Origin of the sequence: Paenibacillus sp. JJ-223 (assembly GCF_927798175.1) — a bacterium.
GTDB lineage: Bacteria > Bacillota > Bacilli > Paenibacillales > Paenibacillaceae > Paenibacillus > Paenibacillus hubeiensis.
Genome location: NZ_CAKMMP010000007.1, coordinates 57,672 through 115,342, shown reverse-complemented (window position 1 = coordinate 115,342; position 57,671 = coordinate 57,672). Strand labels below are relative to the sequence as shown.

General features: G+C 51.0%; 53 protein-coding genes, 2 tRNA genes and 1 riboswitch (2 of these 56 cut by a window edge). Of the genes, 45 read left to right on the top strand and 10 right to left on the bottom strand.

Translation table 11 applies throughout. The features are described 5' to 3' along the window. From ilvB to ilvC, 3 genes are all read left to right on the top strand, one after another. Positions 1-30, top strand: partial view of a biosynthetic-type acetolactate synthase large subunit gene (ilvB, locus tag L6H98_RS14225; RefSeq protein ID WP_236415991.1) — the 3' portion only. 1,722 nt of this gene lie to the left of the window's left edge; only the last 30 of its 1,752 coding nucleotides appear in the window; its start codon lies beyond the left edge, outside the window; it ends in the stop codon at positions 28-30. Continuing rightward, positions 27-509 carry an acetolactate synthase small subunit gene (ilvN, locus tag L6H98_RS14220; protein ID WP_236415990.1) on the top strand — a complete coding sequence of 161 codons (483 nt, stop codon included), beginning with the start codon at positions 27-29 and terminating at the stop codon, positions 507-509. The genes ilvB and ilvN overlap by 4 nt, the downstream gene beginning before the upstream one ends. Positions 510-766: 257 nt before the next feature. Continuing rightward, complete coding sequence (gene ilvC / locus L6H98_RS14215) at positions 767-1,759, top strand: ketol-acid reductoisomerase (RefSeq protein WP_236415988.1); 993 nt, start codon at positions 767-769, stop codon at positions 1,757-1,759. A gap of 245 nt (positions 1,760-2,004) precedes the next feature. Here the strand turns inward: ilvC and L6H98_RS14210 are convergent, their stop codons facing one another. After that, positions 2,005-2,985, bottom strand: a complete 981-nt coding sequence (locus L6H98_RS14210; protein ID WP_236415986.1) for an aldo/keto reductase — start codon at positions 2,983-2,985, stop codon at positions 2,005-2,007. A 220-nt stretch (positions 2,986-3,205) separates the two neighbouring features. Here L6H98_RS14210 and leuB point away from each other — a divergent pair, with 220 nt between their 5' ends. The 15 genes from leuB to zapA all read left to right on the top strand — a co-directional run bounded on the left by leuB (position 3,206) and on the right by zapA (position 24,464). Beyond that, entirely contained in the window at positions 3,206-4,291 is a 1,086-nt protein-coding gene (gene leuB / locus L6H98_RS14205; protein WP_236415984.1) for a 3-isopropylmalate dehydrogenase, read from the top strand. Between the two features lie 283 nt (positions 4,292-4,574). Beyond that, the gene (locus L6H98_RS14200; protein WP_236415981.1) at positions 4,575-5,114 is read left to right on the top strand and encodes a peroxiredoxin; all 540 of its coding nucleotides are present in this window, start codon (positions 4,575-4,577) and stop codon (positions 5,112-5,114) included. Between the two features lie 344 nt (positions 5,115-5,458). Then, positions 5,459-5,875: a hypothetical protein gene (locus L6H98_RS14195; RefSeq protein ID WP_236415979.1), complete on the top strand. Its 417-nt coding sequence runs from the start codon at positions 5,459-5,461 to the stop codon at positions 5,873-5,875. A gap of 462 nt (positions 5,876-6,337) precedes the next feature. Continuing rightward, positions 6,338-7,444 carry an ATP-binding protein gene (locus L6H98_RS14190; RefSeq protein ID WP_236415977.1) on the top strand — a complete coding sequence of 369 codons (1,107 nt, stop codon included), beginning with the start codon at positions 6,338-6,340 and terminating at the stop codon, positions 7,442-7,444. Between the two features lie 132 nt (positions 7,445-7,576). Then, positions 7,577-8,545 carry a MoxR family ATPase gene (locus tag L6H98_RS14185; RefSeq protein WP_236415975.1) on the top strand — a complete coding sequence of 323 codons (969 nt, stop codon included), beginning with the start codon at positions 7,577-7,579 and terminating at the stop codon, positions 8,543-8,545. Position 8,546: 1 nt separating this feature from the next. Further along, positions 8,547-9,662 carry a DUF58 domain-containing protein gene (locus tag L6H98_RS14180; RefSeq protein ID WP_236415973.1) on the top strand — a complete coding sequence of 372 codons (1,116 nt, stop codon included), beginning with the start codon at positions 8,547-8,549 and terminating at the stop codon, positions 9,660-9,662. Further along, positions 9,659-10,975, top strand: coding sequence for a hypothetical protein (locus tag L6H98_RS14175; protein ID WP_236415971.1), 1,317 nt, complete (start codon positions 9,659-9,661; stop codon positions 10,973-10,975). The genes L6H98_RS14180 and L6H98_RS14175 overlap by 4 nt, the downstream gene beginning before the upstream one ends. Before the next feature lie 81 nt (positions 10,976-11,056). Continuing rightward, a complete protein-coding gene (locus L6H98_RS14170; protein WP_236415969.1) occupies positions 11,057-12,013 on the top strand; it encodes an aldolase catalytic domain-containing protein in 957 nt (318 codons plus the stop codon). A 335-nt stretch (positions 12,014-12,348) separates the two neighbouring features. Then, complete coding sequence (locus L6H98_RS14165) at positions 12,349-14,466, top strand: EAL domain-containing protein (protein WP_236415967.1); 2,118 nt, start codon at positions 12,349-12,351, stop codon at positions 14,464-14,466. A gap of 132 nt (positions 14,467-14,598) precedes the next feature. Next, positions 14,599-14,672 (top strand) — tRNA-Pro (locus L6H98_RS14160). A 10-nt stretch (positions 14,673-14,682) separates the two neighbouring features. Further along, positions 14,683-14,753 (top strand) — tRNA-Gly (locus tag L6H98_RS14155). A 475-nt stretch (positions 14,754-15,228) separates the two neighbouring features. Continuing rightward, a complete protein-coding gene (gene abc-f / locus L6H98_RS14150; protein ID WP_236415965.1) occupies positions 15,229-17,106 on the top strand; it encodes a ribosomal protection-like ABC-F family protein in 1,878 nt (625 codons plus the stop codon). A 374-nt stretch (positions 17,107-17,480) separates the two neighbouring features. After that, the gene (gene pheS / locus L6H98_RS14145; protein WP_236415963.1) at positions 17,481-18,515 is read left to right on the top strand and encodes a phenylalanine--tRNA ligase subunit alpha; all 1,035 of its coding nucleotides are present in this window, start codon (positions 17,481-17,483) and stop codon (positions 18,513-18,515) included. A 98-nt stretch (positions 18,516-18,613) separates the two neighbouring features. Then, positions 18,614-21,067 carry a phenylalanine--tRNA ligase subunit beta gene (gene pheT, locus L6H98_RS14140; RefSeq protein WP_236415961.1) on the top strand — a complete coding sequence of 818 codons (2,454 nt, stop codon included), beginning with the start codon at positions 18,614-18,616 and terminating at the stop codon, positions 21,065-21,067. 364 nt (positions 21,068-21,431) lie between these two features. Next, positions 21,432-24,464 carry a cell division protein ZapA gene (gene zapA / locus L6H98_RS14135; RefSeq protein WP_236415959.1) on the top strand — a complete coding sequence of 1,011 codons (3,033 nt, stop codon included), beginning with the start codon at positions 21,432-21,434 and terminating at the stop codon, positions 24,462-24,464. 106 nt (positions 24,465-24,570) lie between these two features. Here zapA and L6H98_RS14130 read toward each other — a convergent pair whose 3' ends face one another. Together L6H98_RS14130 and L6H98_RS14125 are read right to left on the bottom strand one after the other, a co-directional pair. Continuing rightward, positions 24,571-24,951, bottom strand: coding sequence for a cytochrome C oxidase subunit II (locus tag L6H98_RS14130; protein WP_356722990.1), 381 nt, complete (start codon positions 24,949-24,951; stop codon positions 24,571-24,573). Positions 24,952-25,173: 222 nt separating this feature from the next. Continuing rightward, positions 25,174-25,539 carry a phage holin family protein gene (locus L6H98_RS14125; protein WP_236415956.1) on the bottom strand — a complete coding sequence of 122 codons (366 nt, stop codon included), beginning with the start codon at positions 25,537-25,539 and terminating at the stop codon, positions 25,174-25,176. A 194-nt stretch (positions 25,540-25,733) separates the two neighbouring features. On the opposite strand from L6H98_RS14125, the gene L6H98_RS14120 reads away from it, so the two are divergent. The 4 genes from L6H98_RS14120 to L6H98_RS14105 all read left to right on the top strand — a co-directional run bounded on the left by L6H98_RS14120 (position 25,734) and on the right by L6H98_RS14105 (position 30,626). Next, positions 25,734-28,100 carry an endonuclease MutS2 gene (locus L6H98_RS14120; RefSeq protein ID WP_236415953.1) on the top strand — a complete coding sequence of 789 codons (2,367 nt, stop codon included), beginning with the start codon at positions 25,734-25,736 and terminating at the stop codon, positions 28,098-28,100. 71 nt (positions 28,101-28,171) lie between these two features. Beyond that, entirely contained in the window at positions 28,172-28,591 is a 420-nt protein-coding gene (locus L6H98_RS14115; protein WP_236415952.1) for a DUF350 domain-containing protein, read from the top strand. Between the two features lie 126 nt (positions 28,592-28,717). Next, a complete protein-coding gene (locus L6H98_RS14110; protein ID WP_236415950.1) occupies positions 28,718-29,278 on the top strand; it encodes a hypothetical protein in 561 nt (186 codons plus the stop codon). A 130-nt stretch (positions 29,279-29,408) separates the two neighbouring features. Beyond that, positions 29,409-30,626, top strand: a complete 1,218-nt coding sequence (locus L6H98_RS14105) for an MFS transporter (RefSeq protein WP_236415948.1) — start codon at positions 29,409-29,411, stop codon at positions 30,624-30,626. A gap of 69 nt (positions 30,627-30,695) precedes the next feature. Here the strand turns inward: L6H98_RS14105 and L6H98_RS14100 are convergent, their stop codons facing one another. Continuing rightward, entirely contained in the window at positions 30,696-31,925 is a 1,230-nt protein-coding gene (locus tag L6H98_RS14100; RefSeq protein ID WP_236415945.1) for an FAD-dependent oxidoreductase, read from the bottom strand. A 97-nt stretch (positions 31,926-32,022) separates the two neighbouring features. Here L6H98_RS14100 and L6H98_RS14095 point away from each other — a divergent pair, with 97 nt between their 5' ends. From L6H98_RS14095 to L6H98_RS14065, 7 genes are all read left to right on the top strand, one after another. Then, positions 32,023-32,256 carry a hypothetical protein gene (locus tag L6H98_RS14095; RefSeq protein WP_236415942.1) on the top strand — a complete coding sequence of 78 codons (234 nt, stop codon included), beginning with the start codon at positions 32,023-32,025 and terminating at the stop codon, positions 32,254-32,256. Between the two features lie 35 nt (positions 32,257-32,291). Beyond that, a complete protein-coding gene (locus L6H98_RS14090; protein WP_236415940.1) occupies positions 32,292-32,687 on the top strand; it encodes a spore coat protein in 396 nt (131 codons plus the stop codon). A 156-nt stretch (positions 32,688-32,843) separates the two neighbouring features. Further along, positions 32,844-33,344: an Lrp/AsnC family transcriptional regulator gene (locus tag L6H98_RS14085; protein ID WP_236415938.1), complete on the top strand. Its 501-nt coding sequence runs from the start codon at positions 32,844-32,846 to the stop codon at positions 33,342-33,344. Positions 33,345-33,357: 13 nt separating this feature from the next. After that, positions 33,358-34,566: an aminotransferase class I/II-fold pyridoxal phosphate-dependent enzyme gene (locus L6H98_RS14080; RefSeq protein ID WP_290371449.1), complete on the top strand. Its 1,209-nt coding sequence runs from the start codon at positions 33,358-33,360 to the stop codon at positions 34,564-34,566. A 142-nt stretch (positions 34,567-34,708) separates the two neighbouring features. After that, positions 34,709-34,978: an aspartyl-phosphate phosphatase Spo0E family protein gene (locus L6H98_RS14075; protein WP_236415936.1), complete on the top strand. Its 270-nt coding sequence runs from the start codon at positions 34,709-34,711 to the stop codon at positions 34,976-34,978. 196 nt (positions 34,979-35,174) lie between these two features. Next, positions 35,175-35,726 (top strand): hypothetical protein, encoded by a 552-nt coding sequence (locus tag L6H98_RS14070; protein WP_236415934.1) that lies wholly within the window; start codon positions 35,175-35,177, stop codon positions 35,724-35,726. A 42-nt stretch (positions 35,727-35,768) separates the two neighbouring features. Beyond that, entirely contained in the window at positions 35,769-36,302 is a 534-nt protein-coding gene (locus tag L6H98_RS14065; RefSeq protein ID WP_236415933.1) for a bifunctional adenosylcobinamide kinase/adenosylcobinamide-phosphate guanylyltransferase, read from the top strand. A gap of 92 nt (positions 36,303-36,394) precedes the next feature. On the opposite strand, the gene L6H98_RS14060 is transcribed toward L6H98_RS14065, so the two are convergent. After that, positions 36,395-37,006 carry a DedA family protein gene (locus tag L6H98_RS14060; RefSeq protein WP_236415931.1) on the bottom strand — a complete coding sequence of 204 codons (612 nt, stop codon included), beginning with the start codon at positions 37,004-37,006 and terminating at the stop codon, positions 36,395-36,397. A 225-nt stretch (positions 37,007-37,231) separates the two neighbouring features. On the opposite strand from L6H98_RS14060, the gene L6H98_RS14055 reads away from it, so the two are divergent. The 8 genes from L6H98_RS14055 (at position 37,232) to L6H98_RS14020 (ending at position 44,204) form a co-directional block, all read left to right on the top strand. After that, positions 37,232-37,822, top strand: coding sequence for a cob(I)yrinic acid a,c-diamide adenosyltransferase (locus L6H98_RS14055; RefSeq protein WP_236415930.1), 591 nt, complete (start codon positions 37,232-37,234; stop codon positions 37,820-37,822). Between the two features lie 25 nt (positions 37,823-37,847). Continuing rightward, a complete protein-coding gene (locus tag L6H98_RS14050) occupies positions 37,848-38,837 on the top strand; it encodes an RluA family pseudouridine synthase (RefSeq protein WP_236415929.1) in 990 nt (329 codons plus the stop codon). Further along, a complete protein-coding gene (locus L6H98_RS14045) occupies positions 38,834-39,193 on the top strand; it encodes an arsenate reductase family protein (RefSeq protein ID WP_236415928.1) in 360 nt (119 codons plus the stop codon). The genes L6H98_RS14050 and L6H98_RS14045 overlap by 4 nt, the downstream gene beginning before the upstream one ends. Positions 39,194-39,344: 151 nt before the next feature. After that, the gene (locus L6H98_RS14040; RefSeq protein WP_236415927.1) at positions 39,345-40,238 is read left to right on the top strand and encodes a 5'-3' exonuclease H3TH domain-containing protein; all 894 of its coding nucleotides are present in this window, start codon (positions 39,345-39,347) and stop codon (positions 40,236-40,238) included. Positions 40,239-40,243: 5 nt separating this feature from the next. Then, positions 40,244-41,350, top strand: a complete 1,107-nt coding sequence (locus L6H98_RS14035) for a phosphodiester glycosidase family protein (protein ID WP_236416320.1) — start codon at positions 40,244-40,246, stop codon at positions 41,348-41,350. Positions 41,351-41,377: 27 nt separating this feature from the next. Next, positions 41,378-42,070: an MOSC domain-containing protein gene (locus L6H98_RS14030; protein WP_236416318.1), complete on the top strand. Its 693-nt coding sequence runs from the start codon at positions 41,378-41,380 to the stop codon at positions 42,068-42,070. Between the two features lie 25 nt (positions 42,071-42,095). Beyond that, positions 42,096-42,974 carry an ROK family protein gene (locus L6H98_RS14025; RefSeq protein ID WP_290371448.1) on the top strand — a complete coding sequence of 293 codons (879 nt, stop codon included), beginning with the start codon at positions 42,096-42,098 and terminating at the stop codon, positions 42,972-42,974. A 228-nt stretch (positions 42,975-43,202) separates the two neighbouring features. Next, a complete protein-coding gene (locus L6H98_RS14020) occupies positions 43,203-44,204 on the top strand; it encodes an HRDC domain-containing protein (protein ID WP_236415925.1) in 1,002 nt (333 codons plus the stop codon). 109 nt (positions 44,205-44,313) lie between these two features. Here the strand turns inward: L6H98_RS14020 and corA are convergent, their stop codons facing one another. Next, positions 44,314-45,249: a magnesium/cobalt transporter CorA gene (gene corA / locus L6H98_RS14015; protein ID WP_236415924.1), complete on the bottom strand. Its 936-nt coding sequence runs from the start codon at positions 45,247-45,249 to the stop codon at positions 44,314-44,316. A gap of 449 nt (positions 45,250-45,698) precedes the next feature. Next, positions 45,699-45,829, top strand: a riboswitch (SAM riboswitch). A 256-nt stretch (positions 45,830-46,085) separates the two neighbouring features. On the opposite strand from corA, the gene metA reads away from it, so the two are divergent. The 7 genes from metA (at position 46,086) to L6H98_RS13980 (ending at position 53,475) form a co-directional block, all read left to right on the top strand. Then, positions 46,086-47,003: a homoserine O-succinyltransferase gene (gene metA / locus L6H98_RS14010; protein ID WP_236415923.1), complete on the top strand. Its 918-nt coding sequence runs from the start codon at positions 46,086-46,088 to the stop codon at positions 47,001-47,003. Positions 47,004-47,027: 24 nt separating this feature from the next. Beyond that, the gene (locus L6H98_RS14005; RefSeq protein ID WP_236415920.1) at positions 47,028-48,215 is read left to right on the top strand and encodes a PLP-dependent transferase; all 1,188 of its coding nucleotides are present in this window, start codon (positions 47,028-47,030) and stop codon (positions 48,213-48,215) included. Further along, positions 48,208-49,386 carry an aminotransferase class I/II-fold pyridoxal phosphate-dependent enzyme gene (locus L6H98_RS14000; protein ID WP_236415918.1) on the top strand — a complete coding sequence of 393 codons (1,179 nt, stop codon included), beginning with the start codon at positions 48,208-48,210 and terminating at the stop codon, positions 49,384-49,386. Before L6H98_RS14005 ends, L6H98_RS14000 begins: the two co-directional genes overlap by 8 nt. Positions 49,387-49,391: 5 nt before the next feature. After that, positions 49,392-49,781, top strand: coding sequence for a nuclear transport factor 2 family protein (locus L6H98_RS13995; RefSeq protein WP_236415916.1), 390 nt, complete (start codon positions 49,392-49,394; stop codon positions 49,779-49,781). Positions 49,782-50,120: 339 nt separating this feature from the next. Then, on the top strand, positions 50,121-51,260 hold the full coding sequence (gene mqnC / locus L6H98_RS13990) for a cyclic dehypoxanthinyl futalosine synthase (protein ID WP_236415914.1): 1,140 nt from the start codon (positions 50,121-50,123) through the stop codon (positions 51,258-51,260). A gap of 239 nt (positions 51,261-51,499) precedes the next feature. Beyond that, positions 51,500-52,465 (top strand): aldo/keto reductase, encoded by a 966-nt coding sequence (locus L6H98_RS13985; protein WP_236415911.1) that lies wholly within the window; start codon positions 51,500-51,502, stop codon positions 52,463-52,465. Beyond that, on the top strand, positions 52,462-53,475 hold the full coding sequence (locus L6H98_RS13980) for a zinc-binding alcohol dehydrogenase family protein (RefSeq protein ID WP_236415910.1): 1,014 nt from the start codon (positions 52,462-52,464) through the stop codon (positions 53,473-53,475). Before L6H98_RS13985 ends, L6H98_RS13980 begins: the two co-directional genes overlap by 4 nt. 355 nt (positions 53,476-53,830) lie before the next feature. Here L6H98_RS13980 and L6H98_RS13975 read toward each other — a convergent pair whose 3' ends face one another. The 4 genes from L6H98_RS13975 to L6H98_RS13960 all read right to left on the bottom strand — a co-directional run bounded on the left by L6H98_RS13975 (position 53,831) and on the right by L6H98_RS13960 (position 57,316). Further along, positions 53,831-54,736: a YitT family protein gene (locus L6H98_RS13975; RefSeq protein ID WP_236415909.1), complete on the bottom strand. Its 906-nt coding sequence runs from the start codon at positions 54,734-54,736 to the stop codon at positions 53,831-53,833. Between the two features lie 106 nt (positions 54,737-54,842). After that, positions 54,843-56,081 carry a cation:proton antiporter gene (locus L6H98_RS13970; RefSeq protein WP_236415907.1) on the bottom strand — a complete coding sequence of 413 codons (1,239 nt, stop codon included), beginning with the start codon at positions 56,079-56,081 and terminating at the stop codon, positions 54,843-54,845. Between the two features lie 4 nt (positions 56,082-56,085). Further along, positions 56,086-56,580, bottom strand: a complete 495-nt coding sequence (locus L6H98_RS13965) for a cation:proton antiporter regulatory subunit (protein WP_236415906.1) — start codon at positions 56,578-56,580, stop codon at positions 56,086-56,088. A 334-nt stretch (positions 56,581-56,914) separates the two neighbouring features. Next, positions 56,915-57,316, bottom strand: coding sequence for a hypothetical protein (locus tag L6H98_RS13960; protein WP_236415905.1), 402 nt, complete (start codon positions 57,314-57,316; stop codon positions 56,915-56,917). Between the two features lie 180 nt (positions 57,317-57,496). On the opposite strand from L6H98_RS13960, the gene L6H98_RS13955 reads away from it, so the two are divergent. Then, positions 57,497-57,671: the beginning of a putative sporulation protein YtxC gene (locus L6H98_RS13955; RefSeq protein WP_236415903.1), read on the top strand. The gene runs 770 nt beyond the window's last position; 175 of the gene's 945 nt are visible here — the first part of the coding sequence; its start codon is at positions 57,497-57,499; its stop codon lies off the right edge, out of view.

Below are 57,671 nucleotides of genomic sequence, written 5' to 3'. Positions count from 1 at the left end.
CAAATGCTGATGGGAGATGCTGAGGAATGATAAGACATACGATATCGATTTTGGTCAACGATCAGCCTGGTGTCCTGCAGCGTGTTTCTGGATTGTTCGGTCGGCGCGGTTTCAATATTGAAAGCATTACAGTAGGTCAATCGGAAGAGCCGGGATTGTCCCGGATGGTCATTGTGACGGTTGGCGATGACAAAACGATCGAGCAAATCGAGAAACAACTGTACAAAATTATTGATGTCATCAAAGTTGTAGATTTTAGCATCAAGCCAATGGTTGCCCGCGAGCTCGCCTTGATCAAAGTGAAGTCCGAACCGGCGGAACGTCCGGAAATTATGGGCGTCGTAGAAACGTTCCGCGCAGCGGTCGTGGATATCGGTCCAAACAGCCTGATGGTTCAAGTGGTTGGGGATACCGACAAAATCGATGCGATGATCGAGCTGCTCAAGCCTTATGGCATTCGCGAATTGTCCAGAACCGGCGTGACGGCCCTAGTTCGGGGAAATGCATAAAGCGCATCGAGCAATGAGGATTCCTCCTCACCCGCGAATGTAAACGAATAAGTTAACCAATGGATTGATACAAGCTAACATTTTAGTGATGTAACGCTTGAAAAGAGAGATACATCCCCGCTTTAATGGGCGGGTGTCTGAATGGATCGAAGCATGTAACCCCATGCATCACGGTTTCGCCAGCTATGGTCCACGGTCCCTTGAGACACCCGCTCATTATTGAAGGGTTCTTTACAAAATAAAGGAGGACTTAAAACATGGCAGTTACTACTTATTATGAACAGGATGCAGAGCTTAGCGTATTGAAAGGAAAAACGATCGCCGTTATCGGTTATGGCAGCCAAGGCCATGCCCAAGCACAAAACTTGCGCGATAGCGGACTGAATGTGGTTATCGGACTTCGCGAAGGTAAATCGTACGATGCAGCAAAAAACGACGGCTTTGAAGTATTGTCTCCGGCAGAAGCAACAAGCCGCGCTGACGTGGTTCAAATCTTGCTGCCTGACGAAACACAAGCGGCTGTATACAAAAACGAAATCGAACCAAACCTGAAAAAAGGCGCAGCTTTGCTCTTCTCCCACGGTTTCAACGTTCATTTCGGCCAAATCGTTGCTCCAAAAGACAGCGATGTATTGCTGGTAGCTCCTAAGTCCCCTGGCCACATGGTACGTCGTACGTACGTGGAAGGATTTGGCGTACCTGGCTTGATCGCGATCGAGCAGGATGCAACAGGCAAAGCCAAAGAAATCGGCCTTGCTTATGCAAAAGGTATCGGCTGCACGCGTGCAGGCGTGATCGAAACTTCCTTCCGTGAAGAAACAGAAACAGATCTGTTTGGTGAGCAAGCTGTTCTGTGCGGTGGCGTAAGTGCCCTTGTAAAAGCAGGATTCGAAACGCTGACAGAAGCAGGATATGCTCCTGAAATGGCATACTTCGAGTGTCTGCATGAGCTGAAACTGATCGTTGACCTGATGTACGAAGGCGGTCTGGCTAGCATGCGCGACTCCATCAGTAACACGGCTGAATACGGTGACTATGTAACGGGTCCTCGCGTCGTAACTGAAGATACGAAAAAAGCAATGAAAGAAGTGCTTTCCGATATCCAACAAGGTAAATTCGCTCGCGACTTTATCCTTGAAAACCAATCCGGTCGTGCGTTCTTGACAGCAACTCGCCGCAACGAGTCCGAGCACCCAATCGAAGTGGTTGGCGGTCAATTGCGTGAAATGATGCACTGGATCAAAAAGTAAGTCCCGTTTTCATTTGATCTTAATCTTACAGCTTCAACGGAAAATAGCGGCCATGCTTATGCGTGGGCCGCTATTTCTGATACGAGAAAGGTACCGTAAGGAGAGAAGATGCCATTACGTCCTCTGTCGACCAGCACAAAAATAAAGTCTGACCCGGCTTTTTTGCATAAGGGTCAGACTTTATTTGCGTTAATTGCGTTATATGATAAATGCTATTGCCTAAATCTGTTCATGCACAGCAGACGTTACCAAGCATAAGCGTTTGGTGCGTGTCCACCAGGCCCTGGGAAAATCTCGTCCAGGCGCTTGAGCACTTCCGCATCGAGCGTAACCTCAAGGCATTTGAGCGCCGTTTCGAATTGCTCCAAGGTACGTGGGCCGATAATCGGTGCGGTAACCGCCGGGTTGGCGGCAACCCAGGCCAGGGCGACGGTATCCTGCGGTTCGCCAAGCTCGCGGCACAGGGCGGCGAATTGTTCCAGCTGCTGCTGCTGACGGTCGATGCGTTCGGCAATGCCGCTGCTGCGTGAGCCTTCCAGCTTCTGGAGCGCGTTGCGTCCGAGCAATCCGCCATCCAGCGGGCTCCACGGAATGACGCCAAGCCCGAGCTCTTTGGCGGCAGGCAGCACTTCCAGTTCCGGCAAACGGCAATTTAGGCTGTATTTGTGCTGTTCGGACACCAGGCCGAGAAAATGGCGGTTTTTGGCTTCGCTCTGGGCAATGGCAATCTGCCAAGCGGCGAAGTTGCTGGAACCGACGTAACCGATTTTTCCTTGATGGACGGCATTCTCGAACGCTCCCCACAGCTCGTCCCAAGTAACGGCAGGGTCCACATGATGCATCTGGTACAGTTCGATATGATCCGTTTGCAAACGGCGGAGGGAGCCTTCCAGATGGCGCCTGATTTTATATGCAGAGAGACCGCTTTCATTGTTGGGACCATCGGTGTCGTCGTGCATGGAGCCGTATACCTTGGTGGCAAGCACGACTTTTTCCCGGCGGTTGCCGCCTTGTTTGAACCAGCGCCCGATGATTTCCTCCGTTAGCCCGGAGTTTTCTCCCCAACCGTAAATGTTGGCCGTGTCGAAGAAGTTGATTCCGGCGTCCAATGCCGCATCCATGATGCGGAAAGCTTCCTTTTCATCCGTAGCGGGTCCAAAGTTCATCGTGCCGAGACAGATCCGGCTTACCTTGAGTCCTGATTTTCCCAAGTACGTGTACTGCATGATTACAATCCCTCCTGTACTAACCTGAAATGGAATTACCGTTTCCATTGTAACCCATACGGAAGGGGACGAACAACGACGCTCACTCTCTTATAGGCAAAATCTATTAAAGTCATAGATTGTATATCTTGGTCAAATGGACGTGTAATATGATAAAAAGGAGAGAGTTGATTCAACGATACGTTTGAAATGAATGAAACGATGTAAGGAGAGGACAACCATGGCAGATGTAAAAAAGATTGCAGTTATCGCGGGTGACGGAATCGGACCCGAAGTTGTGGCCGAGGCGGAAAAAGTATTGAAACGCACCGAGGAAGTATTTGGTTACCGTTTTGAAACAGAGCATGCTCTGTTCGGCGGAATCGCCATCGATGAGAAAGGAACCCCGCTTCCTGAAGAAACGCTGGCTGTATGTAAAAGTGCTGACGCGGTTCTGCTTGGTGCCGTTGGCGGTCCGAAATGGGATAATAACAGCAAGGAGCTTCGCCCGGAAACCGGTTTGCTCGGCATTCGCAAAGAGCTTGGCTTGTTCTCGAACCTGCGTCCGGCGGTCGTGTTCGATTGCCTGAAGGATGCTTCCACGCTTAAACCTGAAGTGTTGGAAGGAACGGACCTGATGGTCGTACGAGAACTGACGGGCGGGATTTACTTCGGGGAGAAGTTCAGACGCGAAAGCGATCAAGGTCAAGAGGCCGTGGATACATGTGCTTATAATGTTACGGAAGTGGAAAGGATCGTCCGCCAGGCATTCGAAATCGCGCAAGGACGCCGCAAAAAGCTGGCTTCCGTAGACAAAGCGAACGTGCTCGAAACCTCCCGCCTCTGGCGCGAAGTCGTTAACCGCGTGGCTCCGGACTATCCGGACGTTGAACTGGAGCATGTATTGGTCGACAACTGCGCGATGCAATTGCTGCGCCGCCCGGCCAGCTTTGACGTGATCGTTACGGAAAACATGTTCGGCGACATCCTTAGCGATGAAGCAGCGATGCTGACCGGTTCGATCGGCATGCTCGCCTCCGCGTCGCTGGGTGAAGGCAGCTTTGGCCTTTATGAGCCGGTGCACGGCTCCGCTCCGGATATCGCCGGCCAAGGCTTGGCGAATCCGATCGCTACCATTCTTTCGCTCGCCCTGATGTTCCGTACAACGTTCGGTTATGCGGAAGGCGCCGATGCCATCGAAGCGGCCGTATCCGAAGTGCTGAATGCCGGACACCGCACGAGTGATATCGCCGTGGACAAAAGTACGGCGATCAGCACCACCGAGATGGGCGACCTGATCGTTGCAGCGATCAAAAAACAAGCTTAATATGTATTGACCGTTCAAGCAGCCTTTTGCTTTCCGACAGGATCGTAGAGGGCTGCTTGTTTTCACGATTGCTGCACAGAATGTCAATAAATTTTCTTATTTATAATAATTATAAAAAAATAACGTTTATAATCTTGACTTTGATAAGTCCGAATGATAACATTTTAAATGTACTCGTTATGCGGTACACAACATCATTCATCGCAGGACAAGCGACATAGCGTGTCCTGATCTAAGCACTCCGCAAGGAGGCTTACATAATCCCAAAGGAGGAATTTTAGTTATGGCAGAACGTTTGGTTGGCAGACCAGCACCTGATTTTGCAATGGAGACAGTAACAGGAGACGGACAAGAATTTGGTTCCGTTAAACTGTCCGATTACCGCGGTAAATGGCTCGTATTTTTCTTTTATCCTTTGGATTTCACATTCGTGTGTCCTACTGAAATCACTGCTTTGAGCGATGCTTACGAGCAATTCAAAGCTTTGGATACCGAAATTCTCGGCGTGAGCGTTGACTCCGTGCACAGCCACAAAGCATGGATCAACACGCCTAAAGACAGCAACGGTTTGGGCCAACTGAACTTCCCGCTGGCTTCCGATATCACGAAACAAGTTGCTAAAGATTACGGCGTTCTGATCGAAGAAGAAGGCGTTGCATTGCGCGGGCTGTTCATCATCGATCCAGAAGGCGAATTGAAATACCAAGTGGTGAACCACAATGACGTAGGCCGCAGCGTTGAAGAAACGTTGCGCGTACTGCAAGCATTGCAATCCGGCGGATTGTGTGCAATGAACTGGAAACCAGGCGACAAAAACCTGTAAGCCGAATCAACTTGAACAATACAAGTTCAAGCCCTCACCCCGTAAGGGATGAGGGCTTTTTGCACCCTTTTTGTGAAAATTGCCCATGATTGTTGTTTAATAGAAGATAAATACGTGTTATTAATGTAAAATATAAATGTTAGGTATTTGGGGCTTCAAAAGAGGAATCGCTCCATGTAGAGTCGAATAGGGTATGAAAACCAGAATCATGTTGAACCATTGCTGAACATACTATTTTATAAATGTTGAATACGGATGAAACCATCCCCGGACGGAAGAGCCAGAGATACCCTGAAAGTCAATATCGGTTAATTTTCGGCACGTTAGAAGGAGGATGAACAAGAATGAGTTACTGCTGTGGGGCAAGTATGGTGGGAACAAAGGGCACACTGAAGCACTACCGAACCCAGGTTCATAATGTTCCCCTGCTGTTTTGCCCGGTATGCCACCGGGTCGAGGTGCATTACAAAGTGGAAAACGAATATGAGATTTTGGCTGAATACGCGCATGGAGACGGTGCTTCCGAAATCGACTTTCAAGACTACGTCACCGAGGACGAAGACGCCATCTTCGAAAACTGCATCAGCAGGGAGAGCGAGGATGCGCTCGTCATTGTACAGCGCCAGATCGACATGTCGCTTGATTTGCTGCGGCTTGCCAAGGAAATGAAGGATGAGAAGTGGGAAAGCGAGCTGAAACGACGCCTTGCCGTTATGAGCCAGCGCAGATTGAAGATTCAGCATAACAAAAGCGGACTCTAGGTGATGCCTTTATCCGCTGAATAGATGTTTTTTTCTGAAGCGAAGCGGATTCGCAGTTTGCGGATTGGCTTCGCTTTCATGCATTCATTTTGAATACAGCCGTCCGCCGATTCGAGTTTTTTCTTAAAATAATTTCCATTCGACACTTTCTCCGATTGACTCTCTTCCATAAACTTGTCTATGATAAAAACAGACTTGCGAAAGTGGCGGAGCAAAAATTGGTTTGTTTTTTGGAATAGGATAAGCTTAGAATGGAACCTTCATCTTATTTTTCGGGATCGTTTACTGGTTACCGGGAATGCAGAGCAGCCTGAGTTCCGGACATGCAATCCATATTTCGGCTAAGCTCCCTTAATGAAAGGGCACCGGTAATGAACAACAAAAATCGGCCCTTCCTGTTTCTGTGATGATATGATGTCCGAATGGCAAGTTTATCATTTACGTGAAAAGGAGGAACCTGACATGATTAGTGAATTTCAGGAAACAGTGATTCAACCAACAAACGGGCTTCCTAACGTGCATCTGGATAATAATAAGTATGAGAATGTGCTGGAGCATCTGGATAGCGGGATCATGTTGTTTGACAGCAACGGTGTTCTGACATTCATTAATGTTCAGATGGCGAAACTGTTGGAGCTGCCCAGAAGTTTGTTGAGTGGCTGCACCCTGATGGAAATGCTGCATCATCCGCAAATGAGCCGATACAAAAAAAAGAAGATCCTGCGTATTTATCGGGAGACTATCTTTCACCGTAAGCGCTATCATGAGCTTATTGATGAGTATGGAAGGCATTGGCTGGTTACCGTAACCTATGGCGACCAGATGGATGGAGATTTTTTATTCAGCGTTAAGGACGTGTCCGACTATAAACAAATCGAACAAACCGCTTATCAAAATGACAAGCTTGCGATGCTGGGACGTATTTCGGCTTCGATCGCCCATGAGATCCGCAATCCGCTAACGGCCATCCGCGGCTTCATTCAGCTGCTCCGTCCCCATCTGCTGCAGCTCGGCAAGGATGAATATGCCCGAATCATACTGACCGAGATCGATAGGGCAAATGATATCATTTATGAATTTCTGAACTCTTCGAAGCCTTCGGCACCTCAGAAGACCATTATGTCCGTGGATTCCCTTCTGAAAGAAGTGGTATTGCTCACAGAGAGCGAAGGTTTAATGAAGGGATGCGAGATCACGCTGGATGTGGCGACTGATGCGTCGATGAATGTGTCCATTGATGTCAAGCAAATTAAGCAGGTTATTCTGAATATGGTAAAAAACGCGATGGATGCCATCGAAGATGTAGGGGAGGAACATGCGGGGCTCATTCGCATTTCCACGGCCATAGAAAACCGATACGTTAAAATCTCCATCGCCGATAACGGACAGGGCATGGACCATAACACGCTTGTTCGCTTGTTTGATCCGTTCTTTACGACTAAAGAAAGCGGAACCGGACTTGGACTGTCGGTCAGTTACCGAATCATCAAAAACCATGGAGGCACGATTGCAGTTGAAAGCCAAAAGGGCGAGGGGACCCTTTTTATCATCAAGCTGCCACTGGTTTAACCCATGCCAAACAACAGGAGTCCGGCGAATTTGGCGGATGCCTGTTGTTTTTTTATTGGATGAAATGAGTTATCGTTATAAGGAATACGTTTACATAAATAGCGTTTTTGGAGAAAGGAAGGTAGGTGCGTCTTGGATATTCGGGAAATGGAACAGTTGAAAAATCATGTGTTGGAGCATGTCGGGCAAGTGATTGTAGGCAAAGATTTTACGGTGGAGCTGGTGTTGACGGCGATGGTTGCGTCAGGGCATGTGCTGCTTGAGGATGTGCCCGGCACGGGGAAAACGATGCTGGCCAAATCGATCGCTGCTTCGGTGGATTGCTCCTTTCAGCGCATTCAGTTTACGCCGGATTTGTTGCCATCCGATCTGACGGGCATTCACTTTTTCAATCAAAAGCAAGGGGATTTCGAATTCCGGAAAGGCCCTTTGTTCGCGAATTTCGTCCTTGCCGATGAAATCAACCGAGCCACACCGCGTACCCAGTCCAGTCTGCTGGAATGCATGGAGGAGGGCCAAATCAGCATTGACGGCATAACCAAACGGCTTGAAAAGCCGTTTGTCGTAATCGCGACCCAAAATCCAGTCGACAATCAAGGAACGTTCCCGTTGCCTGAGGCGCAGATGGACCGTTTCATGATGAAAATCCGTATGGGATATCCCAGTTTGGATGAAAGCGTCGAGATTTTGAGACGTACCGTGGCGGGGAGATCTGCAGCTGCCTTAACCGCAATCGTCACAAGGGAGCGGTTACTGCAGGCTCAAGAAGCATATCGTTCCGTGCAAATCGAGGAAGATCTGCTGCGATACATTACCCATTTGGCGGAAGAGACCCGCAGCCATCCCGAACTGTCTCTCGGAGTCAGCCCCCGTGGAGCACAGGCGCTGCTAAAAGCTAGCCAGGCTTGGGCAGCGCTGCATGGCAGGGATTATGTGCTTCCTGATGACATCAAGCTGCTGGCCAAGCCCGTGCTGGCCCACAGATTGGTGCTGCGGAACAGAGTGCGCCAACAGGAAGGCATGGCGGAACGCATCATTGACGATCTGCTTGGACGAATCGACGTACCTACTGAAAATGCCGCTCTAGGCAGTGGGCGATAAGATGGCACTGCTATGGCTAATCGTTGTTGGAGGGGTTGTCATCGGACTGCATGGTCTGGTGTTTGGGCGCCCGGCTCTGCGAAGGATGACATATGCCAGGGAATTCAGCAAAAGGCGTTGTTATGCCGGGGAACAGGTTGAAATGATTGAAACGATCGCTAACGAGAAGCGTTTCTCGGTTCCTTGGCTCAGATTGGAGGCCATGATGCCAGGCTCGTTTATATTTCGAAGCGGCTCGGGTGTGGATATTAGCCAGGGAGACATCTATCAGAACCATAAAAGCATATTTACGTTAAAACCATTTACCCGCATTACCCGGAGGCATCCTTTTACATGCGCCCGTCGCGGGATTTACACCATGAATACGGTCACGATGACGGGAGGAGACTTGTTTGGGTTATGGAGTTTCTCCAAACCGCTGCCCGTGGAACTCTCTATGGTGGTATATCCTGCTTTGGTCGCCGAAGAGGATATGCCGTCCATATATCAGATCTGGCAAGGCGAGGTGGAGGTCTCGCGCTGGATCGTGGAGGACCCGTTCCTTATTTTGGGGGTGAGGCCATATGGCCCGACGGATCCGATGAATCGGATTCATTGGAAGGCAAGCGCGAGAACCGGCGAGCTGCAAGTGTACAAACAGGGATGGTCGGCTGATCCGCAGTCATGGATTATCGTGAACGTTCAGGAATCGGCAGAAATGTGGAGCGTGGTGACCCGCCCGGACGTGATCGAACGCGCGCTAAGTTATGCGGCCACGGTTGCAGGAGATGCTGTCCGCAGGGGGCTTCCTGTCGGTTTCGCGCACAACGGCTATCGGGCCAAAGGGGGGCAGGATCCGCTGCGCATTGAACCGGACTATGGAACGCCGCACCTGGAACTGCTGCTGGAGGCCATGGCTGAGGTAGAGCTCAAATGCATGACCCCGATGGAACAGTTTCTGCGGACCGAAGCAGAATATGGTGAACTTGCCGAGCAGGCGTACAGCTATCTCCTGATCACATCTTATGTTTCCGAAGCGATGGAGCGGGAGATTGCACGTTTGCAGGAACAGGGACACAAGGTGACTATTCTTCCTGTCGTCGAGGTACAGACTGACAGCAGGGCGGTGAGTGCGTGACAAAGGTTGAATTTTTTTCCGACGATCGTTGGTTCTGGCGTTCATTGTGGGCAGTATGGCTGCAAGGCATTTATATGTATCCGCTGCTTGTTGTCACCGGGCTATACTCAGGCACGCGTCTGCCTTTCATTCTCTTGATGGTTCATGGCGGGGCAGGACTGCTGGGCGTAATCGTAGGGAGAAGATATAGGGGGACACGGAGAAAGGCATGGTTGCGCTTGGGCGCGTCATTCGTCATGGGCATGTTGGCCATGGTTGTTGCCTTGCCATTCTCATTACCCTTGTTGGATCTGGTTTCAGTGGCGGTATGGGGAGCATTCGCCGCATATATGGGATTGACTCCCGAGCCTGAACTGAGGTCCACGTTGAGCTGGAGGCTGCAAATGTTTGGCGTCGCTGGAGCAATTGTGGCAAGTGCCGTCTCCAGTCTGGAACCTTTCCGAGTTTTGCAGCCGTATAACAACACGCTCTATGTATCGGGGGGGATCAGCTTTGTTGCCTGGTTGCTTGGCATTTATTTCGCCCAACTGGACCGGGCCATGCTGAACGACGGCAATCGGAGAATGGTGCTGAAGGAATTTGTCAGGGCCAATCATGTTCGTTTGCTTGTCCTGTTGGTCGTGATTGGCGCCATTGGAGCTTTTCCAAGCTTGGCCGCCTGGCTGGTTCCGCTGCGAGACCGTTTGCTGTCTTGGATCCGATCGCTATTGGGTTCGTCTTCTTCCTCTGAACCGCCTCCGCCTCCTTCCGCTGCCAATGAGCCGTTGATGTTTCCTGGGGAAGCCGAGGGTTCGCCGGGAGAGCCGTCCATGCTGTGGAATATTCTCGGTTGGGCAGTCTTGGGACTCGTCGCAGTGGTCATCTTCTGGCTGGTTGTGCGCTTGGGCAAAAGAGTGTTCATCAAATGGGTTGAGCGTTTTAAACGTTGGCTGGAACCTGCCGAATCCAAGAAAGAGCCGATTACCGCTTATATGGATGTCAGCGAATCGCTGCAAGTGCCTGCGAAGAAACGAAAACCATGGTTTCGGAAAAAGGATTCGCTGCCGTCGGAAGATGCCGAACGTGTGCGTTATTATTACGGGCGCTGGATCAGAAATGCCAAGCGGTTGGGTGTGCGCTTACCGGATTCCTCAACCCCTTTGGAGGCGGCTGAGGTCATCGGTCGTGAGCGGGGCACCCATAAACGGGAGGAAAGCAGGCTGACCGAGGTTTTGCCGCATGCTTATAATGAAGTGCGATATGGAAATAAAGTTCCGGACCATGAGGCGCTGAAGGAAATCGACCGGATCTGGAAGTCCGAAAGAGCAAAATAAACCCGTAATCCCTTTACTTTTCTTGTGTCGTTCAAGTATCATGAGAGGAATACACAAGATGGTGAGAAAAGGAGCAAATAAATGAAGACAAATCATAGCAAAATTGTGGATTGTACGATCCGTGACGGCGGATTGGTCAATAACTGGGACTTTAGCGTGGATTTCGTTCAGCGGTTGTATGCCGGATTGAACGAAGCCGGCGTTGATTATATGGAAATTGGCTACAAAAATTCTCCCAAACTGCTCAAAGGCGCAGAAAACGCGGGTCCATGGCGTTTCCTGAACGATGATTTCCTGCGCAAAGTCATCCCGAACAAAGGCAACACAAAGCTGTCTGCTCTGGTTGATGTCGGCCGCGTGGACGAGAGCGACATTTTGCCCCGTAGTGAAAGCATGCTGGATTTGATTCGCGTGGCATGCTACAGCAAAGATGTGGACAAGGCGCTTGATCTGGTACAAACATTCCATGATCGGGGATATGAGACAACGCTGAACATCATGGCATTGTCCAACGTGATGGAAAATGAATTGTTGGAATCGTTTGAACTGATCAAAGAAAGCTCGGTGGATGTAGTCTACATCGTGGATTCCTACGGCAGCTTGGATCACAATGACATGAAATACCTGGTGGAGAAATTCAAAACGCATCTGCCGAACAAACGTCTGGGCGTGCATACGCACAACAACATGCAGCTTGCCTTCTCCAACACGCTGGTGGCTGCCGAGCTCGGCGTAGAACTGCTCGACGCCTCCGTCTACGGCATGGGGCGTGCAGCGGGCAACTGCCCGACCGAATTGCTCGTTGCGCATCTGAAAGGGACCAAGTACAACTTGCGTCCGGTGCTTGGCGTACTGGAGGAATTGATGGTTCCGCTCCGTGAAAAAGAAGAGTGGGGTTACATCTTGCCTTATATGATCACTGGAACGTTGGATGAGCACCCACGTTCGGCCATGGCGCTTCGTTCGTCCGAGAACAAGGATAAGGTTGTCGATTTCTATGACAAGCTTACAACGCCAGAAGTGAATTTTGACAAATAAAATAGGTCCATTTGCTGTTGTAGAATTTGAAAACACGAACTTCCTCAGGGGGTTCGTGTTTTTTTTAGTTCTTATTTCCTTGGTTTTTAATATTTATATGAATAATTGTTCCTATAGGCTCATTTTTTTTAGTTCACGTCCGCAAAATAAAATGTTATTATGTACCAGATAGCATGTTAAACATGGGAATTGAACGTTAGCAGAAGAGAAATTGTCGAATGATGTAGAAAATTACGGTCATTCTTTCCGCGATGATCTCACTAACGGAGATTCCGACGAGTGTTAGGGTTCAGCTTATTTCAGGATAGGTAATCCAGGGAAGGACAAAACAAGGCATGAAGGCTAATCTACAGGATCAGAGAATGGTAGGCTGGGTCGCCATTGGCGGTCTGATATGTTTCATCGCAGCTCAATGGTTTCGTTCCTCCGAAAGCTCTGATCTGATCGTATCGGCATACCCGGTTCTTATGTTATTGGGAGGGTTTGCAGCAGCTGCGGCGTGTATCGGCATATATAATCAGAGCTGGCTGTTCCAGACCCAGAAGCTGACCTTACGCCGAATTTCGTTAACGACATTGTTTTTGCTGATCGGACTGTTTGAACTTGTTCACATTGTGTCGTTTGCAGAGGGAATTCCGAACGGAGCGATGCTGGAATCGGAATTTTCGCTCAGAATGATGACATGGGGATCGCTGTTATGCGCATTGGGTTTGCTACTGATTTATGCGATGGGAGACAAGGAAGTTGCGTCTCCGCGCAAAATTTTGCTTTTTGGCGGAACGTTGGTGACTTTTGTCGTTTTGTATACGTTGGGCATTCAGGAGTGGAACGGGTTCCCTAAGCTGATGCAAGGCAGCGTCCTTAGCCCAACGTTTATGCAAATCCATTTTGCGATTGGATTGCTGTACGGCGTTGCGGCCATTATTTTGTTCGTTAAATGGAAACAAAATAAAGAAGCTGAACTAGCCTCCCTTTTGTGCGGGGTCATGTTTTTTTTCTATGCGGAATGTTATTACGTTGCTGCAGTACGTTTTGATGATCTGAACTTGTGGTTTGGTCTGGTCAGCAATTGCCTCGGTTACTTTCTGATTCAAAAAGGACTTTATGTGTCCGTTGTGGATACGCCATTTCTCAAACAGCAGGTCGCCGAAGCCAAGATGAATTATATCGCTCATCATGACGATGTAACCGGGCTGCCGAACAGGCGTCGCCTGACGCAGCGTCTGAGAAGCATGATGGACGAAGCGGTGGAGAAAGAGCAGCTTGTCGGGGTTTTGGTCTTGAATATTAATCGTTTCAAAAACATTAACGATTCGCTTGGGCAGAAGGCGGCCAATGACGTTTTGCGCCAAGTAGGGCAATTGCTGAAAAACTCGGCTCTCCCCGACGAAGAAGTATTCGGGTTGGGGCGAGATGAGTTTGTCGTGACCATAACCGGATTTCCGGAAGCCGAAACGGCATTAAGGCGGGCGAGAACGGTCATGCAATTGTTCGAGAAACCTGTTCAAGTGGACGGAAACGAATACCATTTGACGCTTGGCGCAGGACTCGCCCTGTACCCTCATGACGGCGATTCGCCCGAAGAGATTATTCAAAATGCGGATACCGCGCTGCATTATGCGAAGGAGCAGGGCATAGAGCTGAACCGCTATGCCCATTCGATGCAGATGAAAGCGCTGGAACGGATGCAGCTCGAGAATGATCTGCGCAAGGCACTTGATCGGGGGCAATTTTATCTGGTGTATCAACCTCAGGTTAATTTGGCGAGCGGCCTGATCGTAGGCATGGAGGCATTGGTACGATGGCAGCATCCGGAGAGAGGCTCGGTATCGCCAGCGGATTTTATTCCATTGGCCGAAGAGAGCGGGTTGATCGTTCCCCTTGGAGAATGGGTGCTCAGGGAGGCGTGCAAACAGAACAAGCTCTGGCAGGAGGCCGGTTATCGCAAGCTATGCGTATCGGTGAATTTGTCCATGAGGCAATTCAGGCACTCACATCTGTTGGACAATATCCGCAGCATTTTGGAGGAAACGGGACTTGATCCGGCATGGCTGGAATTGGAGATCACGGAAAGCATGACGTTTGATAAAGACCGTGCTTTTGAACAACTGCGCAATATTAAAGAGATCGGTGTTCACATCAGCATCGATGACTTTGGAACGGGCTATAGCTCCTTGCACTATCTAAAGGATCTGCCAATTGACCGGCTCAAAATCGACCGTTCTTTCGTCAACGAGGTGATGGTGGATCGCAACAATGCGGCAATTGTATCGACCATTACTTCCATGGCCCATCACCTGCAGTTGAAAGTGACGGCGGAGGGCGTGGAAAATGAGGAGCAGCTGTCCTTTTTGCGTGACCAGCATTGCCATGAAGCACAGGGTTATTTTTTCAGCAAGCCGATCGAGGCTGCCGATTTCGAACATTTGTTTTTGCGCGATGCGGCAGGATAAGCATGGGGCAGCGGCGTGATGACGCTTCTGCCCATTTTGGCATGATCGACCATTCATCGAGCTAAAAACCGTTGCACGGGAAAGGTGGACATGATATATTGAATTATGTAAAAACGATGTTAAGCGCGTTGTCGGGACGTAGCTCAGCTTGGTAGAGCACCTGGTTTGGGACCAGGGGGTCGCATGTTCAAATCGTGTCGTCCCGATCTTTTTCATGCGGGTGTAGTTCAATGGTAGAACTCCAGCCTTCCAAGCTGGTAGCGTGGGTTCGATTCCCATCACCCGCTTTATGATGAGGCAGCACTCCAGCCCTTGCGACAGCAAGGGTTTTTTCGTGGTTTCACGAGATGGAGGGGAAGGGGTTAAGGAGCTTCGCGGGAATGGGCTTTGCTTTTGGAGGAGTTTCTGATACAATGGCGGAGTAACGATACTACGCATGAATGAGAGGTAACCATACGTCCCATGAAGTAAGACACATGAAATCGAACCTTATGAACTGCACAGTGTTATTGACGCAGTCAGCCGCAGCGGCTGAGCAATGAGGGATTCGTGTGTCCAATTCGGCATTTGGGATCAGATATGGGAGTACAGTGTGCATATGCATGTTTGTACGCAGCACCCTGTTTTTAGGGTTGCTCTGTTCATGTCTTGGCGTATCCATATGTCCGTTTGAGATTTCATGTATTTTCGAATTGCCAGACCGCCGGCTGCTGCCGGTGGTTTTTTTGCTTTTTAATTCGAATTCAGGAAGGATGAGAGCTCATGACGACATTGGTACGCCTGCATGAAGTATCGAAGGATTGGAACGGGATGGAGTTGTTTTCAGGGTTGAACCTGGAAATCAATGAAGGAGAACGGCTGGCGATTCTAGGCCGAAATGGATGCGGCAAAACGACGCTGCTGCGGATGATTCTTGGTGAAGAAGACGGCGGGGGGCGTATTGAACGGCACCTTCCCCAGCGGGAATGGAGTTATATGAGGCAGCGCTCCAGCATTGCTCCCGGGACGCTTGTACTGGATGCGGTGCGGCAGGAAAGCGGGGCGCTTCATGAAGTGAAATGTAAGCTGGAACGTTTGGAACAACGCATGAGCAGCGGGGAAGGAGATAATGAGCAGCTGCTTGCCGACTATGCTGCGGCGTTGGAGCATTACGAGCGGTTGAACGGGTACATGTGGGAGACCGACGTGGAAAAAACATTGGGCAAGTTGGGGTTGACTCAGGAACACTGGAATCGGACATATGATTCCCTGAGCGGCGGGCAAAAAACAAAAGCGCGTCTAGCCGGCCTGCTGGTCAGCCGTCCCCGGTTCCTCATCCTGGACGAACCGACGAACCATCTGGATGAGGAGAGCATGCGCTGGCTGGAAGAATGGCTGGTTTCCTATGAAGGGACGCTGCTGTTTGTATCGCATGACCGGACGTTCATCGATCAGGTCGCCACGAGTGTCGTTGAGTTTACGAATAAAGAACTTACGAAATATAAAGGCGGATATTCGGATTACAAAACGTACAAGGAGCAGGAGCTGCGCAAGCAAGAAACGCTTTATCGCAACCAGGAACTGGAGCGAAAGGCATTGCAGGAGGCGATCCGCAATTATCAGCAGTGGTTCCATAAGGCGCACAACTCGGCAACCGATGTTGAGGTGAAGATTACCCAAAGCTTTTACAAAGCGAAAGCCAACAAAAACATATCCCGTTACCATGCCAAGCAGAAACAGTTGGATCGTTTGGAACGAGATCGGGTGGAAAAGCCGCGCGAGGCGCCCAAGCTGAACATGGAATTGCAAGTGAATACGCTTCACGCCCGGCAATTGCTTGCGATGGAAGGGGTCTATTTTGCCTATCCGGGCGGGCAGCCGCTGTTCAGCGATTTACGGTTTGCCGTGGAACGCGGCGACCGGTTGGCCGTGCGCGGGCCAAATGGTACGGGTAAAACAACACTGCTCAAACTGCTGATCGGCGAACTGGATCCGGTGCAGGGCCATGTAGCGCGCCATCCGCAATTGAAGATCGGTTATTTTTCGCAGGAGCTGGAAGGATTGCCCGAGGATGTTACGCTGCTGGACAGTCTGCTGACCCTGCCGTCCATGACGCAAAGCGCAGCGCGCACGCTTCTGGGATGTTTCCTGTTCTCGCGGGATGATGTGTTCAAGCGAATCGGAGATCTGAGTATGGGAGAGAAATGCCGGGCGGCGTTCCTGCGGTTGTACTTTGGCGGGGCCAATCTGCTCGTTCTGGATGAACCGACCAATTATTTGGACATCGATACGCAGGAAGTCATGGAGGATGTGCTGAAACGGGCTTCCGGCGCGTTGGTTCTTGTCTCCCATGACCGAATGTTGACGAAGGCGCTTGCCAATCGACTGCTTGATCTGGAGCCGGGAGGCAAGGTACGCCGATTTGAAGGGAGCGTGGAGGAATGGGAGGAATCGTTGAAGCTGCGGGATAGCGCGTTGACCATCCGGGATGCCGACGACGAAAGACTGCGACTTGAACTGCGGTTATCCGAGCTGCTGTCGCCGTCCCTTCATCCTGGAAAGGGAACGGTTGCCGATCCGGAACAGGAGGCCGGGCGTGCGGCGGAGACAGCCGAGATTCGGGAAATTCAATTCCGGCTCAAACAGTTGCAAAAGGGCTAACTTTTGCTTATAATTATGAACATTCAACGCTTGAGTTAACCTAAACCAACTTATGCAAACGTGATGATGGAGATAAGTAAGCAGTGCCTCTGGACAGGGAGGAAGCGCCACGGATTGAGAGCGTTTCTGTAGAAAAGGGCTGTCGAAATTCACTCCGGAGCGGTTCCTTGAACATGGCTGCGTTCATTGCTGCCATCAGTAGGGGCAAACGGCTAACGGTCGTTATTCCGTTTAGAGTGAGACATACGGGCTGCGCGGTAAGCGGCGTGGCAGAACCGGATGTCTAACAAGGGTGGTACCACGGTCTTTTCGTCCCTTTATGGGGAGAAAAGGCCTTTTTTGTTGCAATAAAACCACATGAGGGGGCTGTTCACATGAAAGAACGTTTGGAGGCATTAAAGATCGAAGCGCTGGATCAATTGTCCAGTGTTAACGATCCGCAGACGCTTGGTGATCTGCGCGTAAAGTATTTGGGTAAAAAGGGCGCGTTGACCGAGATTTTGCGCGGTATGGGCGCGCTGAGCGCGGAGGAACGCCCGGTCATCGGCCAAGTGGCCAACGACGTTCGCGGCGCCATCGAAGCCGTGATCGAGAGCAAACAGGAGCAGTTCACGAAAGAAGAGACCGCAAAACGTCTCCAATCCGAAACGATCGACGTTACATTGCCTGGCCGCCGTGGGCGCCAAGGCGGATTGCACCCGCTAACCAAAGTGGTGCAGGAAATCGAAGATATTTTCATCGGTATGGGTTACCGTGTAGCGGAAGGTCCGGAAGTCGAAACCGATTATTTCAACTTCGAGGCATTGAATCTGCCTAAAAACCACCCGGCCCGCGACATGCAGGATTCGTTCTATGTCACTGAAGAACTGCTGATGCGTACCCATACTTCTCCGGTTCAGGTTCGCTCCATGCAAGCGATGCAGGGTGAAGTGCCGCTGAAGGTCATCTGCCCAGGCAAAGTGTACCGTCGCGATGATGACGATGCAACGCACTCGTTCCAGTTCAACCAGATTGAAGGCATCGTGATCGGCGAAAACATTCGCATGAGCGACCTGAAAGGCACATTGCTGCAATTCGTACGCGAAATGTTCGGGCCTCATACGGAGATTCGCCTTCGTCCAAGCTTCTTCCCGTTCACCGAGCCAAGCGCTGAAGTGGATGTCACTTGCGTGCAATGCGGAGGCAGCGGCTGCCGGATGTGTAAACAAACAGGCTGGCTTGAAATTCTCGGTTGCGGCATGGTTCATCCTAAAGTGCTTGAAATGGGCGGTTACGACCCGGAAAAATACAGCGGCTTTGCCTTCGGCATGGGCGTTGAGCGTATTGCCATTCTGAAGTACGGCATCGACGATATTCGTCATTTCTACAACAGCGACCTGGCATTCCTTAAGCAGTTCGGGCGGTTGTAAGCGATAGAACCATACATTCTTCTGCGCGTGTCAGCATGATTTGGCATGATCGCGCCCAGGATCGAAACATTAAATATAGATTAAGGAAGTGAACGTGCATGCGAGTATCGACGGATTGGCTGTCTGATTATATTTCCCTGGAAGGCGTGGCGCCACAGGAGCTGGCGGAGAAAATCACCCGTTCCGGCATCGAGATTGACGTGGTGGAGAACCGCAACCAAGGCGTGAACAAGGTTGTTGTAGGTTATGTGAAAAGCAAGGAAAAACATCCGGATGCCGACAAACTGAACGTTTGCATCGTGGATGCTGGTCAGGAAGAGGATTTGCAGATCGTCTGCGGCGCGAAAAACGTGGATGCAGGCCAAAAAATCGCGGTTGCCCTTGTGGGTGCCAAATTGCCTGGCGGGCTGGACATCAAAAAAGCCAAGCTGCGCGGCGTTGTATCCATGGGCATGATCTGTTCGGCGAAAGAATTGGGTATGAACGACAAATTGTTGCCGAAGGAACAACAGGAAGGCATTCTGGTGCTGCCTGAAAATACCGAAATCGGAACGCCGATTGCCCAGGTTCTCGGTCTGGACGATCATGTCCTGGAACTGGACCTGACGCCGAACCGTTCGGATTGCCTCAGCATGCTGGGTGCGGCTTACGAAGTCGGTGCCATCCTGGGACGCGACGTGAAGCTGCCTGATCCGCAGCAGCATCTGGTGGAGATTTCGGATGCGGCGGCAAACCACATTTCGGTGCAAATTTCGGCTGCGGAGCAGTGTGCTCACTATGCAGCTCGTTATGTTACGGGCATCAAATTGGGAGCGTCCCCCCTCTGGATGCAAAATCGCCTGATGGCAGCGGGCATTCGCCCGATCAACAACGTCGTCGACGTAACCAACTATGTCATGCTGGAATACGGTCAGCCGCTGCACGCATTTGATGCGGATAAATTGGAAAAAGGGCACATTGATGTGCGTATGGCGCAGGAAGGCGAAACCATCGTGACGCTGGATGGCCAAGAGCGCAAACTGGAGCCGCATATGCTCTTGATTACGGATGGCGTGAAACCTGTGGCGATCGCCGGGGTCATGGGCGGCGAGAATTCCGAGGTTGCGGAAGGCACTGTCAATCTGTTGCTTGAATCCGCCAAGTTCGATGGCGGAACTGTACGAAAAACGTCGCGCCAACTGGGGCTGCGTTCCGAAGCGAGCCTGCGTTTTGAGAAGGAAGTGGATCCTGGAGCAGTCATTGCTGCATTGAATCGGGCTGCGGAATTGATCCAACGTTATGCGGGCGGCGAAGTTCATCAGGGGATCGTTCAGGCAGGAACGGAATCCGCAGAGAAACGTGTCGTGAAATTGTCGCTGGACAAACTCAACCGTTATCTTGGAACAGATCTGTCGCTGCTTGAGGTTAAAACGATCTTCGCCCGTCTGCACTTCGCCTGCGGCGATGCCGAACAAGGCATCCTGGACGTGGAAGTTCCGACGCGCAGAGGGGATATCACACTGGATGTGGACTTGTTCGAAGAAGTAGCACGCCTGTACGGGTACGACAACATTCCGACTACGCCGATCGAAGGGCCTACGACGCCTGGGGCATACACGCGCGCTCAAGCAATGCGCCGCACGATCCGCGGTTTGCTTGCAAACAGCGGCTGGCAGGAAATGATCAGCTACTCCTTCGTACATCCGGATAAGGCATCCTTGTTCCCGTCCCTGACGGCAGGCAGCAAAACGGTAAAATTGGCCATGCCGATGAGCGAAGACCGCAGCGTGCTCCGTACAAGCGTACTTCCGCAAATGCTGGATGCCGCGGTGTATAACATGAATCGGAAACAGGACTCCCTGGCGGTATTCGAAGTGGGCAGCGTGTTCTTCACGGAAGAGGAGCAGTTGACCAAACAACCGCATGAAATTCCGGTTTTGAGCATGCTGCTTACGGGCCATCGTGCTCCTCAACAATGGAATGCCGGTGCGGAAAAAGTCGATTTCTTCGATTTGAAGGGGGCTTTGGAGGAACTGTTTGCTTATCTGGGTCTGGAGAGCCGTATTCGTTTCGTGGCCAACCAGCCGGAAGGATACCATCCGGGACGTTCCGCATCCGTATATTTGAGCGATCTGCATGGCGGCGAGGATAAGCTGATCGGAACGATGGGCCAATTGCATCCGGAACTGCAATTGCAGTATGATCTTAATGATGTGTATTTGGCAGAGATCGGTCTTGAAGCGATTTACAGCGATGCGGATGCGGATATCCGTTACCGCGAGCTTCCGCGTTTCCCTGCGGTTGAACGGGATATTGCGGTCGTTGTCGGCAAAGACGTCGAAGCGGGAGCCATGCTCCATGCCATTCGTGAAGCAGCTGGGGAATTGATGCAAACCGTACAGGTATTCGACGTGTTCACCGGAAGCAAATTGGGAGACGACAAGAAGAGCGTAGCAATGGCTCTCGTGTACCGTCATCGCGAGCGCACGCTGACCGATGAGGAAATTACCGAGGTTCATTCCCGCGTCGTTTCGCGCCTGGAAGAACAGTTCGGCGCGGAGCTGCGCAAATAGGGACGAAGCATCTTCTCACTGAGTTAACAAACGAAGCCGTGCTGCCCAAGCGCCATGAAGACCGGACAGAGGGGGCTTTCGGTTCAGCCTCGCCTCTCACCTTCGGCTGAATGGATTGCAAATAAGCTGATTGTGGCCGCTAAAATAAGATGGATTTGCAAGGAAGACGGAACGTGCTTTAAATGAAGTCCCTCTTGAAATATCAGGAAGCCGATTCCTTGGCGCTTTTACTTTCTGATATTATGAAAAAGAATTAGCAGGAATTGCTTAAAGTCACATCGAATCCTTAGCATTAGAGGATTGATGTGACTTTTTTTTGCTGACAGCCAAGAATCAACATACAGACTTGAAGGAGGGCACAACTGTGACTACACCTGATCGTACTCGCGTCACCGTAGAGATATACGGGACTTCTTATAAATTGGTCGGCAGCAGTGCCGAATACATGAAACAAGTGGCCAGCTTGGTGGATGAACGAATGAATACCATCTCCAAAAACCACTCCCGCTTGGACACGCCGCGCATCGCGGTCCTCGCGGCTGTACATATGGCCGAGCAGTCGCTCCAGGCTCAGGAGATCCGGAATGAGCTGAAGATGTTGACCGGCGAACGGACGGAATTGAGAAACGAGCTTAATCGCTTGAACGCGATTCAGAGTGAACACCGCAAGGAACTGGAACAGCGTGATCAGGCCATTGCGGAAGCCATCAAACAAAAGCAGGAAGCCGAGCAGGCCCAAGCCAAAATGGCGGCGGACAACAAGGCGGAGATTGCACGATTGAATGCGATGTTGGAGCAGGAAAGGACCCGGTTTGCTGAACGCGAGAAATCGATGCAGGCCCAGCATGCTGCCCAACTTAAGCAAGAGGCCGAGAAGCAGCAGGCAAGGTTGAGGGAAGCAGAAGCGAAAGCAGCCAATCAGCTAAAAGAAGCGCAAGCTCAAGCAGCGGCGCAGCAAAAGGAAATGCAGAACCGTGCTGCCGCAGAACTTCAACAGGCTCAAGCGAAAGCGGCGGAGCAGCTGAAGGCAGCGAAGGAGCAGCAGGCGCAGGCGGAAGCGCGCCTGAAAGAAGCGGAAGCTCGCGCAGCCACGGAGCGCCAGCAGCTTGAAGCGAAAGCGGCGGAGCAGCTTAAGACAGCGAAGGAGCAGCAGGCGCAGGCGGAAGCACGCCTGAAAGAAGCGGAAGCTCGCGCAGCGTCGGAACGCCAGCAGCTTGAAGCGAAGGCGGCGGAGCAGCTGAAGGCAGCGAAGGAGCAGCAGGCGCAGGCGGAAGCGCGCCTGAAAGAAGCGGAAGCTCGCGCAGCCGCGGAGCGCCAGCAGCTTGAAGCGAAAGCGGCGGAGCAGCTGAAGGCAGCGAAGGAGCAGCAGGCGCAGGCGGAAGCGCGCCTGAAGGAAGCGGAAGCACGCGCAGCCGCGGAGCGCCAGCAGCTTGAAGCGAAAGCGGCGGAGCAGCTGAAGGCAGCGAAAGAACAAGCAGAGGCTGCTATACTAGCCGAACTGGAGCAGGCCGAAGCAGAGCTGAACAAGGTGCAGTCGGAAGCGGCCAAACAGGTCGAAGAGCTGCAAGCCACCATGGAACGGCGTTTGCAGCAGGCTGAAGAAGAGAAGGCCCGACAAATTGGTGAGCTCCAGGAGAAGGCCGATAAAGAACGTGCAATCATTCAGCTTGAAGCAGAACAAAATCTTCAGAACGAAATCGGTCGGGTTACGGTTGAATTCCGTGAAGCCAAGGAGCAGTCGGAACTCGAATGGATGGAAAAAGAGGTTGCCTTTGAGGCGAAGCTGGAGGCTGAAGCGAAACAAAAGAATGAACTCGCGGCGGCAGCGGCTGCCTTGGAAAAAGAACAAAGCAAGTTAAAACAGCAGTTGGAAGAGGAGAGACAGGAGGCAGAGGAGCTGCTGCGCGACGTCGAAGCTCAGCTTGGCGCCGTTCGTGAGCAGCTTGCGAGCACGCAGCAGCTGGTCACGGAGCAGGAAGAGAAAATTGCGCAGGAACTGGAACAGCTTCAGTTGTTGCAGGAAGAAAAGGCCGCGCGCATTCAGGAGAAAGAAATCCAAACGCGGCGAATCGCCGAACTGGAGCAGCAGCTGAACGAGCTGAAGCAAGATAGCGCACGCCTGCAGGAAAAATTGCGTACAGCCGAAGCGGAAACAAGCCAATCCCGGGAAGCCGAACAGCAATGGAAGCAGCAGTATAATGAAGTCGTCGAGCGGGAATCTGCCTTGTCCGCGCAGCTTCGCAAAGCACAGGATCATCAGGCGCGGCTGGATGACGAGGTTCTGCGCTTGCAGGCAGCGGCATCGAGATCCGAGGAAGAGCAGCGCGGTCTGCAAAAGGTGCTGGAACAGGCTCATGCAGCCGTGCGTACGCTTCAGAACGAAATCGGCATGCTGACCAAGAGCGAGCAATCGTGGAAAGAGCTTGCCGAGCAGCGGCTTGCGGAGATCGGCGAATTGGAAACGCAAGTCCTGGAGGCCGTGGAACAGAACGAAACGCTTGAAGCCGGGGTGCAGTCCCTTCACGATGAATTGTCCGTCATCAAGGAAGAGGCGGATTCCTTCCGTAAAGAGGCCAACCGTTACAAGCAGGATTTTGCCCGCATCAATGATGAACATCAGCGACTCGCAGCAGAGCTGCACGACGTAACGGACGAACTGCATTCGCTGCAGGAAAGCTACAAGCAAATTCGCAGCGATTACGACGATGCATTGCAGCGCGAAGAGATCGGCGCGAGGGAATTGGAAAGACTGCAAGCCGAGAATCGCTCCATCAAGCAGTCGCTTGTAGAAGCAAACGATCAGGTAAAGATGCTGTCCGAACAAGTGGGCGAACAAGCAGCACAAATTTCGCAGACGGAAGAAGAAGCATTGGAGTGGCAGATCAAACACGAAGACTTGACGGCCAAACATGCCGAGCTTTCCGCACGGGTCGAACAACTGACTGCGCGTGAAGAGCAAATGCAGCAGAAGCTTGACGAGGCTTCAAGGAACGACCAGGTTTGGCAGCGACGTGCAGACGAATGGGCGGTGCAGGAGCAGGCTTGGCAAGAACGTTGGACTGCGCTGGAGAACGAATTGAACATGTGGCAGCAGGAAAGTGCGGTCAGCGTCGAAAAGGTAGAACAGCTGGAGAAAGAATGCAAGCAGCTGGAGCAGCTGCATGCAGGTGCGGTTGAAGAAAAGCAATCGATGGAAACGGAACTTCACGATATCGGCGAACGATTCGAGCTCGCAGCCAATCAATTGCGTCTGCTGCAGGTGGAGCGCGAAATAGAGCGTGAGAAAGCCGAGCGATTGAACACCGAATATCGGCAGCTGCAGGACGAGTATGCGAAACTCCAAACCGAATACAACGAGTGGATCGAACTCATCGAGCAGGACCAAAGTCAGCAATAACAGATACGGATATAACATTCAGGGTATGATCACTTGTGCGATCTGTTATAATACAAGAAGAGCTCCCGTCTAGTTGCGGGGGCTCCTTGTGATTGAACGTTTATGTTTATTCCTCAACGATGATTTTGGAGATCATTCTGCTATGACCGCTTCCGCACCATACGGAGCAGGACACCTGAAATTCTCCGGCCTTATCGGGAGTAATCACTTTTGTGTTTTTCTGGGAATCGAGCGACAGGTTTAGTTCTGGCACGAGAATGCCATGGTTTCCTTCCACATTCTCATACACGATTTTGACCGGGACGCCTTTTTTGATACGGTATTCCGGCTGATCGAATTCATAATTGCTCGCTTTGATGACAAGCTCTTCGCTTGCGGTCACGTTCGCTTCGGACTCGGCGCTGTCGCTGGAGCCTGTCCCGCCACAGGCGGTGAGCATGAGTGCCAGCATGCAGATCGCTAGCCATGCGATTCCTTTTTTCATCATGTGCCTCCTTTAGCCTGTTGAAATAGATGGAATTTGAATGATTTCCTCAAATCATCATACCTCATTCCATGAGAACATGACCATGCCGGCTTTGTCATCTTTTTGAAAAATGCAAAGCGCAAAAACCTCTTCAGGCGGAAAGCCTTCGGAGGTTTATTGGACAAGCCTTTTCAGTTGTCGAGACGTGAATCAAAGTCCCTCGAGATTAGACCGATACTTCGGTTACGAATTGTTTTTGGAACTTCGACCGGCTTCAAACGGCGTGGATACCGGGATAAAGAGGTCGATGATGCCGATCACCAGAGCCGCCAGAATGGCTCCGAGCAAAGTGACTCTTACATGATCGACCACATACTGGCCAAGCCAGATGACCAGGGCACTGACGATGAAACCTACGATGCCTCGGCCAAACGGAGTAACCCGTTTGCCAAATACGCCTTCAATGATCCAACCAAGCAAGGCGATGACCAAGGCCAGCATCAATGCGCTCCAGAATCCGCCAACGGCAAATCCCGGCACAATCCAGCTGACTACCATCAACACGATCGCGGCAATGACGAATCGTACGACATGTCCCAGGAAATTCATACGGTTTACCTCCTTTTCATCAGATCGGATATGCATGGGACATCCAGTTCACAATGTTAATGTAGATGTTGCAATATCCTGACACCCGTAGTTTGTGGCGGAATGCTGCAACTTATGTGTGGAAGGATTCGTTAAATAGCGCAGCTACGATTCATTCGTTATAATACAGATATAGCTTGGAAGGAGTTGTACACTTGGACACGAAAATTTTGCACACATTAGAATACCGGAAAATTTTAAATACATTGCAGGGCTTTGCCCAAACCTCCATGGGGAAACGCAAAGCCGAACAGTTGGAGCCGGTGAGTGAGCTGGAGGAAGTAAAACGGCTGCTTCAACAAACCGATGAGGCAGCGACCTACGATCGCCTGAAAGGAATGCCTTCTTTTGGCGGTATCGTGGATATCACGGCATCCGTTAAACGTGCGGAAATCGGCGGTACCCTCAATCCGCATGAATTGCTGGGCATTTCCAATACAACCCTAGCGGCCCGCAGGCTGAAACGGCAAATTGCGGCTCTGCATGAGGATGAGCCATTGGAAACATTGGTTTTTATCAGCGACCAGCTCTCGGAGCAAAAAGCGTTGGAGGATTCCATTCGCAGCTGCATCGATGACAGTGCCGAAGTCGCCGACACGGCGAGCGTGACGCTGGCTCAGATCCGTCGGGAACTGCGGGGCGGGGAAGCGCGCATCAGGGAGAAGCTGGATTCGATGATCCGTTCCTCTACGGTGTCGAAGATGCTTCAGGATCAGTTGATTACGATTCGGGGCGACCGCTTCGTGATCCCGGTCAAAGCGGAGTATCGCTCTTACTTTGGCGGGATCGTGCATGACCAATCGGGTTCGGGGGCAACCCTTTTTATCGAGCCGGAATCCATCGTAGCCATGAACAACAAGCTGCGGGAGACGCGGATTCGCGAGGAACGGGAAATAGAAGTCATTCTGCAAAAATTGACGGCGTTAGTCAGCGAGCAGGCCGAATGGCTGCTGTACGATGTCGATTTGCTCGGTTCGCTCGACTTCATATTTGCCAAGGCGCGCTTGGCGCGTGAATTAAAGGCAACGCTTCCGCGCATGAATGACCGCGGGTTCATCAAGTTGAAAAAAGGCCGCCATCCGCTCATTGCCATCGAAAATGTAGTGCCTACAGACGTTGAACTCGGAAACGATTATACGTCGATCATCGTCACAGGACCGAATACGGGCGGTAAGACGGTTACCCTCAAAACGATCGGATTGTTGAGCCTGATGGCCATGTCCGGATTGTTCGTTCCCGCTGAAGATGGCAGCCAGCTCTGCGTATTCGATGCCATTTATGCGGATATCGGCGACGAACAAAGCATTGAGCAAAATCTCAGTACGTTTTCCAGCCATATGACCAACATTATTCGGATTTTGAAAAACATGACCCCGAAAAGCCTGATCCTGCTTGATGAGCTTGGTGCGGGAACCGACCCGGCCGAAGGCTCGGCTTTGGCTATATCCATTCTGGAACACATGCATAGCTCCGGCTGTCGCATGGTAGCGACGACGCACTATAGCGAATTGAAGGCCTATGCGTATGAGCGGAAAGGCGTGATCAATGCAAGCATGGAGTTTGACGTAAACACGTTAAGCCCAACCTATCGTCTGCTTGTTGGTGTGCCGGGCCGCAGTAATGCGTTTGCCATTGCGGAGCGTCTGGGACTGCCCGGCCACATTCTCGACTATGCACGCGGCGAAGTGAAAGAAGAGGATCAGCGGGTTGAGCATATGATCGCTTCTTTGGAAGAGAACAGACTTACCGCCGAGCAGGAGCGCGAACGCGCCGAACAGCTGCGTCAGGACATGGAGAAGCTGCGCAGCCGTTACCAGTCCGATCTGGAAAAACTGGAGCAGCAGCGTGATCGTCGAATTGAGAAAGCCGAGGAAGAAGCGAGAAGCATTATCGACAAAGCCAGAGCGGACGCGGAAAAAATCATTGCCGATTTGCGTCAGTTGGCCATGGAAGAGGGAGCTTCCGTCAAAGAACACAAGCTTATCGCGGCACGCAAACAGCTGGATGAGGCAGAGCCCGAAAAACGCAAAAAAGCGGTCAAACGCGCAGGCTCCGTTCCGAAGACCCGTGCGATCGGCCCGGGGGATGAAGTTCTTGTGTACAGCCTGAACCAAAAAGGGCATGTGGTTGAGCTGGCGGGAAGCAAGGAAGCCTTCGTGCAGCTCGGCATTATGAAAATGAAGGTCTCTTTGGACGATCTGGAATTGCAGCAGTCCGCTCCGGCGGTGAAGCCTAAGCAGAAACCGGTAACGGGCGTGAAGCGTACACGCGATGACAATGTCCGCAGCGAGTTGGATCTGCGTGGGGCCAATTTGGAAGAGGCGTTAATGGAAACGGACCGTTTCATTGATGAAGCCTTTCTGGCTAACTTAGGCCAAATTTACATTATTCATGGTAAAGGGACCGGTATTTTGCGTTCGGGTATTCAAGAATATCTGCGCAAGCATAGACATATTAAAAGCTACCGGTTAGGCAATTACGGAGAAGGCGGTAATGGTGTGACCGTAGCAGAGTTGGAATAACAGGGCGTAATCAAGCATGTTCCGCTGGATCGGTTGCGCTTGACAGCAGGAACGGGGAAGGAGAGCGATGAGTGAAGGGGACGATTGACCAGCTGCTGTCCCATCCGCTAGGGATGGTTCTCGGTTTTTTCTCGGTTGCGATTATGGAGTTGCTTGTTTTTCTGGCTTGTTTCGAGTTGGTCACGAAATACAAATGCTGGGATGAAATCAGAAAGGGCAACGTGGCGGTAGCTATGGCTACGGGTGGCAAAATTTTTGGCATTTGCAATGTGCTTCGTTTCTGCATCCAGGCCAAATCTTCCGTGTATGAAGCGATGATCTGGTCGTTTGTAGGTTTTATTTTGCTGCTGATCGCCTATTTTCTATTTGAGTTTTTGACGCCGGTCTTCTCCATTGACAAAGAGATCGCGGCGGATAATCGGGCCGTTGGATTGATTTCCATGATTATTTCGGTCGCGCTGTCTTTTGTCATCGGCGCAAGCATCATGTAAGGAGGCCTTGCATGAAAATTTTAATACGTATTTTGTTTGCGGCATCGATTGTATTTTTTGCCATCGGTGTGATCTACGTCATGAACACGTGAAATGATGTTTGAATAAAGAAAGGTTGATCAGGTTATGGAGAAAACAATATGCCCTTGGTGCCAAACCGAAATCGTATGGGATGAGGAACTTGGGCCAGAGGAAGAGTGCCCTTATTGTCATAATGAACTGAACGGGTATCGCACACTCAACATCACGCTGGGTGACGAGGAAGGTGCCGAGAGTGTTTATGACGAAGAGAACGAAGTGGAGGATGACGATCAGACAGCCGATCTGACTGCACTTTGGGGAGAAGAGGTTGAACTGAAGATGCCTGAACTGCGCACGTTAACGAAGTATGCGGACGAAGGCCATGATTTGCTTCAATATGAAGAAGGTGTGGAGAAGCAGCTCGACGTGCAGGAGGAGGTACCGGAGTGCCCTCACTGCCGGGAATTTATGGTGCTGACCGGCACACAAACCACGACTGCAGAACATTTTGCCTCTGTTCACAACCATGCATCGGGTTCCGGTCTCCTGATGCCAATGCCATTTACGGTTCAGATGTATGTCTGTTCAGGTTGTTTCCAGGTTCAGTATAGTCTTGCTGAAGAAGATCGGATGCGTCTGATTCAAAACCTGAGTACTCGTAAATAGCAGCAAACGCGTAATTCACTGAAAATCGTATAGACTTCCAGAGGTTTCATCATGTTTTTCTTCACCTTGGGGCAGTTTAACGTTATGACTGCCTGCTACCTATATTTCAGGTGGATGAAGGAGGAAGCAGATGAAGGTTACTCTGGGCCGACAATCCATTCTGCTGCTTGGCGTGAATGGATTGTTTGCGTTAGCCGGGGCTTTGTCCGGAACATTTCTGAATGTCTACTTGTGGAAAAGCCGGCCCGATTACAGCATGCTGGGATGGTTCACCGTGAGTCAACAGCTTGCTCTTGGCGCAACATTCTGGCTTGCCGGAAAATGGGTCAAGGAACATGACAAAATGATCGCTTTGCGTCTGGGCACCGGGTTATCGGGCTTGTTCTACATGCTTGTCCTGTGGGCGGGGCCAAAGGCGGTGGATTGGATCTGGCCGCTAGGCATCCTGCTCGGCTGTTCATTGGGGTTGTTCTGGCTTGCCTTTAACGTTGTATATTTTGAGGTGACTGATCGTGAAAACCGGGATTTGTTCAACGGATGGGTGGGGCTGCTGGGCTCCGTGACGGGCATCGTTGGTCCTTGGTTCTCCGGTTTGATCATCTCACGGATGGCTGACAATACCGGGTACCGGCTCATATTTACAGTATCGCTTGTCATCTATGTCATTGCCGTCGTGTGCAGCTTTTTCCTGAAAAAAAGAAAGGTCAGCGGTACATACTGTTGGGATGAACCGCTGAAGCAGTTATCCCGTAAGGGCAGCCCCTGGAGACCACTTGGCGTGGGGTTGATCGCTCAGGGGGTGCGAGAGGGTGTTTTTGCATTCTTGATCGCACTGCTCGTATATGTCGCCACCCAACAGGAGTATAAGCTTGGGCAATTCTCATTGATCACTTCATCCGTCGCGCTGGTGAGTTACTGGGCCGCAGGAAAATGGTTCAAACCTCGTTACAGGTCTATGGGGATGCTGTCCGGAGCGATATTGTTGTTCTTGGTTCTTCTGCCTCTATTATGGAAGGTTGGTTACGGCACCTTGCTGTTCATGGGAATCGGTTCGGCCATCGGCATGCCGCTGTACATGCTGCCGATGATTTCGGCAGGTTTCGATCTGATGGGGACAAGTGACGAAAACGTGGAGAAAAGAGTGGAACTTGTCGTATTGAGAGAGCTATGCCTCATGACCGGAAGACTGTTGGGGTTGGCATCGTTTTTGGTCATCGTTCAGAGTCAGCCATCGTTGCAAGAGATGGTATGGTTGATCGTTGCCCTGGGTGCATTTCCGCTTGTGGGATGGATTGCCATCCGCAGTTTGCTTAGCACGCATGATCCGAGGGCACCTCAGCGAAAATAAAAGAATAACAGGGTACTTGCGCCGAGTTCAGTTCTCCGGCAAGTACCCTGTTTTAGTTTGCTCCATGGCTTATTTCCATGATGCGGGAGAGGGTTTGTTGGTTCGTGTAAGTGAAAAGAGCTCCATATCTCCGTTTGGATTACCCGTAACGGCGTCTGCCAGTATGGAGGCTGCAATCATGCTGTATACCGTCCCATTCCCTCCGTAACCCTCAAGAAAATAGGAATGAGGGAATTCCGGATGGGGGCCGATTAATGGCAGCCCGTCATGGGTATTGCCGAATACGGCCCCCCATGTGAAATCGACTTCCAGGTCTGGCAGAGGGAAGTACGCACGAACCTTCTTCAAGAGTTGTTCGCCGCAATGCTTGGCTCGGTGCTCTCTCTGATCCTTGCGCGGCAAATCTTCATCCATCCCGCCTGCCACGATTCTTCCGTCCATCGTTGTCCGCATGTATGTGTATGGAAGCGCGGATTCCCAAATGAGATAGCGGTCATACCAACTGCTGAGATCCGGCAAAGGTTTGGTTACAATGACATAGGAAGTCTGGAGATAGGCCGTTTGATCCTTCTTGATGGACTGGGTTTCGTATCCTGTCGCAAAAATCACTTTGCGAGCATGAATCCGTCCACCCGGCGTATGGCACAACACGCCGTCTTTGAGGAAATCGCAATGGATCATGGCCGTTTTTTCGAAGATCCGGACCCCTTTTTTCGCAGCGGAATGAAACAAACCGTGTACGAAACGAAACGGATTCACCTCGGCATCGCCTCGGGTTAAAAGAGCAGCTGGTTTGCTAATCGAGAGGTGCTTGTTAATACGGCCGGCATCCCAAAACGCTGCGTCGAAACCGTATCGCTGCAAAGTCCGGGCCTCTTTCTCGAGTATGTGAATGTCTTCTTGACTGCTGGCAAAGCGAAGACTATTTCTTGGGATGAAACAAGGATCCGTATCCAGCGTACCCGCGAGTCGTTCGAGCTGCGCCATGGCATCCCGGCAAAGTTCGTAAAACCGGACGCCGGTATATTCGCCGAATGTATGGATGCAAGAGGTCAACGTTTTGTCATTTGTGTTTTGCAGCAGACCGGCACTGGCCAAACTGCTGCCGTGAGCAATGTTTCTTTTTTCAATGACGACCGTATCCACCCCCTGATCGGCAAGCAGCCGTGATGCTAATGCGCCTCCCATGCCGCCACCGATGATGAGGCAATCGCATGTAAGATCCGTTTGCAGCACAGGGTATGTTGGCGCATCGGTCATCGTGGAAGGCCAGAAGGGCGTACCATATACAAGTTCCAAGAGGGGCAACTCCTTTTCGGTAAGGGATTCTGTATACTTTCGGAAGACAAGGTAAAAATAATCCCGCATGCACTTCAGGTTAAGGAGGATCATTCCTATGCAACATGCGCAAATCCAGGCACTCAGTCCCAAAGAGCTGAATTACATCGCGGACTCCATTTCCAATGAGGAACTGTTGATCAAGCAGTGTGCGGCAACGGCCTCAACCACGCAAATTGCACAAATCCAGCAAGCTTTGAACCAGTACGTTCGCTCCCATGAACAGCATTTGAACACGCTGACTGCCGCGCTGCATCAGCATCAGTCCATTGCTCCTACGCAACCCCAGTAAGGCCCAAAATCAAAAACGCTGAAGGAGGAAGCCCTGTGTATTCTCAATCTTTGTCATCCGGGGGAAGTTTTATGCAGGAACAAGACCTGCTCAGTTCGATTCTCGCAAACCTGAGACGCACGGCGCGCGAGTATACGACCGCCACAACGGAAGCGGCTTGTCCGGCGGTTCGCCAAATGTTTATGGATTTGACGAACGATACGCTCAGGCTGCAGGGCGAGCTGTTCAATCTGATGCAGCAAAACAATATGTATTCCGCTTCGTCGAAGGCGCTCCGCCAGGACATAGACAAGCAAATCCAGTCTGCCCATCAAGCGCAGCAGAAATGCCAGCAGTTCGTGCAGGAGAAAAGCACGCAATCTGCCACGTACAACCATGCACCCAACGTTCCGCAGCATCCGGCAAATTACGGCAATCCCTATTACGTGTAATTTCCCGGAACGAGTTTTGAATCCGAAAAAAGCAGAGCATACCACCGCTTGCCCGAATTCCGAGCAGGCGGTTTTTGTGTTTGCACAGACGTTAAATTCATGTAATATTAGTATTAATTCATTTTCAGGAACCTGATAAGTGCTGGAGGGAAAGGCATGAAGGATTTGAACGATTTGCAATTGAAAGTTCTCGATCTGTTGAAGGAAGATGCTAGAAGAACTCCTGCATTGTTGTCGACACTGCTCGGCGAACCGGAGGAACATATCAAAAAGGCTGTCGAGGAACTGGAGCAAGAACACGTCATCGTGAAGTACGCCACGGTCGTAAACTGGAGCAAAGTGCACGACGAGAAGGTCACGGCGTTGATCGAAGTGCAAATTACGCCTGAACGGGGGCGCGGTTTTGAAGGGATTGCGGAGCGGATCTATCTGTATCCTCAGGTCAAATCCGTTTACTTGATGTCTGGCGCGTATGACCTGCTCGTCGAAGTCGAGGGCGGCAACCTGCGCGAGGTAGCCAACTTTGTGTCGGAGAAGCTGTCTCCCATCGATTCGGTCCTTTCGACCAAAACCAACTTTATTCTCAAAAAATACAAGCAGGACGGGATTATTTTCGAGGACCATCAAGAAGATAACCGTCTCATGATCTCGCCGTAAAGGAAGATGTGTCATGATATTGAATGAACAGACAACAGGAAGCACCAAAACCATGAATTCATATTTGTCGCCACTGGTTCAGCAAATTCCTCCTTCCGGCATCCGCAAGTTTTTCGACTTGGTCGGAGACAACAAGGATATCATTACGCTAGGGGTCGGCGAGCCGGATTTCATCACGCCGTGGCATATGCGCGAAGCGTGCGTGTATTCGTTGGAACGTGGCATGACCAGCTACACCTCCAATGCGGGCATGCCCCAGCTGAGGGAGGCGCTCAGCGAGTATTTGGATACTCAATTCCATACGAAATATGATCCAAAAAACGAAATCATCGTAACGGTCGGCGGCAGTGAAGCCATTGACTTGGCCTTGCGCGCGCTCATCGTGCCAGGAGACGAAATTTTGATCCCGGAGCCGTCGTATGTAGCGTATTCTCCCATTGCTTCCATAGGCGGCGGCGTGCCGGTCGGCATCGAAACGTATGCGAAGGACCAGTTCAAACTTACGGCAGAAGCGCTTGAGGCCAAGATCACGCCTAAATCCAAGGTCGTCATTCTCTGTTATCCAAGCAATCCGACGGGAGCGATCATGACGCATGAGGATTGGCTGCCGATCGCTGAGGTAATCAAAAAGCATGATTTGATCGTCATCGCGGATGAAATTTATGCCGAGCTGACGTACAACCAAAAGCATGTCAGTTTTGCAGCCGTCCCCGACATGAAGGATCGCACGATTCTGGTCAGCGGTTTTTCCAAAGCATTTGCCATGACGGGCTGGAGAATCGGGTACATGTGCGGGCATCCCGAATTGATCTCGGCGATGCTGAAGATTCATCAATATACGGTGATGTGTGCGCCGGCCATGGGTCAGGTAGCTGCTTTGGAGGCATTACGGAACGGAATGGCCGAAAAAGACCGGATGGTGGAATCGTATAACCAGCGGAGACGATTGATCGTGCAAGGATTCAGAGACATCGGTCTCGATTGTCACGAGCCTCAGGGCGCGTTCTATGCGTTCCCGAGCATTCAAAAGACGGGGCTCAGCTCGGACGTATTTGCCGAACGCCTATTGACGGAGAACAAGGTAGCCGCCGTGCCCGGAAACGTATTTGGGCCTCAAGGTGAAGGCTTCTTGCGGTGTTCCTATGCGACATCTGTCGCGCAGTTGAATGAGGCATTGGATCGGATTGGAAATTTTGTCCATAAAGTGTTGAAAGAGGGATAACAGATTGTAGCAAAAGCTGTTGATGTTACATTTCGGATATACGGAAAAAATAACTTTCTTTTACAAGATTTTATGATATAATTTCATTTTGAAATAAGTTTTCATAAAATTGAAATAAAATCCATTCCAAGGAGGGTTAGCTTTGTTCTGTGTTGAATATGATTTACCGACGAATCGTGGACATTATTTGGCAGAAGGCGATCATGGCGACCGATGGTCGGTGAACCCTGACCACGCATCTTTGCATAACGTTTCCTTGGAAGAAGAGATCCATATGTTGCGATGCAAAATGGAACAGTTATTTTTGGAGGAGAAATCCTTCACTTCGGATATCGTTATTGAAATCAGCAGCTTGCTCGATCTGAAAATCAACGAATATTACATGAAGCAGAAACCGACAAAAGGCAAATAATTTTGTCCTTGAGCGAAAACGTTACCTGTAAGGAAATGAGACCCCCATCCGGGGTCTTTTTTGATGATCGTTGAGAAAAGACAAATGATACAAAATGGTCTTGTAAAAGGCATAAGAGGCCTGGACGGGCACGCTGTTTTTGCGAGTGGGATAATTGTGATATATTTGTAGTTAGGAGAATAGAGGGGGAATGGGGATGAAAAGGTTTTGGGGAATGCTGTTCATCGTTTCGATCGTTTTGATGCTGTCCGGATGTGGCGGCAAGGATGGTTTTACCATTTTCATCATTGATAATCAAGGTAATCCGTCGGTCATTTCCGAACAGCTGCAAACCAATTTGCAGCAAAAACTGGGTGAAGAACCGAAGGTTGAAGTCATTACTAGCGCGATGTACGACGTGCAAAAAATTTTGGTCGAGTATGCGGCCGGTGGACATGACATTTTCATCTTGCCCGAGGCAGACATGAAACAATATGGAAAAAGCGGGTCCAATGTTCCGCTGGAAGATACGTTTGATGCCGAGAAATACAAACGGGGCGTGTTTGACGGAGGCGTCCTGGTTGAGCAGGGCGAGGGAGACAACGGTTCCGACATCAAAACAGAATCTCATCTCTACGGTATTCCGCTGGAGGAGATGCAAATGTTCAAGGACGTGAAATATGCGGCCAGCAATTTGTTTGCCACGATTCCGGTGTCCGCTTCCAATGTGGATGAGGCCAAAAAAGTTTTGAAGGCGTTGACAGAATAAGAGAGCTTCCATTCAAACACATCGACAGAGGAGGAGAGCGGATTGCTGATAACGGTCACAGGCGGCGTCGGCAGCGGCAAAACCCGGTTTGCCCTCGACTATGCAGCCCGGATTAGCCGGGAAGGGATCTATTTGTCCACAGGCGACCATGATCCAGTGAATCCGGAGCTGCCGTCCGCTCATTACCGGGCCATATCGGCAGTGAAAGGGCCCCAATTGGCCCAGGTTATTGATCAGATCAACCGGGAATCGAATCTTTATTTGGCGGATCAGCGCATTCTTATTGTGGATAGCCTAACCGCATGGATGGCGGCGAGCTTCGACGTCTGTGACAATCTGAACGAACAGAGGAACGATACCCAGAAATTGCTTGGCGCATTGCTTTCGTACCAGGGCAAACTGCTCGTCATTACGAACGAAATGCATGCATCGCTGCAACCTTCCGAGAAAGAGCGAGTTTTCGCAGCTCGCATGGCGTCCGTGAACCGGATGCTTCAATCTCACTCGGATCGGATGTTTATGCTCGTTTCAGGGCTGGCCATTGATTTGAAATCACATGCGCTGCGATATGAATAAATGTTGAACCCATGTAATAAGCCTCGGCCATTCCACTTAGGGAGGGACCGAGGCTTTACTCATGTATATCCGTATCTATTTAAGCGAGTTTGTTACTTGCGGGATTTGATCCGTTTGATCCACCAGATGACAAAAATAATGGCGGCAATCGCAACAATGACATAAACAACCAGTGAATAGACATCCATGAACTCCAAAATGCTCTCCCACGATGCGCCAAGCGCGGCGCCGACCGAAACAAGGATGATGTTCCAGACCAGTGTGCCAATCGTTGTAAAGAGAATAAACAGGCCAAATTTCATGTTGGACATGCCTGCCGGAATGGAAATCAGGCTGCGAACCAGCGGCACCATGCGGCAGAACAATACCGTCCATATCCCATACTTGTCGAACCAAGCATCGACGCGGTGGATATCTTCCTTCTTGATGCGCAGGATATGGCCCCATCGATCCACGATTTTTTCCAGGCGTTCAACGTCGATCAGCAGCCCGATGCCGTACAGGATGATGGCACCAAGCACCGAACCGATCGTTGCCGCGATAATAACGCCGGGAAGGGTGAGGCCGGTATAGGTGGTCATAAATCCGCCAAAAGGCAAAATAATTTCCGAAGGAATGGGCGGGAACACGTTCTCCAGGGCAATGATCAACGCAATGCCGATGTATCCGTATTGTTCCATGAAATCGGTGATCCAGTTTTGCATAATCGTCTCCTCTACTATAAAATGACATAGATTTGGCGCGCATTCGCAGAACATACCAATTGTGGTATACGTATAGGGCCTGAGGTTGGTTTCTGAAAATTTGCATTTCCGTCACACCCGCAGGTCAAGTATACTGGTAAAGTTGAGGACAAGAAGAATGTAGTCGATCTTACCCATGCTCATGGGAACGCTGACGTTAAAGATTTAGCCAATGGAGGGATCAAGATGGGCATATATACAAGAACCGGTGATGAAGGGCAGACTTCGGTGATCGGAGGACGAGTGGTCAAGGACGACGATCGGGTGGAGGCTTATGGCACGATTGATGAGTTGAACTGTTTTGTCGGTCAGGCCATCAGCCTTATCGATGATGCAAAGGGCTCGTTCGAAGACCTGAAAGAACAGCTGTCGGAGATTCAACAGGAGCTGTTTGATTGCGGCTCCGATCTGGCGTTTGTCAACATTACGGAAAATCGGTATAAAGTAAAAGACGACAAGGTTGCGCGGCTGGAGCAATGGATTGATCTGTTCGATACCGAAAATCCGAAAGTGGAGCGGTTCATCATTCCTGGGGGCACCCTGCTGTCTTCTGCGCTTCACGTATGCCGTACCGTGTGCCGTCGTGCCGAACGCCGGGCAGTCACGCTAGGGCAGCATACCGACATCAATCCGTCTGTGCGTCGTTACTTGAACAGGCTGTCGGACTATTTCTTTGTGGTTGCCCGGACAGCCAATGCAAGACAGCAGGTACAGGATGTTGAATACGTTCGCAGCAAAAAGGTTTTCCGCCGCAAAGAGGCAAAGAGTGAGGAATGAACGGCAAAGGAATGAAAAGGAACCAATGAACGGTTATTACACACCAATCACATACACGGTATCCGAGCAGGAGGAAGGTTGGCTGCTGAAGACGGTGCTTCAGCGACGCCTTCACGTATCGCGCAAACTTCTGTCACGACTGAAGCTGACAGAGCACGGCATTATGTTGAATGGAGAGCGAGTGTATATCAGCGTCAAGGTGGCTGCAGGAGATCTCGTCGAAATTCGGATGGAGCAGGAGGAGTCGGATGATATTCTTCCCGAAGAACTGCCTTTTTCCATTTTATATGAGGATGAGCACCTGCTGATCGTAAACAAGGATGCAGGCATCATCGTACATCCTACGCATGGTCACTATACGGGAACGTTGGCGAACGGCGTCGTGCATTATTGGAAAGCCAAAGGCGAACGTGTCCGTTTTCGTCCGGTGCATCGGCTGGATCAGGAAACGTCGGGCGTGCTGGCCATTGCCAAAAATCCGTATGTGCATCAGCATGTGTCGGAACAGATGATAGCAGGCACGGTAGACAAGCGTTATATCGCTTTTGTGCACGGCAGCCCTACCCCGGAAGAAGGGACGATCGACGGTCCGATCGACCGCGACCCCGAGGAGCCGCATCGCCGGATCGTCACGTCGGACGGTTACCCTGCCCGTACGCTCTATAAGACATTAGCGAAATGGGATGGAGGAACGGCGAGCGAAGTGAGCCTTAAGCTGGAAAGCGGCAGGACGCATCAGATTCGCGTGCATATGACGTCGATCCACTGCCCGCTGATCGGGGACAGCATGTACCAAACATTGCCGGACGCGGGCATTGACGCCCGAACGGTGGCCTTGCGAGCTGAGCGGGACGGTTGGATCGATCGGCAGGCTTTGCATGCATGCGAGCTGTCGTTCGAGCATCCGATTTTGCGTAAGCGAATGACGTTCCATGCCCCGCTTCCTGCAGACTTGCAGGATCTGAAGCAGCGCTTGCAGCAAGAGAACGAGAATACGGAGGAACAGGAATCATGAGCCGATTGAAAGTTTATCAATATGCCAAATGCGGCACCTGCCGCAAAGCGGTCAAATGGCTGGAAGGCAAGGGGCACGAGTTGGCATTGGTGCCGATCTTTGACGCCCCTCCTTCCGAGGCGGAACTGAAACAATTCATCGAGCTGAGCGGGCTTGAAGTGAAGAAGTTTTTCAACACCAGCGGTGAGGTCTACAAGGAGCAGCAGCTCAAAGACAAGCTTCCGGGCATGTCGACGGACGAGCAAATTCGTTTGCTTGCATCGAATGGCCGCCTTATCAAACGTCCCATCGTCACGGACGGAACAAAGGTCACTGTTGGATTCAAGGAAGAGACGTTCGAGCAGGTATGGAGTTAGGTTTGAAGCATGCCCTGATCGACAAGACGTTTCCGGTATCGTCCAAAAAACAGGGCTTTTTTGGCTGGCCGCCGCTTGGCGGAACTATGCTATAATGTTAGAATTATAGCGGTCATTTTTTGATATAGAAGACAGGAGAGATTAATTCGAAGTGAATCAACGTAATGAACCTACTTTGTTGCTGGTAGACGGTATGGCAGTGTTGTTCAGGGCGTTCTATGCGACATCTGCGAGCGGATATATCAGACGTACAAAGGCAGGATTGCCGACCAACGCGGTGTACGGGTTTATCCGTTACTTCTGGGATGCGGTCCAGACTTTTGGGCCAAGCCATGTCATCTGCTGCTGGGATATGGGAGGCAAGACGTTTCGCGGTGAGGAATATGCGGCATACAAGGGGAACCGGGCGGAAGCGCCGGATGATCTGATTCCCCAATTTTCGCTGATTCGTGAGGTCATGGACAGTCTTGGCGTTCCGAATATCGGGGCTCAAGGCTTTGAAGCCGACGATTGTATCGGTACCCTCGCCAAATACTACACCGAGCAGAACAACATGAACGTCATGGTGTTGACCGGGGATCATGACATGCTGCAGCTGATCAATGACCGGACAAGCGTGATCATCATGAAAAAGGGACACGGCAATTACATGGTATACACTCCCGATTCCTTGATGGAAGAGAAGCAGCTTGCCCCGCGTCAGATCATTGACATGAAGGGTCTTATGGGCGATGCCAGCGACAATTATCCGGGCGTTCGCGGCATTGGCGAGAAGACGGCGCTCAAACTGGTGCAGGAGTACGGCTCCATTGAGGGAATTTTGGATAATTTGGATCAATTGACGCCTTCGGTCCGGAAAAAGATCGAGAACGATCTGGACATGCTTCATTTATCCCGCAGATTGGCAGAGATTCATTGTGAAGTACCCGTAGCTTGCGCATTGGATGTATGCGAGTTCCAACTTGACCCGGATGCGGTCATGGACAAATTCGAGCAACTTGAGATGAAGAGCCTCGGCTCTTGGATGGGAGTGGCGGCAGGTTGAGCAGCATGAACACGCGAGGAATCGGCAAAAAGTGGTGGACCGGGGCAATGGCCCTGATCCTGGCTTTGCCGGTATTATTGTCAGGAGCCGTGGGCGCTCCCGAAACAGCAGAAGCCAAAGCGGCAATCAGCACCAAAGTACAAAAAGTGAAAACGGCAGGACGCACCTTTATGGTGCAAACGGTCAGCATTCCAAAAGGAACGCCGGTGACGGTGGGACTTGCCAAAAAACAAGTGGGACAGACGGCTACGCTGCCATCGATCGTAAAGGCTTACGGTGCGCAAGCCGCGATTAACGGAGCTTTCTTCGAGGCCTATAACGGGGCACCGGACCCATATGGCATGTTGATTGCCAATAGCAAAGTGATACATATCGGAAGATACGGAACAAGCATCGGTTTCAAAGCGGACGGCACGGCGATCATGGATTCATTGCAGGTGAGCCTGACGGGCAAGGTTACCGGCAAAGACGGCAAGCCGCGCAGCTGGTACGCTACCTTTGTCAACCGCACGCCTGCGGCAGATGCCAACATCAGCATGCTGTATACGCCGGAGCGAGGCGGCAAGGTGGGATTCAAAGGCGGGATCGCCGTGGTGATCGAAAAGGGTGTCGTGACGAAGAAGTTAACAAACAATAACGTCTCCATTCCGAAGAACGGATCGGTTCTGGTCTTCTCAGGCACGCTGAAATCCATGGCAGATCGTTTTGACGTGGGCTCTGCCGTAGAGATGAACTATAAATACACGAATGCCTCAGGCAAGGAGATTCCTTGGGAAGATGTTGTGACAGCGGTAGGAGCCGGTCCACGTTTGGTAAAAGACGGGAAAGTGGCGGTGAATCCGGTGAGCGAGGGCTTTAAGGATACCAAGATTCTGAACGCTTCGGGCGCTCGAAGCGGAATCGCCATCATGGCGGACGGCTCCGTAATGCTGGCTACCGTTCCGGGAGCCACGATCAAGGAGTGGGCTGCCGTCATGCAGAAGCTTGGAGCCAAACAAGCGATGAACCTGGATGGCGGAGCCTCTTCAGGCCTTTATGCCGGCGGCAAGATGCTGACTTCCCCCGGGCGGTTGCTTAGCAATACCCTTGTATTCGGCGGTTCGGTGAAATAAAACGGAGAAGCATAGGAGGTTGTCATGATGAAGATGACGCATCATCCGAAGTCAGATCAGGCTGGCCCAGCCGTGCTTGCGGTCAACGTTGGGCAGCCCCGGCCATTGCCTGGCCAGAAGCGGGAAGTTTTGAGCAGCATCGTGAAAACGCCCGTGTCGACACAGGTATTCCTGTCGTTCACCGGTTTGGCCGGGGATGGCCAGGCCGACCTGGTGCACCATGGCGGACCGGACAAGGCCCTCTGCGTATATGACTACAGCCGTTACCCGGCTTTGGAGCAGCTGATGGATCGCAGGCTTGACTGGGGGGCATTTGGTGAAAATCTGACGGTGACGGGCTGTCCGGAAGAAGTGATTCGGATTGGCGACGTGTTTGAACTCGGTGAAGCCGTCGTACAGGTCAGCCAACCGAGGCAGCCATGTTTCAAATTGGGCGCCAGGTATGATTACAAAGAGCTTCCGGTCTATTTTCAGGAAAGCGGGCATACCGGATTTTATTTTCGCGTACTCCGTGAAGGTGAAATCGGCCCTGGCTCGGCGTTTAGACGTGTGACCACGGATGAAACATCGATGACCGTAATGGAAGCCAACCGGATCATGCATCAAGGAAAGCAGGATGCTGCTGCGATGCGTTCGCTTTTGACTATTTCCGCGTTGTCGGATAGTTGGAGAGAGACATTGCTTCAACGGCTGGACAAGCTGGACAACGAAAACAACTGATGATCTGAATGGGAGCGTGACTGAATTGACGATTTTAGGTGCAATTGAAGCAGGTGGTACCAAATTTGTGTGTGGAATTGGGACAGAGCAAGGCGAGGTGCTTGAACGGGTAAGTTTTCCGACGACAACGCCGGAAGAGACGATGGCTCAAGTCATCGCTTTCTTTGAAGGCAAAGATATTGCGGCGCTTGGGGTAGGATCCTTTGGACCCATCGATCCGATCGAAGGAAGTCCGACCTATGGCTACATTACGACAACGCCAAAACCGCATTGGGGGCAGTACAACCTGATCGGCAAACTGAAAGAGCATTTCGACGTGCCAATGACGTTTGATACGGACGTTAACGGGGCAGCATTGGGTGAAGCTACTTGGGGGGCTGCTCAAGGGTTGGACAGCTGCTTGTATATCACCGTGGGGACAGGCATCGGAGCAGGTGCGGTCGTCGGGGGGAAAATGGTTCACGGTTTATCCCACCCGGAGATGGGACATATCGTGGTGCGCCGTCATCCAGAAGATGCGTATGAAGGCTTCTGCCCTTATCACGGCGATTGCCTGGAAGGGTTGGCAGCAGGTCCGGCGATCAACAAACGTTGGGAGCAACCGGCTTATGAACTGTCGCCGGACCATAAGGCGTGGGAGCTCGAAGCCCATTATCTGGCACAGGCATTGATGAACTTTGTGCTGATCCTCTCCCCGCAAAAGATCGTTATGGGTGGCGGGGTCATGAAGCAAGAGCATCTCTTCCCGATGATTCAGGGCAAACTGCAGGAGCTTCTGGCTGGATACGTCCAGCATCCTATGATTCAATCCGAAATCGATCAGTATATCGTTCCGCCTGGACTGGGCGATAACGCAGGCTTGTGCGGTTCGCTTGCGCTCGCGAAATTAGCATTGGAAAAATAGGTTTGTTCTATTTGCAATATAGAAATAATGCCTCTTTTTACCTTCGAAACGGTTGACGAATTTTTCCAATATGGTATGATATGAACAACAGCATAGCACGGTTGATGAGGAAGCACCTCTCTTGCATTACATTGCAGGAGGGGTGCTTTTTGTGCTGCCCATCAGCATGATGGCCTGGCATGGTGTCTGGTTGGCTGTGCTCTGCTACAACATAAGGAGGAGTCCAAGATGGAAATTATTTTCATGAACAGATTAACCAGAATGTTCGAGCAGGAAGAGCAGCCTGCCCAGTTGTGGATCGGTGAAGAAGAGGGAAGCTGGCAGTTGGTGTGGAGCCGTTATGAAGCAGGAGATCGCGAGGATATGGTCTGGTACGAGGGGGATTCATGGGACGAATTGCTGCATGTTTACCGCCATCAGTTGGCCACGCGCATGGGTGAAGGATATCGACCGCTGCTGCAAGGCTTGTTTCATGACGGCGACGAGTTGAAAGATCGCGGTTATGGCGGACAGCGTCTGCAATGTTACAGCGAATTGCACAGCAATGAGGTGTTGTACGAGGATCTTTGCGCCTGGCGCAGGCAACGAGCCGCTTCGGACCGCAAAGCCCCGTATTTTATCGCGACGAATCGCTTGCTCCGCATGATTAGCGCGTATGTTCCTCAAACGTTGGAGGAGTTGATGCAGCTTCCGGGCGTGGGCGAAAGCAAAGCGTCCGAATACGGCCAAGAGTGGCTCGAGCATACGCATGGCATGCAGCGATCTCATGATTTTCCGCTCGATTGGGTATATGCCGCGCTCAAGGAAGAAGAATACGAGAGTTGGCTGTACAAACAGAAGGAGCATAAATACAAGCAGGAACTGGAAAAATTTACGACGCGCAAACAGGTGCTTGAAGGCATGAAAGAAGGACTTACTTTGGAAGAGATCGTCAATCGGTCCGGTTTGTCGCGCAGGGAACTGATTGAATGGCTTGAAATTTTGGATGACGAAGGATACGACACGGATTCCTTGCTGGATGCCGAACTGGCCGTGATGCCCGAGGAAGAACAGGAAGCAGTGTGGAATGCGTATGAAGTGCTTGGCGATTCGTTTCTTAAACCTGTGATGCAGAAAGTATATGGCCCGGACAGACCTAGCGGAACGAATTTGGAGCAAGTGTACGAGCGTTTGCGCATGATTCGCATTCGTTTTCGCCGCTCTGCAGAAACCGCGAAAAATGCAGGATAACACCGGGAGAACGGAAACGGGAGGGGTGTTGTGACGGAGGCGAAAAAAAGACGAGGCATACCCGAAACCAGGGCTGCCTCGTCGACCGTTTGACAGTTGCATAGGTTGTTCAAATCCAGTCTTTTTTGCGGAAAATAAAGAACATGCTCAAACCTAAAGTAATCATGATGCCGATGACGACGAAATAACCATATTTCCAATCGAGCTCAGGCATGTTCGTGAAGTTCATGCCGTAAATTCCGGTAATGACCGTCAGCGGCATAAATACCGTCGTGATGGCGGTAAACACACGCATGATCTCATTCGCGCGGTTGGCGATGCTGGATTGATAGGCTTCGCGCAAGTTGCCCATCAGATCCCGGTACGTTTCGAATGTCTCCGATATTTTAACGGCGTTCTCGTAGATGTCGCTGAAGTATTTCTGCAGCTGATCATCGATGAGACGCAAATCTTTTTTGTTCAGCGTATTGATGACCTCTTTCTGAGGTCCCAGTACTTTTTTCAACCATAAAATCTCACTGCGAAGCCCGATGATTTCGTTCAGGTGGGATTTTTTGGTGTGCATCAGAATGTCTTCCTCGAGCTTCTCGATGCGGGCCTCGATCCGATCGCCCACCGTGAAGTAATTGTCGACGATCAAGTCGATCAACAAGTACAAGAAACGGTCTGGCGTGTTGGCTTCCTGTTCCCATAAGATGGGCTTCAGTGTACGCAGCTCGCTGACCTTTTGTTTGGTCACGCTTATAATGAAATGTCTGCCCAAAAACAGGTTGACAGCCCGCAAGAAGATTTCTTCATCATCGAATCGAATGCTGTTAATGACGATAAAATAATGATTTTCGTAAATTTCGATTTTTGGACGCTGTTCGTCCTCGCTAAGGCAGTCCTCCACCGCCAGGTCATGGATCATGAACAGGGGCTGGAGCACCGCCAAATCGTCAACGTCTGCATCGATCCAGTAGAATCCCTCTGCTGGTGGCGTCAGCGTTTGTTCAATATCGTCCACCGGGATAAATACACCGTTGTTTACCAACCGGATTTTCATCGTTATCCACTCCTTCTGCACCCGCCACTATGGCGGATCACTCTTGAATTAGGGCGCAAAGGAACAGATCAGCCGGTCGGCAGCGGGGTCTGGAGATCAGACGGGATGACTTGGTATCCAAACGGAATAAACGTCCCGCTGCCGGCATGCTGATGTCAATTCACTATGCAGTTTGCTGGAACTCGTCTGCCAATCAGGCCTCGGGTCGCCGTCCATTGAATATGTCACCTCTCACATAAGGGTATGCAACACTTGTCTAGTATACCGCTCGTACATGGTGCTTTCAAGCGTAAAAATGTGTCGATTTTGGCGCCACACAGCAGTCTATGAATGTAGGGAACAAACGGTTCCGCTTCATAAAAACAGACCTGCAAACATATGCTTGACGAGTAGGCGTTATTGTTTTAAAGTATACGTTAAACATGCTATCAACAATTGAATACGGCGAAATCTTATCAAGAGTAGGTGGAGGGACTGGCCCGATGAAACCCGGCAACCGGCGGCATAACCGCACGGTGCTAATTCTTGCAGCGACTAAGTGCACATACATTGAGGCACTGTTGTTACTGAGAGATGAGAGAGGCGCATATCCGTTTTACATATGACCTTTCTCGGAGTCCGAGGAAGGTCTTTGTTATAATTATCGGAATGACTGGGCTTTGGGCATCCGATTGTTCTGGTATATGCACCGACTTCTCAGCACTGATTTTCGCTAAGCAATTTAAGGCTGTCCCGTAGACGACAAGGGCTGCATGTGGACATTGCGTCTGCGCTCGGAGACCAGCTCTTGGCAGCTAAGCCTGCATCTATCTATGCTTAAGGAGGAGTTACACACCATGCCGATCAAAATACCAGATGCCTTGCCCGCAAAGGAAGTGCTTGCGGGAGAGAACATTTTCGTAATGGATGAATCGTCTGCTTACAAGCAGGATATTCGCCCATTGCGCATTGCTATTTTAAACCTGATGCCGACCAAAGAAACAACGGAAACCCAATTGCTCCGCCTTGTGGGGAATACGCCGATTCAGGTGGACATCGTGCTGGTGCATCCGAAATCCCATACCTCCAAAAACACGTCTCAGGAATATCTCAACCTGTTCTACAAAACGTTTGACGAGATTGAGCATCGCCGTTTCGACGGCATGATCATTACCGGCGCCCCAGTGGAACAGATGGATTTCGAAGACGTGAACTATTGGAAGGAAATCCAGGAGATTTTCGAATGGACCAAAACCAACGTTACGTCGACCATGCATATATGTTGGGCTTCGCAGGCGGGTTTGTATCATCATTTTGACGTACCGAAAATTCCGCTGGCCGAAAAATGCTTCGGCGTTTTCCCGCACACGGTGAACAAATCCCATGTTCCGCTCCTGCGCGGATTTGACGAAGTGTTCAACATCCCGCATTCCCGCCATACGGAAGTACGGCGCGAAGATATTTTGAAAAACGACAATCTCGAAATTTTGTCCGAGTCGGAGGAAGCAGGCGTATTCCTGGTGGCCACCAAGGACGGCAAGCAAATTTTCGTGACAGGCCATGCCGAATACGATCCTCTCTCGCTGAAATGGGAATATGATCGTGATGTGGCCAAAGGATTGAACATCGATCCGCCGAAACATTACTTTCCGAATGACGACCCTTCCCGTGTTCCTCCGGCAACCTGGCGGGCGCATGCAAACTTATTATTCTCTAATTGGCTCAATTACTATGTGTATCAGGAAACCCCTTACGATATTGGTCCGCAAATTTAATTGTGATAACAGGAGGATGCAGCAATGGAAGACAACAAGCTGAAAATTGAAAGTCGACTGGCCCAAATCGGGTCCGTCAATGAACCGGTCACGGGCGCGGTGAATTTTCCGATCTATCAATCAACGGCGTTCCGCCATCCAAAGCTGGGGCAGAGCACCGGGTTCGATTATATCCGCACGACCAATCCGACCCGCAAAGTGTTGGAGGAAGCAGCAGCTGCATTGGAATCCGGCGATGCCGGGTTTGCGTGTAGTTCGGGCATGGCTGCCCTGCAAACGATCTTCTCCCTGTTCGGACAGGGGGATCACCTAATCGTTTCGCTGGACCTGTATGGCGGAACGTATCGCCTGCTGGAACGGATTTTATCCCGTTTCGGCGTAACAGCCAGCTATGTAGATACCAATGACCTCGCGGCGCTTGAAGAAGTGCGCAAACCGAATACAAAGGCGGTATTCATTGAAACACCGACAAACCCGCTGATGATGATCACGGATGTAGAAGCCGTTAGTGCTTGGGCCAAAAGCCATGGTCTGTTGACCATCGTCGATAATACGCTCTTGACGCCGTTCTTCCAACGTCCGATTGAGCTTGGAGCCGACATCGTCATCCACAGCGCGACCAAATATTTGGGCGGCCACAATGACGTGCTTGCCGGTCTGATCGTAACGAAAGGCGAGCAATTGTCTGCCGAAATGGCATTCCTGCATAACTCCATCGGTGCCGTGTTGTCCCCGAGCGATTCTTACCAGTTGATGAGAGGGATGAAAACGCTGGCTCTCCGCATGGAACGCCATGAGCACAACGCGTTGACGATTGCGAAGTATTTGCTGGAGCATCCTGCAGTGGCCGAAGTGTTCCATCCCGGTCTGTCGGATCATCCAGGCCATGAGCTGCAAAACAAACAGTCCAGCGGTAACACCGGGATTTTCTCCTTCAAGGTGAAGGATGCCCGTTATGTAGAGCCAGTCCTGCGCCATATCAAGCTGATCGCTTTTGCCGAAAGCCTGGGCGGGGTCGAATCGTTGATGACGTATCCTACCGTGCAGACACATGCCGACATCCCGCTTGAAATCCGCGACGCCGTCGGCGTGGATGACCGTTTGCTTCGCTTCTCGGTCGGCATCGAGCATGTGGATGACCTGATTGCCGACCTGGGCGGTGCGCTTGAGGCAGCGCAGCGCGAAGTTGAAGGAGGGGAAAGCCATGAGTGAGCAGAACCATAACGGGAACGAACAGGCAAGCCGGCTGAAATTCGATACCAAATTGCTTCATTTCGGCGATGAGGTGGACAAGGCCACCGGCGCATCCAGCGTGCCGATTTATCAGGCTTCGACGTTCCATCATTTCGATATTCACAATCCGCCGCAGCATGACTACTCCCGTTCGGGCAACCCGACACGCCAGGCGCTGGAAGATTATATTGCGCTGCTGGAAGGCGGCGTACGAGGCTTTGCCTATTCATCGGGAATGGCGGCGATCTCCAGCGTGTTCATGATGTTTTCCGCCGGGGACCATGTCATCGTGACGGAAGACGTATACGGCGGCACTTACCGCCTGCTGACGACCATTTTGAACCGGATGAACATTGAGACGACATTCGTGGACATGACGAACCTCGGCGAGGTGAAGGCGGCAATCAAGCCAAACACCAAAGCAGTATATATTGAAACACCGTCCAACCCGACGCTGAAAATTACCGACATCGGCGCGGTAGCTTCATGGGCTCAGGAAAATAACCTGATCAGCATTTTGGACAACACGTTTATGACACCTTATTACCAGCGCCCGATCGAGCTTGGCGTTGATATCGTGGTGCACAGTGCGACCAAGTTTCTGGGAGGACACAGTGACGTGCTGGCAGGTCTTGCCGTTGCGCGTACGGAGTCGCTGGGACGCCAGTTGAAGCAGCTGCAAAACGGTCTGGGAACCGTTCTTGGCGTACAGGAATCGTGGCTGCTCATGCGTGGGATGAAAACGCTGGGCGCACGCATGGCGCACAGCGAACAGAGCACGGCCAAACTGGCCGCATGGCTCAGCGGACGCAGTGACATCCAGGCTGTCTTCTATCCAGGGCTGCAGGAGCATCCCGGCCGCGAAGTGCATGAGCGTCAATCGAGCGGATATGGAGCCGTTGTATCCTTTGACGTAGGGTCCGGTGAGCGTGCCAAAGCCGTATTGAACCGCGTGAAACTTCCAATTGTTGCCGTGAGTCTCGGAGCGGTCGAAAGCATCCTGTCCTATCCTGCGATGATGTCGCATGCCGCCATGCCTGCCGAAGTACGGCGTGATCGCGGCATTACGGACGGATTGCTCCGGTTCTCCGTCGGGCTTGAGGATATCGACGACCTGATTGCAGATCTGGATCAGGCATTACGGGGGTAAGTTTATTGGGATTTATCGAGGCAGAGGATTATATCCAAGCATTGGAGCGTTATATCGAAGCAACGAATACGCATGATTTCCAAAATGTTAGACAGCTGCTGCACCCCAATGCGGTTTATTGGTTCTCGGATAAAACGTGTACATCGCCAGAAGAGATCCAGGCTTATTTTGAACATGCCTGGGATATGATCAAGGAAGAGGTCTACTCTGCAGCAGATGTCCAATGGATTGCCGTTGACGGGAATACGGCGACCTGCGTTTACCAATATAAATATGAAGGATATTTGCAGGGGAAATTGGTCAAGGGCAGTGGACGGGCAACCAATGTCTTCATTAAAGATACGGAGCTAGGCTGGAAACTGATCCACGAACATTTAAGCAGCATTCCGGGTTAACGTAACCCGGGAATAGGATTCTTTGGGAAGTATTCCAACTGTTTCAGGCAATTTCAGGGCTCAAGCATCGCTGCCATTATCGCGTCTTTTGAATATTCATATTTTTACTTATTTTTAAAGCACCTTATTCATAAGGTGCTTTTTTTCACATGTAACCTGTGTTACGATAGATAGAGCATTAACGAACTGCGATGTTGCCACCAGAACTTGCCTATATATGAAACGCATTTTGCAATTGCATCCAATGATCGATATGCAGGTTGGCCTGCTGCAAAATGCCATTGAACAAGTCGGGACGGATCGTGATCATATTTCTCTTCATGAGGGAGGCTTTTCACAATGAGTACGGTAGACCGTATCCTAGATAAAGCCCTTCGGGGCGAACGTTTGGACCTGGAAGACACGATTCAGCTGTTTGAATCGAACGAGATCGACAAAATCGGGGCTGCTGCCAATGTTATCATGAAACGCATGCATCCCGAGCCTTACAGAACTTTCGTCATTGGGCGTAACGTCAACTACACCAACGTGTGCGACGTCTACTGCCGTTTTTGTGCTTTCTATCGCCGGCCGGGTTCGGATGAAGGCTATGTGCTTCCGGATGAGGTGATTTTCCAGAAAATTCAGGAAACCGTTGACGTAAACGGCACCGAAATTTTGATGCAGGGCGGCACAAACCCCAATCTGCCATTCAGCTATTACACCAATTTGCTCAAAGCGATCAAGGAGCGTTTCCCTGAAATTACGATGCACTCCTTCTCGCCGGCTGAAATCCGCAAAATGGTCGAAGTGTCGGACGGCCTGACATTGGAAGAGGTTATGCGGGAAATTCATGCTGCCGGACTCGATTCCTTGCCTGGCGGCGGAGCAGAAATCCTCGATGATCGGACTCGCCGCAAAATCAGCCGCCTGAAAGGTTCCTGGCGGGATTGGATGGACGTCATGCAGACGGCTCACCGCATCGGCATGAACACAACCGCAACGATGGTGATCGGGTTGGGCGAAACGATGGAAGAGCGTGCGCTGCACTTGATGCGCGTCCGCGAAGCACAGGATGAATGCATCGCGAACAACTATGATTCCGAAGGTTTTCTGGCCTTTATTCCATGGACCTTCCAGCCGGATAACACAAATCTCAAGCTGGAGCGCCAAACGCCGGAAGAGTACTTGAAAACGGTCGCGATCAGCCGCCTCGTGCTCGACAACATCAAAAACATCCAGTCCTCCTGGGTAACGATGGGACCGGAAATCGGCAAAAAATCGCTGGAATTCGGATGTAACGATTTCGGCAGCACGATGATTGAAGAAAACGTCGTTTCTGCCGCAGGTGCGACATATAAGGTCAACATTGGCTCCATTTTGCAGCTGATTCGCGAATCCGGCTATATTCCGGCACAGCGTAATACCAAATATGAAATCCTGCGCATGTTCGACGAAGAACAGAATGCGGTAGAGCATGATTTCGTGATGCAAAACTAGGATGTAAACGTCATTATAATATCTTCCGGCCCGCCTTTTTCTCTTCAAGAGAAGGGGCGGGTTTTTTCAGGATGATCATGTACCTACAAAAAATATAATCGAATAAAGCTCAGAAAAAGATCAAAAAAGAGTACATATTGCACGTTGAACGCTATTTTATAATCATTTTAAGCTGATAAAATGAAAGGGCATTCAGAACGGAAGAAGTATATATCATCATGAAAGGAGTGGGCTTCCTTATGAAACAAAGAGTGTTGGGCAATACAGGCCTGAAGGTGCCCGTGCTCAGTTTTGGTGCATCCTCCCTGGGTTCGGTATTTCGGGATATTGATCGCAGCGAAGGCATACGGACCGTGCATGCGGCGGTGGACGCAGGAATGAATTATATCGATGTTTCCCCTTATTATGGGTTGACCAAAGCGGAAACGGTGCTCGGCGAGGCGCTTAAGTCGCTCCCGCGCAGTTCGTATACGCTCTCTACAAAAGCAGGACGTTACGGTGAAAACGCATTCGATTTCTCCCGCCAACGCATATTGGACAGCGTGCAGGAAAGTTTGGCGCGGCTCCATACGGAGTATATCGATATCCTCTTTTTGCATGATATCGAATTCGTTCCGGCCGACATCATCATTGAGGAAGCGTTTCCGACGCTGTTGCAGCTGAAAGAACAAGGCATTATCCGATATGCGGGCATTTGCGGCTTGCCCCTGCAGCTGTTCGAATACATGCTGCCTCGGCTTGAGGCGGATGCCATCATCTCCTATTGCCATTATGCGCTGAACGACAATTCTTTATTGTCCTTGCTGCCGCTTCTGGACAAAGAAGGCGTGGGCCTGGTCAACGCCTCTCCTCTTTCGATGGGATTGTTAAGCACGAGAGGAACGCCTGCTTGGCATCCTGCGGATGACGAGGTGAAGCAGGCATGTCTGGACGCAGCCCGCTTCTGCACGGAACAGGGGAGCGATATCGCCAAGCTGGCCGTGCAGTTTGCCACAGCCCACGAAAGAATTCCGACCACGCTGGTGAGCAGTGCAAATGAGCGGAACATTCGCAACAACGTGGCCTGGATCGAGGAGCCTATGGATGAGGAATTGCTGAACGAGGTGCTCCGCATTTTGGCTCCGATCCATAATGTCACCTGGACGAGCGGACGGCCCGAATATAACGAAAAAAGGCAGCAGACAGCCAAGGGGGAACCGAAATGAGAGCGATCGTATGCGAAGAGATTAACCGTCTGGCCCTTCGGCATGTGGACGAGCCTGTCATGGGTGATCAAGAAGCGCTGGTATCGATTCGCAGAATAGGCATTTGCGGCACCGATCTTCATGCGTATAAAGGAAATCAGCCTTTTTTTACTTACCCGCGTATTTTGGGGCATGAATTGGCAGGCGTAATTGATCAAATCGGAAACAATGAAGCCGGTTTGCAGCCGGGAGATCAGGTTAGCATCATTCCTTATCTTCACTGCGGTCAATGCATCGCGTGCCGAAGAGGCAAAACCAACTGTTGTGTTTCCATGCAGGTGATGGGCGTGCATGTGGATGGCGGGATGCGCGAGCAAATTGCCGTTCCCGTGTCACACCTGGTCAAGGCAAACGGCCTGACCCTGGACGAAACGGCCATGATCGAACCACTCAGCATTGGCGCGCATGCCGTCAGAAGGTCGGCCATACAACCTGGAGATCAGGTCGTGGTCATCGGAGCCGGACCGATCGGTCTGGGCGTTATGGCATTTGCGAAGCAGGCAGGAGCGAGGGTCATTGCTGTCGACCGAAATGCGAACAGGCTGGAACTCGGCCGGACCTGGGCCGGGGCGGATGAACTTGTTATTGCAGCGGACGACGCAGCAGTCCGGATTGCCGATTTAACCTCAGGCGATTTTGCAACCTCCGTTTTTGACGCCACCGGAAACGTGCAATCGATGAATGAAGCGATTCGTTATGTTGCTCATGGTGGGCAATTGATTTATGTCGGTTTGGTGAAGGCGGACATTGTTTTGCATGATCCCGAATTTCACAAACGCGAGATGGAAGTGCTGGGAAGCCGCAACGCCACACGTGAGGACTTTGAACGTGTGATGGCTGTATTGCGCGGGAAAACGTTGAATATGGACGGCTTCATTACCCACAGGGCACGCTTCGAGGAATTGCCTGATTTCATGAATCGGCTGCTGCTCCCTGAAACGCAGGCCGTAAAAGCCGTTGTTGAACTGTAAAGAAATGTGCCGACCGGGAATTTGGCGGACGTGTGCTGCGAAATAAATATATAAACGGCAAAAAATATACACACGTTAACGAAGAGGCAGAACCAATCTGAAGAAGCGAAGCGTTCGCTTAAAAGCTTTCTGAAAGAAAGCTGCATCGGAAGCATAGGCTTATCACCGGATTACTCCTTAGAAAAGGAGATTCAAAATAATCTGGGGATAACAGCGATCGGAAGATGGTACTGCACTCGTAGTGGCCTAGTGTGATTGATTAATGCAGTTTCTATAACAACAAAAAACTCTCTCTGATCTGGTGCGGAAGCATGCCACACACAGATCAGAGAGAGTTTTTATTTGAATCCCCTGGTTATTTTTCAGGGTGGGTAACGATGCCGGCATGCGGATCGATATGCCGTACGACCGATTTGAGCCAGATCATTTCCAGAACGTGGATTTCATAATAGAGCGTGCCGGGAATTTGCTGAATCCAGCCATCCGCGTTAGCGGGTTGCGTTATGTCTGCAGCTGCAAACGGTATTCCAGGTTCACGACGCAGTCGTTTGCGCAGCGCGGCCTGCACCTGATCGCTTTTGGAGGTCAATATATACAACTTGCGCTTCGACGTAAATCCCCGAAAAGCAATATACACCATCTCGTACGCAATCAGGTAGGCAATCACGGAATACATCGCTTGATCCCAGCCGAATACAACACCGGCTGCCGTCAGAATCAACAAGTTGATCAGCATAATTATTTTTTCAACCAGCATCCGCTTCCCGCTAAACAGGCGTTCCGGCGGACGGGAGGACGGATCACCGATTTCCAGCGTATCCAGCGTTCCGCCATACCTTACTACAAGTCCGATGCCTAGTCCAAGGCACAGACCGCCGAAGATGGCTGCAGCCAGAGGATGCTCTACCAGTGGCGGCATTGGATAAAGCACGAGGGCACCGATCGAAAAGACAACCAGCCCGAGAACGCTGACCAATACGAACTTTTTTTGAACGATCCGATAGGACAGAAAAATAAAAGGTACATTAAACAAAAACAGGAACAAACCGATTCGCATCTCTGTCCAGTGAGCGAATAGCGAGGACAGGCCCGTGATTCCGCCGATAATGATTTTGTTCGGATGTAAGAACAATTCAAGGCCCACGGAGGCCAGAATGCCGCCAACGACCACCAAAAGCAGGTTAAGCAGACGATGCGTAGGCTTCGTTCGGGTCTTGGCGGGCGATTGCGCCGGATTAGCCGAGATCAGAGGTGCTTTCATGCGTCATCCTCCTTTGCGGCTGCGAGCCCTTCTCCCCGGGTGGGTTACAGAAAGAACGGCGAATGAGCCGCGATTGGTTTCAAGGGAATGCCTGGGTCAGAAGACATCAGCCTTCTTCCTGAAGCACCTTGGTTTCTTCTTTCTTTTTACGAGGGTTCTTGAACTTGAATATTTTGTCCAGCAATCGGAAGACGTGCTTGGATTCTTTGGTCAACAACGGCCCGAGTATAGCCAGAATCAGAACGTACAGTGCCGCGAAAGGCTGCAGAATCGGCAGTAGTCCGCCTGCTTTGCCCATGTTGGCCATGATGATAGAAAACTCACCGCGTGAGACAATAGTCAGTCCGATATTGGCGGAAGCTTTCGGTGAAAGTCCGGCGCTTCGTCCTGCCAGCATGCCTGCCAGGAAGTTGCCGAATAAGGTAACGACCACCGCGATCAAGGCAAGCCATACCGCTTCCCCGCCCAAGGCCAACGGATCGATAGACAGACCGAAGCTGAAGAAAAAGATGGCGCCGAAGAAGTCGCGGAATGGCAGAATCAAGTGTTCAATGCGTTTCGCATGCTCCGTTTCCGCCAGTACCAGACCAACGAGCAAGGCACCGATGGCTTCCGCAACGTGAATGGTTTCGGAGAATCCGGCAACCAGGAACAATGCACCGAAAACGACAAGCGAGAATAGCTCGTTGGAACGGATTTTGAGAGCTTTGTTCAGCAATGGCGTCGCCTTGCGCCCCAGTATGATGACGATAAGCATGAAACCAAGTGCGACAAGAGCGGACATGAGCACGCCTCCGATGGAAGACGAGTCGCTGAGCACCAGTCCGGACAGGATGGAAATATATACGGCGAGGAACACATCCTCGAACATAATAATGCCAAGAATCATTTCCGTTTCCGGGTTTGCCGTCCGTTTAAGGTCAACCAGCACTTTGGCCACGATGGCACTGGAGGAGATGGTCGTGATTCCAGCGATAACGAGCGCTTCCGCTACCGGAAATTGCGCAGCAAAACCGAGTACCAAACCTAGAGTAAAGTTGATGGCGATATAGATCGAACCACCGACCGCGATGGAACGGCCGGATTTGATCAATCTTCCGACCGAGAATTCCAATCCGAGATAGAAGAGCAGGAACAGAATCCCGATTCGTCCCATAAAGTCGATGAAGGGTTGGCTTTCGATAAAACGAAAATCCAAATGCCAGATTTTCATCGCATGGGGGCCGACGGCCATCCCGATCAAGATGTAGAACGGAACGACCGAAAAGCGCAGTTTTGCCGAGATCAGGCCCGCAGCCGCAATGAGCACAAGGGCCAAACCGATTTCAAATACCAAATGGTCCATGCAGTCACCCCCTTCCGGTCAGAAGGAGAGACTTGAACAGCTTCTGCTGGTTGCGTTCGCCAACGGCAACAACCGTGGATTCTGCCGTGATCACGACCTCCGGACCGGGGCTGATATGTTTTTTGTGATTTTTCTCTACAACGGCAATGACTGTTGCCCCGGAGTTCTGACGCACATCCAGTTCTCCGATGGATTTGCCGATGCAGCCAAAAGAGGATTCGATTTTATACCATTCGATGATCAGGTCATCGAAAGTGACTTCAATGTTTTCGAGCTGCTTCGGTTTGTAGGTCAATCCGCCTACAATGGCGGCAATTTGTCTTGCCTCATGATCATCGAGCGTGATCATGGAGATGCTTTGATCAGGGTCGTCGTATTCGAAATGATACATTTCCCGTCTTCCGTCATCATGGATAATGACAACGATTTTGTCTCCGCTGCTCGTTTCAATCTGAAATTTTCGGCCGATTCCCGGCAAATCCGTTTCACGTACATCCATTCGTTAAATGCCTCCTTAATATTGAAGGCCGGTCGAAAGTCAGGCGATTACCCGAAAATCCGATGATAGTCCACCGAGGAACGGGGGATTGAGGACGTGAAAATACGCCATGCTCAGACAGGTAAACAGAGCCGTGACTTTCAACTACACAGCCTTTGTCGTAATTTGGGTGAGCAAGGTACAACAATTACAGCTCGAATAAGACGATGCTATCGAACAATCCAATCATTAACGTTTGCATAATGGGTATTAAGTTATGCACAAGCGCACCGTCGTGCCAAGAGGGCAGAGGCGACTCTATGCAAGGCAGCCTAAAATACGGATTGCGTCACAATCAGAGCGCATTCGCGTACTTTGGTGCAAAGGAAGGGGATGACACAAACAAACTCGTGAATTTGATGGGCAGCAGAAATAATCTGCGTTTAAACAGATAAATCAACGGTTTAAAGGGCAGACGGGGAGCGGGAATTCGCAGCAGCAACAATAAGTTGACCACAAGAAACACAGGCCTGCTATGCGTAACCGCCAGCAGCTTGGACATGATTTGCGGATATTTGCGAATTAAAGGCTTTTGCTGGGACTCCGTAATTTGAAGCGCCGCCTCCTTGTTGGAGGTTGCATCCACAGACACACCTACAGCAGATTCCGACTGCATGGGAATAGGGAAGCACAAGCCCTGAAATACGCACAAAATAACGATCATGAGGCATCTCAGCAATTCCGAATATGTTCTCATCTTGGCTTCCCTCCTTTTCCGTGAAACATACTGTTATAAAAATAATAACACATTTTTGTCTTTTCTCCAAACCGGATTATTCGATGTTGAGAAATCATGACACCCTTTCCATCAATCCGCTTCGTATATCCCTGTTGGCCTTGCCATATACTTTGAACAGGATGGAAAGGAGTGAGCGACGTGGAATTGTTCAATGTATGGACAGAGGTGTCCGGAGCGGATGAGGCAGAACGTTTTTACCGGTGCGTCAAAGAGAAAACCAAAGGATTACATATAAGCAAAAGAGGTTTTCGGCTCACGTTCAAACATAAGAACGGGAGAGCCGTCTGGGTATGCAGAGGCAATGAAAAGCACG

Coding starts and splice junctions, on each gene's coding strand:
- ilvN (WP_236415990.1), top strand. CDS start 27: ATGATAAGACATACGATATCGATTTTGGTCAACGATCAGCCTGGTGTC.
- ilvC (WP_236415988.1), top strand. CDS start 767: ATGGCAGTTACTACTTATTATGAACAGGATGCAGAGCTTAGCGTATTG.
- L6H98_RS14210 (WP_236415986.1), bottom strand. CDS start 2,985: ATGCAGTACACGTACTTGGGAAAATCAGGACTCAAGGTAAGCCGGATC.
- leuB (WP_236415984.1), top strand. CDS start 3,206: ATGGCAGATGTAAAAAAGATTGCAGTTATCGCGGGTGACGGAATCGGA.
- L6H98_RS14200 (WP_236415981.1), top strand. CDS start 4,575: ATGGCAGAACGTTTGGTTGGCAGACCAGCACCTGATTTTGCAATGGAG.
- L6H98_RS14195 (WP_236415979.1), top strand. CDS start 5,459: ATGAGTTACTGCTGTGGGGCAAGTATGGTGGGAACAAAGGGCACACTG.
- L6H98_RS14190 (WP_236415977.1), top strand. CDS start 6,338: ATGATTAGTGAATTTCAGGAAACAGTGATTCAACCAACAAACGGGCTT.
- L6H98_RS14180 (WP_236415973.1), top strand. CDS start 8,547: ATGGCACTGCTATGGCTAATCGTTGTTGGAGGGGTTGTCATCGGACTG.
- L6H98_RS14170 (WP_236415969.1), top strand. CDS start 11,057: ATGAAGACAAATCATAGCAAAATTGTGGATTGTACGATCCGTGACGGC.
- L6H98_RS14165 (WP_236415967.1), top strand. CDS start 12,349: ATGAAGGCTAATCTACAGGATCAGAGAATGGTAGGCTGGGTCGCCATT.
- abc-f (WP_236415965.1), top strand. CDS start 15,229: ATGACGACATTGGTACGCCTGCATGAAGTATCGAAGGATTGGAACGGG.
- pheS (WP_236415963.1), top strand. CDS start 17,481: ATGAAAGAACGTTTGGAGGCATTAAAGATCGAAGCGCTGGATCAATTG.
- pheT (WP_236415961.1), top strand. CDS start 18,614: ATGCGAGTATCGACGGATTGGCTGTCTGATTATATTTCCCTGGAAGGC.
- L6H98_RS14130 (WP_356722990.1), bottom strand. CDS start 24,951: ATGATGAAAAAAGGAATCGCATGGCTAGCGATCTGCATGCTGGCACTC.
- L6H98_RS14125 (WP_236415956.1), bottom strand. CDS start 25,539: ATGAATTTCCTGGGACATGTCGTACGATTCGTCATTGCCGCGATCGTG.
- L6H98_RS14110 (WP_236415950.1), top strand. CDS start 28,718: ATGGAGAAAACAATATGCCCTTGGTGCCAAACCGAAATCGTATGGGAT.
- L6H98_RS14105 (WP_236415948.1), top strand. CDS start 29,409: ATGAAGGTTACTCTGGGCCGACAATCCATTCTGCTGCTTGGCGTGAAT.
- L6H98_RS14095 (WP_236415942.1), top strand. CDS start 32,023: ATGCAACATGCGCAAATCCAGGCACTCAGTCCCAAAGAGCTGAATTAC.
- L6H98_RS14085 (WP_236415938.1), top strand. CDS start 32,844: ATGAAGGATTTGAACGATTTGCAATTGAAAGTTCTCGATCTGTTGAAG.
- L6H98_RS14080 (WP_290371449.1), top strand. CDS start 33,358: ATGATATTGAATGAACAGACAACAGGAAGCACCAAAACCATGAATTCA.
- L6H98_RS14070 (WP_236415934.1), top strand. CDS start 35,175: ATGAAAAGGTTTTGGGGAATGCTGTTCATCGTTTCGATCGTTTTGATG.
- L6H98_RS14060 (WP_236415931.1), bottom strand. CDS start 37,006: ATGCAAAACTGGATCACCGATTTCATGGAACAATACGGATACATCGGC.
- L6H98_RS14055 (WP_236415930.1), top strand. CDS start 37,232: ATGGGCATATATACAAGAACCGGTGATGAAGGGCAGACTTCGGTGATC.
- L6H98_RS14050 (WP_236415929.1), top strand. CDS start 37,848: ATGAACGGTTATTACACACCAATCACATACACGGTATCCGAGCAGGAG.
- L6H98_RS14045 (WP_236415928.1), top strand. CDS start 38,834: ATGAGCCGATTGAAAGTTTATCAATATGCCAAATGCGGCACCTGCCGC.
- L6H98_RS14035 (WP_236416320.1), top strand. CDS start 40,244: ATGAACACGCGAGGAATCGGCAAAAAGTGGTGGACCGGGGCAATGGCC.
- L6H98_RS14030 (WP_236416318.1), top strand. CDS start 41,378: ATGAAGATGACGCATCATCCGAAGTCAGATCAGGCTGGCCCAGCCGTG.
- L6H98_RS14020 (WP_236415925.1), top strand. CDS start 43,203: ATGGAAATTATTTTCATGAACAGATTAACCAGAATGTTCGAGCAGGAA.
- corA (WP_236415924.1), bottom strand. CDS start 45,249: ATGAAAATCCGGTTGGTAAACAACGGTGTATTTATCCCGGTGGACGAT.
- metA (WP_236415923.1), top strand. CDS start 46,086: ATGCCGATCAAAATACCAGATGCCTTGCCCGCAAAGGAAGTGCTTGCG.
- L6H98_RS14005 (WP_236415920.1), top strand. CDS start 47,028: ATGGAAGACAACAAGCTGAAAATTGAAAGTCGACTGGCCCAAATCGGG.
- L6H98_RS14000 (WP_236415918.1), top strand. CDS start 48,208: ATGAGTGAGCAGAACCATAACGGGAACGAACAGGCAAGCCGGCTGAAA.
- mqnC (WP_236415914.1), top strand. CDS start 50,121: ATGAGTACGGTAGACCGTATCCTAGATAAAGCCCTTCGGGGCGAACGT.
- L6H98_RS13985 (WP_236415911.1), top strand. CDS start 51,500: ATGAAACAAAGAGTGTTGGGCAATACAGGCCTGAAGGTGCCCGTGCTC.
- L6H98_RS13980 (WP_236415910.1), top strand. CDS start 52,462: ATGAGAGCGATCGTATGCGAAGAGATTAACCGTCTGGCCCTTCGGCAT.
- L6H98_RS13975 (WP_236415909.1), bottom strand. CDS start 54,736: ATGAAAGCACCTCTGATCTCGGCTAATCCGGCGCAATCGCCCGCCAAG.
- L6H98_RS13970 (WP_236415907.1), bottom strand. CDS start 56,081: ATGGACCATTTGGTATTTGAAATCGGTTTGGCCCTTGTGCTCATTGCG.
- L6H98_RS13965 (WP_236415906.1), bottom strand. CDS start 56,580: ATGGATGTACGTGAAACGGATTTGCCGGGAATCGGCCGAAAATTTCAG.
- L6H98_RS13960 (WP_236415905.1), bottom strand. CDS start 57,316: ATGAGAACATATTCGGAATTGCTGAGATGCCTCATGATCGTTATTTTG.